This window comes from Enterobacter sp. Bisph1 (assembly GCF_000814905.1).
GTDB lineage: Bacteria > Pseudomonadota > Gammaproteobacteria > Enterobacterales > Enterobacteriaceae > Kosakonia.
This window is the reverse complement of record NZ_JXAG01000021.1, coordinates 1-56,720: the sequence shown is the minus strand read 5'-3', so window position 1 is coordinate 56,720 and position 56,720 is coordinate 1. Positions and strand designations below refer to the sequence as shown.

The window sequence follows — 56,720 nt, the reverse complement described above, 5'->3', positions numbered from 1 at the left end:
GTACCGTTGGTCAATTTCCGCTGGGATGCCAGCTCTGCCCTGAGCTGTTAAAAATTGGATGTGCAAAATATCGGGAGTATAACCACGCTGAGGGTTACAGAGTTTTATATTCTGTAGACGGGGCGCTGGTGACAGCACATGCGATCTTGTCACACCGCCAGGATATTCAGCAGCTGTTGTTTTCGCGTCTGATATTGGCTTGAGTTTCTTCCACCCGTCGGTATTTTATAAACATTGAATAAGCTGCGGTGTAAAACAACCATAGCGCCAGTCGTTCAATGTAAACGAATGCGGTTAACGTTTTAACCCAGCCATCTGGCGAGCTTCTATCTTCAACTGCTTGCGCCAAACCCGATTATGTAATGTCAGGGCTATTGAGCGGTAAAAAACCGAGGAATTCATCCACGTTATATTCAGATAAAAGAATATCAGCCCTAAAACAGACGTTATCTGCGGCGTATAATTATCTACATCGCCGAATAAGAATGTAAACCAGCTCGAAACAAAAAAGATAATCGCTATCATGCCTGTCAGTATAATAACAGTCAGATGTAACTTATAACCGGTCCAGGAGCCGCGCGCAGTGAGTAACATCGTGCTCATAACCACCACACAATACACAGCTGCCGCCAGGAATACCCCCATTAGCACTTTATACTCCGGTAGATCTAACCAGCGAAACAGCAGCATCCAGACAGAAACCTGCGGCATGGCATAGCAAAATATGGACAGTATCATGCTGATAGCCAATGGAATACCTGTCATCTTTATCCCTACGGGCGCGCCGAGTCGACTTTTTAGCCGCTCTTTAAGCCTCTCAAACTGTAAGGGATCGTCGGTTACTATTTTCCTTGTAATGACAGCGCTTAACGCAAGGCTCTTTTTAATATATTTCATCATGACCGGGTCAATAACTTCCTGTTAATGAGAACGACTGAATCAAGCCAAAACTGATGTTGGTCGTGGTTTTCTACTCCCACCTGCATCAGTTATCACAGTATTACTGAGCAGGAGCAAATACAGCACCGCTAAGACATTATCCCTGCTGATGCTGCGCATAGTGGCGCAGCACCGCGGTAAAAGGCTGAGTTCGCGTATCGGGATGCAGCGCAATCGCTGCCTGCAACCGGCTATCCATCGTTGTTACCCGCTAAAAGTAGGTGACAATGTTATAGAGCAGGTAACAGGCAGCGACAAGCCTACCGCGCGCTGATGCGCCAAATGATGTTAGCGGCATCATCGGCAATAAGTACGCCGCCTTGTTGATCCATCTCCAGCCCAACCGGCAAGCCGCGCACCTGTTTTTGATCGTCAGTGAGAAAACCCGTCACGACCGGCTGCGGTTGTCCCACCGGTTTACCGTTTTCGAATTTCACCCATACCACCTGGTAGCCATTCAGTGGCGAGCGGTTCCAGCTACCGTGCTCGCTGATAAACGCGCCGCCGCGATATTGCGGCATGTTATCGCCGGTGTAAAACAGCAGCCCGAGCGGTGCGACGTGAGAGCTAAGGGCGTAATCCGGTTTAATCGCTTGCGCCACTAAGTCCGGGCGCGGAGGCTTAACGCGTTCGTCCACATGCTGCCCAAAGTAGCTATAGGGCCAGCCGTAGAAGCCTTTCTCTTTGACTGATGTCAGGTAGTCCGGCACCAGATCGGAGCCGATCTCGTCGCGTTCGTTAACCACCGCCCACAGCGCACCGCTTTGTGGCTCCCATTGTAGCCCCGTTGGGTTACGCAGCCCGCTGGCATAAATGCGACTTGCGCCGCTGGCGGCATCCACTTCCAGCACCGCCGCACGGCGATATTCTGCGCCGATACCATTTTCGGTGATGTTGCTGTTGGAGCCGACGCCGACGTACAGTTTGCTGCCGTCGGGGCTGGCGAGCAGAGATTTCGTCCAGTGGTGGTTGATTGGCCCGCCGGGCAGCTCCGTCACTATCTCACCCGGTGCGCTGATGCTCGTTTCCCCCTGTTGATAAGGAAATTTCATCAGGCTGTCGGCATTAGCGACCCACAGTGTATTGCCGATTAGCTGCACACCGAACGGTGAATGCAGATCTTTAATAAAGGTATGTTTCCGCCATTTGCCACCAACGTTACGCAGCAGAGTGATACGGTTTCCGCCGGACCCGCCTTTCCCGGACGCTTTTTGTACTACTCCCATAACCAGTTGCTTTGGTCGCGTCGTGGGTTTGGCGGGTGCGTTGGCTTCCGCTACCAGGATGTCGTTATTCGGCAAAACGTAAAGCTGGCGCGGATGCAGCAACCCGTCTGCCACTTTTTCAATTTTTAACCCTTGTGGCACCTTCGGCGTTTCACCCTCTTTCCACGCCACGCTTTCCGGCACCTGCATCGGTGGTGAGAGGAAATTTTGCGCTTTCGGCAGTTCAGGATTGGCACCAACCTGTTTCATCGGGTCGATGTTTGCACCTTGATCGCAGGCGCTGAGCAGAACGCTGAGCACGGCGGCGCTCAATAAGCGATTACGCATTGTCATTGTTTTTTTCTCCTGACCACAGACGCGTGCGCATGGCGAGTTGCACATGGGCAATCAGCAGCAAAACCACTACCCCCGTTGAGAGGATCACGCCAAGGGGCACCACCGCCCAGGCATCCCGGCTGTGGACAAAGGCGTCAACAATCGCCACTACGATAGCCACCAGCCAGAGCCAGAAAGCGATTTTTTCCGCGCGGCTTACGTAATGGCGCTGCGTTATCCACACCTGTACCAGATTGATTATACGGGGAAGAATAGCCAGCAGCAGACCGAAAGCGATCAACCAGCTCGCCGCGTCGGTCCACATGATTTGCGCGGTTTTGATGTACAGAATATCGAAGATCCACGCCGCAACAAAAAAGCCCAGCGGCAACGGGTTGAAAAGTTCGTAAACCGCCAGCGCGGTGCGTGATGGCGCATAAAGAGTTTGCATCGATCTTACCTTTCAAAAGAGACAAACGGGATGTGACCACGCGAGAAGTCACAGGATTTGCTTGTTAAAGGGTAGACCGCTTACCTTAAATTAAATTAATTTTCCTTATCAGTTTCGTTTGTTCACCTTTTTACCGGTGTCCCTAAAGCGGCACGGGAAGCGCCTGCACGCATCGCTGAATAGAGGAAGGAAAAGTGAGAACCGGTAAGAAAAGGCGCAAAGGATTAAGAATCGGGATGAAAATCGCCACAGACAGCGAGGGGTTTCTATACTTGGCTGCGGAGGTAATCAATGAAAAAAATGTTGTTTGCATTATTCGCCAGCCCAAACAGGCTGTTAGAGGTGATGAGCCACAGTGAAATTCAGGACGCGATTGAAGATGGCGATCGTATTGTTGTTGATGCCGATGGGAACACCTCGGTGAATATTCGCTGCAAATACGTGCAAGAAGATTTTAAACGCCACGTTGATACCCTAAAGAGGGCCTGACCATGGGAACGGCAATCTTTATGGTGTTGATGGTCAGCGGCTACTGGTACACCTCGCACGATCTCTCGACCCGCTTTAAATTCAAACGCAGCTTCGGCTGGGATGTCTATTTTCTGGTGGCGCTGTACGGCTGCGTCTTTGTCCTGCAGGGGATTCTGGCGACGGCGCTGCTGTGGCTGTGCTTGCTTATCGCCTCAGCGGTGATGAACGCCTGGCCGGCGGTGTTCGGCCCTGAACAGCACCACCTGCATATGAGCTTTATGAACTGGAGCTTTTTGGGCATCCAGGCACCGGTAGTGATCATGCTTTTCTTCGCCATCATGCTGTGTCTGTGGCGATCAAACTGGTCCGGCAGCGCCCGGCTGGACAGCACCGGCCGTCGTGAGTTGTACAAGCATCTTTCCCGTGCTAATGGGGTAGAAGGGCTGATTTACCAGTGTATGGAGAAGGGCGATCTGGCGTGGATCACCCTTAAATCCCAGCGCATCTATATCGGCATGATCCACACCGCCACCTTTGATAGCGGTGATGCCAATAATATCGTGCTGATCCCGATGCTCAGCGGCTACCGCGATAGCACGACTCTCGATCTGCGCGTGGAGCACAATTACAGCGCCTGGTACGATGCGCATGATATCGATCTTGCCTCCGAACCCCGCTCAGCGCTGGACTTTCGCAAAGTGCTATTACTCTCGCAGGTGGAAAGTTTGTCGCTGTTCGATCCGGCGCAGGTGCTGGCGATGGGGATTAATCGGCAGATTGATAACCCGGAATAAACGCGTGGGGCGGCCAGATCCATTTTTAGCGTGCTACGGTTTGAAGCCTGCCGCACTCATGTCGATAAAGCTGCCCTATATCTGAGCCAAAGCGTCTTACCGCTGGCCTCGCAAAAAAAACGCACGGCACCGCAATTTCTATCCGCGCTTTATGCCTGCGTCGCGGCATGTTTGTTGTTTTCTATATATCCTATATTATATTTTAATTTATCTCATTTCCTTGCGTTTCACATTGTTTCATTTTGTTTATTTTACGCGATATCGAAAACTTGCGGCTTAAGTTCGCGTGTTTTTTGCGAACGAATTTTACAATTACAAAAAGGGATATACCGTATGAATAAAATTTTAGATCGGTTCTTTAACCAGAGAAAGGTTCCAAATATAACGCCAACGCCAACGCCAGTGACAACGTCAAGGTGGGCTGGACAGGAAATACCTACGCGTATTTTTTCATCACCCCCGCATGAGGCTTTGCAGAGTTGGGCAGAAATACGAGAGGGTACTTTAACTCTCAAGGCAAACCTGAGCCCGGGAATATCCGATCATAATAACCATATAGCAAAAGATAAGCTGGTATTAGCCCATGCTATTCGGCCTGCTTATTACGATTTCACGCCGTTGGGAATACATAATATAGAGCATTTACTGTACAATTGGGACGTGGTCAGCACTTCGCTTATTAAGTTAAATCCTAGCAATGACAACGATTTCCATCAAATCTCAGATCTTGCTGTCATTTTATCCGTACCTCCTCAAAATATTATTGGCACACTCACCCGCGATGCCTGGTTTCCAAATGGGATAGGGGCGCAATGGCAGGATCCGGAAAATTTCGACTCGAGAAAATTAACAGAAGCTTACTTCTTTGGACAACACAAAGCTACGCAAGACGCGGCTATACAAAGAATGCTTCAAGAAACAATAAACGGAACTTATTCAAGATTATTATCCGTTGATGAACTATTACAGCAACGTAATCGCGATATCTATAATGAAGTGCTGGTTTTAGGTAAAAAAGGGGTTAATACCTATGCAAACGATCGTACAGTACGCTATAAACCGACAAGATATTTAAAGGTGTGTGCTATTTATTATAGAGTCAGAGCAGAGAGTACCGAAGATGCAAATAGACGGACCAGTGCCTTTTTATATAGGATTACACATAATAATCCGGGTATTCCAATAATAATGGGGTAAAACCGGCATATCGCGAAAAATAAAAAACAAAACTATAAAGGCAATTATACTATTTCAGAATAGTGGTGTATCTACTATTTAGACATTCAATGCCTGTCATATTCTTTGTGAAAAAACAAACCCTGAATGAAAGGTTAAACCATTTTAAAGAGCCGATAACCGAAGAGTTAATGAAGGAGGAACATGTCAGGCAAGCGGCAGGGGAGCACGCTTGCCTGACAGAGAAGAATTACAAGCGGAACGCATTCACTTCAGTCATCAGCTTACCGGCCTGATGGCTAAGAGAGTTAGCCGCTGTTGCCATCTCTTCCACCATGGCAGCGTTCTGCTGCAGGTTACCTTCCATCTGGCTAACCGCCACGTTAACCTGATCGATACCGTGACTCTGCTCGGTCGACGAGTTATTCACCTGATTAATCAGCACCGTGGTTTCGTCAACGGATCCGAGGGCTTCATTCATCCGCGTGGTGACGTTTGCCGCGTAGCTCACGCCCTGGCCGACGTTCTTAATGGCTTCATCAATCAGGCCGCGAATATCGCGGGCCGCGACGGATGAGCGCTGCGACAGCGAGCGTACTTCGCCAGCGACCACCGCAAAGCCTTTGCCTTGTTCACCGGCGCGGGCGGCTTCAACCGCTGCGTTAAGTGCCAGAATATTAGTCTGGAAGGCGATACCGTCGATAATGTCGGTTATTTCAGAGATTTTGGCCGACGATGCCGCGATATCATCAATGGACTTTTGCAGAGAACTCAATTCGCGATGGCTTTCGTTAACCATGGTCTGAACACGGCCAATAAAGGTGTTCGCTTCTTTCGCGTTGTCCATATTGTGTTTAACCGTGGCCGACAGTTGGTTCATGCTGGCGGCGGTCTGTTCCAGCGATGACGCCTGCGACTCGGTACGCGATGAGAGATCGTCATTGCTTTTGGCGATTTCACTGGCGGCAACATCCACTTCATTACTGGCATCTTTCACGCTGCTTAATACCTCGCGGATTTTATCCATCAAGTTATTAAAGCTGCTGGCGGTTGCGCCCAGTTCGTCTTTTTTATGCAGATCCACTTTAACGGTTAAATCGAGGGTGCTGCTGATATTCCCCATACTATTTTGCAAGTTTTTTAAGCCTTTGCTCAAATAGCTGAGGATAGCCGAGGAAAATACGCCAATTAAGACGACTAAAAAGATGATCGTGCCGACCATTAACCAGAAGGTATTTACGTACTGCGTATGGTTATTCTCAGCGTAGGTCCTGGCGATTTTATAATTATTCGCCAGCATCGCCTTTAAAGAGGCGCTCAAGATAACCGAAGCATTCGCGGTAGCGCCACCGTCCGAAACCATTTTTCGTGCCGCTTCAACGCCCTGACTGTGGTACGTCGCGATCATGTCATCAATTCTTTGTAGATAAACATCAAAGGCGTCTTGAGTCTGCTTCAGTAATTCAGCATCGGTCTCATTACTGATTAAATTTTCACGATAATTTTTAAATATCGCATTAGTTTTATTGAGTTCATCCTTCACCGTGACGATATGTTTATCGAAAACCGCATCGTCACCGCTTAGCAAAGACATTAAGTTCTGGCGGCGAGCCTCTTCACGGTGCTGCACGGCCTCACTGAGTTGACTGATACTTTGCAAGCTATTATTAACTACAAAATCAAAGCGTTCTTGCGCTTTATCTAAGGCTCTGAGGCTTAGAACACCAAGTAAGATCATGGCAATAAGCGTAATGGCAAAAACAAAGAGCAATTTTTTTAAAATGGTCATAACGGCCTCAGGTACTTTCCATTTCCAGTGTGAACTCTATTTTTATCGGCGACTAAAGGGAAACCTTCATGATGATTTTCATAAAAAGAGATCTTAATTTTATTTTTCACTTGGCACGTTATAGATAATTAAAAATTATCATATATATCAGGCGCTAAGATTATCCTTAAAATGGATGCCAATTATTCTTTGTATGATATATTGTGACGGAGTTAATAATATATGCTGTATCCAAAAATTATTCGGCAGCTTTATTAGTAAAGTGGAAATGTTATTTTCTGTGCAACGATTTACTCATTCAAATGATCAGCACACTTCTGAGAAACAGCTGAAAGGTTTCAATGGCTACTTTTTCGATTATTGCCGCAGGCGGCAACCGAACTAAAAAAGTATCGGTCGATTATCTAACGCAGGCGGCACAGGGCTAACTCAGATCGTGCAGATCTTTCTCCAGTAACGGTGTAAGGGCAATTTCTGAAAAACTCACTTCCAGCCCGCTTCGCTCCGGCGTGCAGCACATCATACCCACGGCGCAGCGCGGATGGGGGAAATGACACAATCGCAACAATGGCCATCTACAACCGTCAGTAGAGTATTGCAGCCGAAGTGCGTCGCCTTTGCGGCTCAGGCGCAGCCAGAAGTCAGCCGCGTCACCGGGAAATATCCCGGTAGCCCAGTCGGAATGACCTTGTGTTAACACGCTGCCAATGGCGGGCGCGCCATCGTTAAATTCGATACCGGCTTTCAGCCAATTCTGCGCGTCGGCTACCAGTAAAATGCCTGCCTGATCGTACAGCTCGGAGAAGCGCGCCTGAATGCGCACCTGAAAGGTAAAGTCTCCCGTCACGTCGTGCACAAAACCATGACCGCTGAAGCGCTCAAACCCGTACCAGGTTTTACGCCAAAAATCGGTGTGACCGTCGGTGACCACGTCGACTTTGTCACGCGCTTTGCGCCACTGCTGCGGCTCATTAATCCAGTAGAATTCATCCGGCATGATTTACTCCATTAGGGCTGGTGGCTTAAGCAGTGTTGTCTGTGGTGGGGGATATTGCCAGCGTGTGGAAATAATTCTGCCAGTTTCAGTAGGTCGTGGCAGAGTAAAGAGCCTGGTACATTTGGCCAGAGTGGTGGTACTGGAATTTGCTTTAAAAGCAATTTGCTCCGGATGTGGCAGGATCATATTCCGACCACGATAATTTGAAACAGAAAGCCATTATATGGGTTATCCTGAAATCGTTATGACGCGCTATCTTCCGCGTTGGCACAAAGCGGACGAGCTAAGTGAGCTGAAAGTCCGCTTAGAGCGAAGAGCAGGCGCTAGCCATTGAGTGGCGTGTCTTACGATTTTAATCTCAAATAGGACAGCACTATCATCGAGCATAGCGCAAACCCTTCATCAAAATTGACGAATTAGAACTTTCTTTTACTAAAACTGGAATACATCATCATATATCTTTTTAAATTGCGAAGTGTCATAAGTTTCATCATTGTACGTAAGCTCATGCTTTTGTTACGGATATAATAAAGCGTGAAAAGCTGATATTTCTTACTCGAAGAATCGAGTTTGGATTTATGTTTTCGATAGAAATCCAGATAGCCTGCGAACTTTCGCCCTGAACATGTTATTCGAACTTCACCATGATTGACATAAAGCACTTGGGTAATGTCGTCCAGTTTGAATGGATCTCCGTATATTTCAGCCAGCCGATAAAAAGCATCATAATCCTGCGCTGCACTCAGTTTCTCATCAAACAACGTCTTACGTAGTCTGTCGGTTAAAGTCAGCATTTGATTACCGATTATATTTCTTTTATCAAACAGGCTCTTTTTGTATGCGGGTTTGGGATAGTTCTTCAATTCACTTATATTTTGATAACCGCTGCTGTCGCATAGGTAATCATTGGCATACAAAAATGCGTGAGTCTCAAGCTTGTACTGATATGCAACAAACGACGAAAGACGCGTAGGAAGCCATTCGTCATCATCATCCAGGCCTGTGATCAAATAGCCTTTGGCCATTTTTATGGCCTGATTTCGTACAGCGCAGGCACCCGAATTAAATTCATTGCGAATGTATGTTATACGTGGATCTCTAAGTTCAGCAACAAATGCCTTCAGCGTCTCAAAAGAAGAGGAAAAATCATCAATAATGATAAGTTCCCAATGAGCATAATCTTGTTTAATAACAGACTTTATAGCCCGAATTGTCAGCGCTTCTCGATTCCATGTCGGCATGTATACAGTGATAAGAGGTGTAGTGGTCAACGTAGCCTCCGGCACGGAATCATCATCTATCAATGCACCAGTAAAACTTGCGGCTTCGATATTACTTCTAGAGAAGTCAACACCTGTGCAAACAGCATGATCGAAGATAGCCCCTTCTGTTTTGCAATTACTGATATTAGCCCCCTTAAGTCTGGCAAATGATAAATCAGCGCCACTTAGATCACTGAAAGAAAGGTCACTTCCGGATAAATTGATATTTCTCAAATTGAGCCTCCGGAGATCCATAAAACGCAGGTCAGCGCCTGCAAGATCTGAATAATAACTAAAAGTTTTTAAAGAATTACTGTGATATTTCAGCAGTTTTCTTTGAATTATTTTTTTGTTGTTCATGTTTTCTTTTGCTTACAGTAAGCACATACAACAAACCAGATGCGCAGTAAATCACTCTTGGAGTTGTTCAGCAATCAGACACATTAATTTTAGGAAATATACCATTATACTTACCAACATATGGTTACACCTGTACACAACTTTGATACCAAAAGTGTTAAATCTCTTCACAAATTGAGCGAGAAAGTCAAATTCAGTTTACTTACAGGCAGTTGTAAACCTGTATACGTTCGCTTCTGGCACTTAGCTGCCATAGTGCAAACAAGCATCTCAGGGATATTTTGACTCTCAATAAAGGTGCTTTTTTACTTTGCCTTGAACCCGTACGCAGCCACCTTTGCCCATAAAGCAGTTCGCTCTTTTCATTCAGCCGCCGTCAGAGCTAGCATCATGTTATTGTGCTAACAACACGCATATAACTAGCAGGCTGAGAACAATGAGCGATAACCCACTGATTCCAAAAAGTAAATTCCCGTCCCTCGGCACGACGATCTTCACGCAGATGAGCGCGCTGGCAGAGCAGCATCAGGCGATTAACCTGTCACAGGGTTTTCCGGATTTCGATGGGCCGCGTTATTTGCAGGAGCGATTAGCGTTTCACGTGGCGCAGGGGGCGAATCAGTACGCGCCGATGATCGGCGTGCAGGCGCTGCGCGAAGCGATTGCCGATAAAACCGCGGAACTGTACGGTCACAAACCGGACGTTAATAGCGATATCACCGTTACGGCCGGGGCGACGGAAGCATTGTATGCGGCGATCACCGCGCTGGTGCGTCAGGGCGATGAAGTGATCTGTTTTGATCCGAGTTACGACAGTTACGCGCCGGCGGTAGAGCTAGCCGGTGGCGTATTAAAGCGCATTGCCCTGCAGCCGCCGCATTTTCATGTCGACTGGCAGGCTTTTGCCGGGTTTCTGAGCGAGCGCACGCGACTGGTAATTTTGAATACGCCGCACAACCCGTCGGCAACCGTCTGGCGCAAAGCCGATTTCGCTGCGCTATGGCAGGCGATTGCCGAGCGCGAAATTTATCTGCTCAGTGATGAAGTGTATGAACATATCTGTTTTAGCGAAGAGGGGCACGCCAGCGTGCTGGCACATCCACAATTACGTGAGCGGGCGGTAGCGGTTTCGTCATTCGGCAAAACCTACCATATGACCGGCTGGAAAGTGGGTTACTGCGTGGCACCCGCTGCCATTAGCGCAGAGCTGCGTAAGGTGCATCAATATCTGACGTTCTCGGTAAATACCCCGGCGCAGCTGGCGCTGGCGGATATGTTGCGCGCCGAGCCGGAGCATTACCGTGAATTAGCGCAGTTTTACCGCGCGCGCCGCGATGTGCTGGTGAATGCGTTACATCCCAGCAAGCTTGAAATTTTGCCCTGCGAAGGCACCTATTTTCTGCTGGCGGATTACAGCGCCGTTTCCGATCTCGATGATGTGCGCTTTTGCCAGTGGCTAACGAAAGAGATAGGCGTGGCGGCGATCCCGCTGTCGGTGTTCTGCGCCGATCCCTTCCCGCATAAGCTTATCCGCCTGTGCTTTGCGAAGCAGGAATCGACGCTGCTGGCGGCGGCCGAGCGCCTGTGTAAATTATAGCGTGGTCGGCGGTGCTGCCTGCGCCGCCGTTATTTCTCGCCCATAATGGTTTTCATTTTTTCGCCATCGGGCAAACCGACTTCCTGCTGCAATACATTCTCTTCATTCATATAGTAAATAGCGGGCGTGGCATTCGCGCCGAGTTCGTCCATGATTTTCTGATGCATATTGAGCGTTTTGGCTATTTCCGGCGGCACGCTGGTGGGCAGCGTCAGCGCCATTTTGCCATTGGATTGCTCATAGTCATGCCAGCTTTGCGCCGGATCTTTAGCGCTCATAATCGCTGCCGCTGCGGCCGGGCTTTCCGGTTTGATAATGCCCACCAGCAGGGTGCGAATTTGTACTTTGCCGGACTCCACCCACGGGCGCGCCTGCTGCCAGAACTGTTTGCAGTACGGGCAATAGGGATCGGCAAACACGTATACCACGCGCGGCGCGGTTTTTTTGCCGTCCAGCAGCCAGTCGGCTTTTTCCATCCGCTGCCATAGCGCGCGGCCGGCCGGGGCGTAGATGTCTTTAGCAATCATTTTTTCACTCAGGTTCGTGCCCGCCTCATCGTACATATAGCCGGAGATGGCGTGTTTACCGTCCGGCGTGACATAAATAGTCACGCCCATTTCCTGATATTTTCCCAGATAGCCTTTCATGCCGCCCGGCGCGTCGAAGGATTTGATAATAGTAATGCCTTGTTTTTCTATCGCTTTCACCGGCGCAGGCAGCTCTTCGGCATGCAGGGTCAGCGGGAGGAGGGTCAACATTAACAAGCGCTTAAACATAAAAATCCTTATTAATTCAATGGGTAAATTGAGACTTAGAGCAAACCTATCGCAGCCATTGGTAAGATCGCAGGGAAAAACATTGTCGCCGCTCGTCAGCAGTGGTGTAATCAAAACCGCTTATTGACTTTTGGCTGATGAGCGCAAAACATAGCCAGCGTGCTGGCGCTGAAGTTACCCGCGGGTATTTCAGGTATCGAGGCCACCCGTCGCGGTGGCCTTTTTGCTTTTGGCGATTAAGCCGTTCACAAGGTTGCACGTTGCGGGTTGTTAGCTAACGCTTATTGATTTGATAAAGCAAATGCATTGGCTCTGACGATCGAAGTTCGTTACCTTACACCTCAACGAAAACACGGAGGAAGTATAGATGTCCTTAATTAATACCAAGATTAAACCTTTCAAAAACCAGGCGTTCAAAAACGGTGAGTTCATCGAAGTAACCGAGAAAGATACCGAAGGCCGCTGGAGCGTTTTCTTCTTCTACCCGGCTGACTTCACCTTCGTATGCCCGACTGAACTGGGCGACGTGGCTGACCACTACGAAGAGCTGCAGAAACTGGGCGTGGATGTTTACTCTGTTTCTACCGATACCCACTTTACCCATAAAGCATGGCACAGCAGCTCCGAAACCATTGCGAAAATCAAATACGCAATGATCGGCGACCCGACTGGCGCCCTGACCCGTAACTTCGAAAACATGCGTGAAGATGAAGGCCTGGCCGACCGTGCTACCTTCGTTGTTGACCCGCAGGGCATCATCCAGGCTATCGAAGTCACCGCTGAAGGCATCGGCCGCGACGCATCTGACCTGCTGCGTAAAATCAAAGCGGCTCAGTACGTGGCTTCTCACCCAGGTGAAGTGTGCCCGGCTAAGTGGAAAGAGGGTGAAGCGACTCTGGCTCCGTCCCTCGACCTGGTCGGCAAAATCTAAAATTCACTGCGTCTTTCGCGCTCCGGGGGCGTTGGCTGCGCTTAATCACCCCGGTCACTTACTTATGTAAGCTCCCGGGGATTCTTAAGCTTGCCGCCTTCCCGGAACACGAAATACTGGCGAATTTAGCCAAACGGGTGCTTCGGTGCCCGTTTCATTCCAACACCATGATTCAAGTTGCATTCAGGCAGCCGCGCAAGGCAGCTTGCATGATGATGTTTCTACGCAGGAGATAAATAATGCTCGACACCACAATGAAAACGCAGCTCAAAGCCTACCTTGAGAAGCTGACCAAACCTGTTGAGCTGATTGCCACGCTGGACGACAGCGCTAAATCGGCAGAAATCAAGGAACTGCTTGCAGAAATCGCGGAGCTGTCAGACAAGGTCTCCTTTAAAGAAGACAACAGCCTGTCGGTGCGCAAACCCTCATTTATGATCACTAACCCAGGCTCAAATACCGGTCCGCGTTTTGCCGGTTCGCCGCTGGGTCACGAATTTACTTCACTGGTGCTGGCGCTGCTGTGGACCGGTGGTCATCCGTCGAAAGAGGCGCAGGCGCTGCTGGAGCAGATCCGCAACCTTGACGGCGATTTCGAGTTTGAAACCTATTACTCGCTGTCATGTCATAACTGCCCGGACGTGGTGCAGGCGCTGAACCTGATGGCGGTGCTCAACCCGCGTATCAAACATACGGCAATTGATGGCGGCACGTTCCAGAACGAAATTACCGATCGCAACGTGATGGGCGTTCCGGCGGTGTTTGTTAACGGTAAAGAGTTCGGCCAGGGCCGTATGACGCTGACGGAAATCGTTGCCAAAATCGATACCGGCGCGGAAAAACGTGCTGCGGAAGAGCTGAACAAACGCGACGCCTATGATGTGCTGATTGTTGGCTCCGGCCCTGCGGGCGCGGCGGCGGCGGTTTACTCCGCACGTAAAGGCATTCGTACCGGCCTGATGGGCGAACGCTTTGGTGGTCAGGTGCTGGATACCGTAGACATTGAAAACTATATTTCGGTCCCTAAAACCGAAGGCCAGAAATTTGCCGGCGCGCTGAAAGCGCACGTTGCGGATTATGAAGTGGATGTCATCGACAGCCAGAGCGCCAGCAAACTGGTGCCTGCGGCGGTTGAAGGCGGGCTGCATCAGATTGAAACCGGGTCCGGCGCGGTGCTGAAAGCACGCAGTATTATCATTGCCACCGGCGCGAAATGGCGCAATATGAACGTGCCCGGCGAAGATCAGTATCGCACCAAAGGCGTAACCTACTGCCCGCACTGTGACGGCCCGTTGTTTAAAGGTAAACGCGTGGCGGTTATCGGCGGCGGGAACTCCGGTGTCGAAGCGGCTATCGATCTGGCCGGGATTGTTGAGCACGTTACGCTGCTCGAATTCGCCCCGGAAATGAAAGCCGATCAGGTCCTGCAGGATAAAATTCGCAGCCTGAAAAACGTCGACATTATCCTCAATGCGCAGACCACCGAAGTGAAAGGTGACGGCAGTAAAGTCACCGGTCTGGAGTATCGCGATCGCATCAGCGGCGACGTGCATCAGGTTGCGCTGGCGGGGATCTTTGTCCAGATTGGTCTGCTGCCGAATACCACCTGGCTGGAAGGCGCAATTGAGCTTAACCGCATGGGCGAGATCATTATCGACGCCAAGTGCGAAACCAGCGTGAAAGGTGTCTTTGCCGCAGGCGACTGCACCACGGTGCCGTACAAACAGATCATTATTGCTACCGGTGAAGGTGCCAAAGCATCACTGAGCTCTTTTGACTATCTGATCCGCACCAAAACGGCATAAGTAAAATAAGAAAGTAAGACAAGACCTGCAAACGTAAAGAGGCTGCCACCCGGCAGCCTCTTTTTTATGGTTGATTGTTCTTACCGCACAACCAGCACAGGAATATGCGCATGGCGCACAATACTTGCGGCATTCGAGCCAAGCAGGTGGGTAGAGATAGAGGGATTGCGGGAGGCAATCACCACCATATCGGCGTTCAGCTCTTCGGCTAATTCATTCACCACGTCGCGCACGTTACCAAACTGCACGTGAACGTGAATGCGTGAAGAGTCGATATTAAAATGCGTTACCATACTGCTGAGGCGCGTTTGCGCTTCCTGTTGCAGATGCTCTTCGAAACGGCGCAGATCGGCGGCGAAACGGTGCAGGCTCAGGCTGGCGGAGGCGGGTAAAACATGCAATAGATGGATTACGCCTTCGCTTTGGGCGAGAAATTCAGCGTGACGTACGGCTTTGTCGCTTAACTCCATTTCGAACACATCGACCGGCATAATAATGGTCTTATACATAAACGCTTCTCCCTGTTGATTATGTCATGCAGATTGAATCATAGCTGGCAAGAATATTTTGCTGCCTGGATGGCAAATCTGAAGAATATCGGCCGGGAGCGGAAAGAGGATGCGGGCGCATCCTCTGCATAATAACGCAGGGCGGAGATTAACGGTTAAAATCGCCTGCGGCTTCGGGCTGGTAAAGCAGTTCCAGCACTTCAAGATCGGTGGTTGCGCCGCCCGGCAGATCCCAGTGGATCGTATCACCCACGCGCAAACCCAACAGCGCAGCACCCACGGGAGCGAGCACGGAGAGCTGGCTGGCGCTGTCGGTCATATCTGCCGGATAGACCAGCGTGCGGACGCGCTCTTCGCCACTTTTCAACTCGCGGAATTTTACCTTGCTGTTCATTGTTACCACATCATGTGGCATCGCTTCTGGTGCGCACATTTGAGCGCGATCCAGCTCTTGATTAAGCGCATCCGCAACCGGGAGGCTAGCGTGAGCGGGCTGCTCAAGCAAACGGTCGAGGCGCGCGGCATCTCGCTCGTTAATAATAATGGCTGGTCTGGACATCTGCTACTCCATGTCAGGTGAATGATCCAAAGAAAAACCCTCGCCGTCTGGCAGCGAGGGTTTATCTGATAGGGGATAATACTGACACCTTTGCACCCTGTGAAGTGACGATGCGCACATTTGCCGGAATTAGGATTCAGTAACCCGCTTTATCAATCATGAAGTTGTCCCCGCAGTTGCCGGGATGCGGCTGCGGCAGAAAAGAGGTGGTCGAAAGCGGTGCGTTGATGGCAGCGGACTTGATGGCAATCTGCACCTCCGTCAGCCATGCCGGGTTACCGCTACAGGTCAGTTTCACCGCTTTCACACTCTGCGCGCCCCAGGCTTTTGCCACCGCGGCGTTAAATGCGTCGCGGCTGATGGTTTTCCCGTAATTTTCAGCGAGGAACTGACCGAGCGCGCTCTGTTTGATCTCCGTATCCATGCGCACCATAGTGCCAAAATAGTCGTCGGGATCGAAGCCAAAGCAGACGCCGTGTTTGGCGTATTCATAGCGTTCAAGACAGGTGGTACTGCCCGCGCCGGGCATCACGGCGTTGAGTTTATTGGCCACTTCCAGCGACAGGCCGGTCTCTGCCGCCGCGCATTTCTGGCTGCTTTTCGCCTCCGGCATATTCGGAACGGGGCGCGTTGCACAACCGAAGCGCATCCAGCGACGATCGTCAACGCCGCGCGCGGCGATAGAGTTGGGCAGGCCAGGCCACAGGCCATGTACCGTCAGGTAATCGGCTTTGTTGGCGGGTTCTTTTTGCAGCCGGCACTCGTCGGGTTCGTTACGGCCCTGGGCATGCAGGCTTTGGCAAAAACCGGTTTGCCAGGAGAGCGCCAGTACATAACGGTCAAAATCACCGTACTGTTTGGGCTGAAGCGGTGCGGCAGAAGCGGTCGCGAACAACGTAGCGGCAACGGCGGCGCAGGTGAAGAATCCCTTTATAAACATGTCGATTCCTGATGTGTGAATCCAGATGATTGCCATGCGTTATTAAAGCATAAAAAAAAAGCGCCGGGCAGGCGCTTTTTTATCTGTTGCTTCTCTTAATGGACGGCGACGCCGGGAACCAGCACTTCCGTGGCGATAATCACTACGATCAGGCCGACGATCACCGGCACTGATGTGCGTTTCACCACTTCAAAGGGAGAAATTTTCGCCATCCCGGCAACGGCAACAACGACACCGGAAACCGGGGAGATGGTGCGGCCAAGGTTGGACGCCTGCAGCATCGGAATCGACAGGTAAGCCGGGTTAATGCCCGATTCATGGGCCAGTTTCGGGATCATCTCAACAAAGGCGTAAAACGGCGCATTACCGGAGCCGGTGGTCATCGCCGCCAGCATGGTTAAAGTGACCAGTACCAGCATCAAAATAATGCTTGCCGAACCGAAGGAGGTCGCGATTGAAATCAGGCTCTGAATAAAGCCAATGGTGCTTAAGCCCTGGGCGAATACCCCGGCGGCGACCAGCAGCATCACTACGCCAGCAAAGGCATCTGCCATGCCGCGATAGGCCACTTCGAGGCCGGAAAAAACGTTTTGCGTGTTGAAGCCGCGGAAAAACTCGAGTACCGCCGCCAGTAGCATACAGATAACCAAAATAGTGATGATATGCAGTTCCGGGCCCCATTTGCCGTCGAAAATCAGCACGCCGATAATCGGTGTAAACGGCAGGATGGCGTAAAAGGCCGGGGCTTTGGTGGTGATATCTTTCACATCGAGTATTTCAGCGACGATATGCTCTTTTTTATCCAGATAGCGCTGCCAGAAGAAGTGTGCAATCGCCATAGCGATAATCGCTGCGATGGAAATCGGTAGGGTGGTTTTAAAGGCAAAGTCAACCAACGGCATCTCTGCCGCTTTTGCTGCCAGCACCACATCACCCGAGGTCGGAGAGAGGATAATGGCCGCCGGAGAGGCGCAGATCGCCGCTGCCGCACCGCGGCTAATACCGACGTTAACCATCACCGGGAACAGCGTCGCCATCAACAACACGCCAAGTCCCGTCGCGGAAGAGACCGCCAGCGACATCAAACAGGCAACAAAATAGGCGGCAATCATCAGAACGTAGGGCGAGTTGATAAAGCGCAGCGGGCGCGAAGCCAGTTTGACCACCATGTCGTTTGCGCCAATATGCGTCATATAGGCGGCAAAACCACACAGCATCATGATCATCATGCCGAGATCGCCGCCGCGACTCATCAACAGAATTTTGATGTATTCGACAATATCCGTCGCGCTATAGCCAGTGCTGGCGGCGCTGGCGGGTAAGACTTTGTGGCCCATCAGCGCGCTGGCAATTAATAGCGTCAGACCGCCGACAAACAGTACGCCGGTGGCGGAGTAACCTTTGATGATGTAGCGCGCCACGCCGACAATCACCACCACGCCGATCAGCAGTTCTATAATTGTTAATAACATGTAGTTGGCCCCGGAGTTGACCTGAATGATAAGTAAGTAAAAAAAACGGGCAACGCAATGTGCCGAATAACCGCCGCAGGGTAGATGATTAAAATCAACAAAGCGATGTGTTGAGCAAATAATCAGTGAAAAAAGTTACCCTCGCCAAAAATAATCAGCGGCCGGTTAAGACAGTATATTAATAAAAAATACTCTATTTGTTATTTAAATGAAGTTAATAAGTTAATTAATCTCGCGATTCTGCTTATGTTTCGTTTGCCAGCGTAAATTATTTCAAAAACACTTTAAAAAAATTTTTTACGCTACATATACTCGCGGTAATTGTTCTTTCACCCATGGCGGCAATATGCACGCAGGCAGCTTCCGGTTACGCTTTATTAAGCGGCATCTTTTGATGCTGATGGTGGCGTTCGGCTGGCTGTTTATTCAGAGCCAGATGGCGATTGCCGCCCATGGCTGCCATCTAAGCGTGCAGGGTGAAAATGTGATGGTTCAGCATCTGGATCATCATATGATGATGGACAACGATGCGCCGCAGATGGACATGATGAATACGCCGCTGTGCGAAAAACATTGTGTACCGGATCAGGCCCCGAAAGAGGGTCATCATCCTTCTCTGGTGGCGCTGCCCGTTTCGCTGACCCTGTCGATGGTGCAGCCTGTTTATCTTTCTCTCTCCCGTGACGCAGGAACCTTATCTCCGCCTGCCGCAGGCCCACCGGCAACGATCCGCTTTTGCCGCTTTCGCGAATAAGAACCTGTTAATGCACTGAATTTCGCCTATTTCATTGTTTAACAGGAGTTTTATTATGCGTTCTTCTCATCTTTGCATGCTCTCTGGCGTACTGTTGTTCTCTGCTTTTGCCGCTAACGCGCAAGATATGCACGCCTCACACCCTATGTCGCATCATGGGGCCCCACAGGCACAGGCTCAGACCTATCAAAGCGAGGGGGTGATTAAAAAAATCAGCCCTGACGCGATCACCATTTTCCATAAAGCCATTCCCGCCCTGAACTGGCCGCCGATGACCATGGCGTTTGCCCTGACCCAAGGGAGTGCGCTGCCGCAGGTGAAGGTGGGCGACAGCGTCGACTTTACCTTTGTGCAGAACGAAAACGGCTACCAGCTCGTTTCATTGACGCCACAGCGCTAACCGGGGGCAGCAATGAAACGTTTCTCGCTGAGCTTGCGGCTCGGCGGGGTGTTGCTCGGACTGATGTGCTCCGCCGTACAGGCGGAGTCACTGACGCTTGCGCAAACTCTGGCCGCCGCTGAGCGCTATTCCGCCGAACTTTCCGCCAATCGCAATGAAGTGCAAGCGCTGGATGCGATGGCGGATTCCGCCCGCCAACTGCCGGATCCGAAACTGAAATTCGGCATTGAAAACGTCCCGGTACAGGGCAATAACGACCGTCGCTTAACCCGTGAAGGGATGACCATGCAGCGGGTCGGCATTATGCAGCAGTATGTCAGCGCGGAAAAACGCGAGCGTAAAGCCGACACCTTGCAGGCCGAGGCGCACAGCGTCAGCGCGAAATCTGCCGTGGTACGCGCAAATATACAGCGTGATAGCGCGCAGGCCTGGCTCGATTTGGCGCTCTCGCAGCAGGCGTTGCAGACCGCGCGCAAACTGCTGGCGGAAACCGAACGCCAGCAGGGCGCACAGCGCGCCACCGTGAGCGCAGGCAGTGCTGCGCCTGACAGCGTACTGGCATTCCAGGTGGGGTTGAGCGGCATGCGCGATAAAGTCACCCTTGCCGAGCGCGATGTACAGCTGGCGCAAGCGCGCCTGATGCAGTTGACCGGGCAAGAGGTTAGCGCCGTCTCCGGCGAGCTTCCGCGCTACCAACGTCTGCCAGCGGATGAAAAAACGCTGCTGCAGGGCATTGTTCAGCACCCGGATATCGTCGCTGCCGCTGCTGCTACAAACAGTGCCAAAGCGCGCTCTGCTGAGTCGGCTATTGCGGCCATTCCGGACGTGGAAGTGGAAGTGTGGTACGGACGCCGGGCGGAAGGCTATGAGGATATGGCCGGAGTGATGTTTACCGTCGATCTGCCGCTGTTCCAGTCGCGCCGCCAGGATAAAGATCACGCCGCGGATGTGTCCCGCACGCTACAGGCAAACGACCAGCTGGCGCTGGCCGAGCGCGATCGCACGGCGCAACTGCGTACCTTTATTGCTGAATATCAGGCCGCGCAAACCTTGTGGACGCGTCAGCGTGATGAGGTGTTGCCGCTGGTGCGTCAGCGAGCCACTTTGTTGACCGCGCAATACCGTTCGGGGCAGTCGGATCTGGCGGCACTGCTGGAAGCGCGCCGCAACGTGCTCGATAGCGAACTGGCCGTTAATCAGGCTGAAAAAGCGATGGCGCAGAAGTGGGCCGCCATCCGCTGGCTGATCCCTCAGGAGTTGAACTAATGAAAAAAACGATATTAGCCATGGCGATCGGTGCCTGCGTGGCGGCCGGGGTGGGCTATTTTGTCGGCTATCAGCACAGCACGCCAGTCGAGTCCACCGCACAAACGCCGGAGCGGAAGGTGCTGTACTGGTACGATCCGATGGTGCCAGGACAGCGTTTTGATAAACCGGGTAAATCACCGTTTATGGATATGGAACTGGTGCCGCGTTATGCCGATGAAACGCCCGCCAGCGGTGGTGTCAGCGTCAGCGCCCAACAGCAGCAAAATCTGGGTATGACCACTGCGAAGGTGGAAAAACGCGCCCTGAGCGAGGCATTCTCTGCGTTCGCCACGGTAACGACCGATGAACGGAGTATTCAAAACGTTCCTTCGCCGGCGGCGGGCGTGGTGGAAAAACTGTTTGTCCGCGCCCCGCAGCAATGGGTGAAAAAAGGCGATGCGCTGGCGGCGCTGTGGATCCCGCAGTGGACGACCGCACAGCAGGAGTATCTGGCGGTGCGCCAGTTGGGCGATAGTGAGCTAACGCGCGCTGCCCGCGAACGCCTGGCGCTGCAGTTTATGCCCGAGGCGATTATTCGCAGCGTTGAACGCAGCGGGAAACCGCAAACCCGCTTAACCCTGCGTGCCGATCGCGACGGGTATGTAGTCAAGCTTGATGCCCGCGAAGGCGCTCAGGTTGCCGCCACGCAAACCCTGTTCGAACTGGCGAGCCTGGATCCCGTCTGGCTGGTGGTGGATTACCCCCAAAGCCAGGCGCAGGCGTTAATGGCGGGGAGCGACATCGAGGCAACGTCTGCCAGCTGGCCGGGTGAAGCGTTCCACGGGCGGGTCAGTGAATTGTTACCGCAGTTGGAAATCACTACCCGGACGTTGAAAGCGCGCATTGTGTTGGATAACCCGCAGCAAAAACTCAAACCCGGGATGTTCCTGACGGTGACCCAGCCTGCCGCGGCGCAACGGCCAGCGGTGCTGGCGATGCCAGAAGAGGCGCTGATCGAAACAGGTACAACCAGCCGCGTATTGCTGGCGACCGGCGACGGTCATTTCCAGGCGGTCAACATCACCACCGGGCGCACGGCGCAGGGCTGGACGGAAGTAACAAGCGGGCTGAAAGAGGGCGATAATGTGGTCACCTCGGGCCAGTTCCTGATCGACTCTGAAGCCAGTTTGCGCAGCGCCTTGCCTGGGCAGCACTCCCCGCAAGCGATCGAAAAGCACATGCAAAGTTATGACTCAACGGGGGTTGTTAAAGAGATCTCCGCAGAGAGCATTACGCTGGCGCACCCGCCGATTCCGGCGCTGAACTGGGGCGCAATGACTATGGATTTTGTGCTTAAGCAGCCCGACCCGGCGATTAAAGCGGGCGATACGGTGATGTTTAGCTTCACGCTGGATGAAGAACAGGGCGCGGTGATCACGCATCTGATGGCGATGCCGGAGGCGAAAAAATGATTGCTGCCGTGATTCGTGCGTCGCTTCGCAACCGTTTATTGATCCTCCTGGCGGCGCTGGTGCTTACCGGCTGGGGGATTTGGTCTTTGCAGCGTGCGCCGCTGGACGCGCTGCCGGATCTTTCCGATGTGCAGGTGATTATTCGCGCCAGTTATCCGGGTAAAGCGCCGCAAATTATTGAAGATCAGGTGACCTATCCGCTGACCACCGCCATGCTTTCGGTGCCAGGCGCTAAAACCGTACGCGGCTATTCGATGTTCGGCGATGCCTATGTCTATGTGCTGTTTGATGACGATACCGATCTCTACTGGGCGCGTTCGCGGGTGCTGGAGAATCTCAGCCAAATTCAGTCATCGCTGCCTGCGGGTGTAGATGTTGCGTTAGGACCGGATGCGACCGGCGTCGGCTGGATTTATGAATACGCGCTGGTGGATCGCAGCGGGAAACATAATTTGGCGGATCTGCGTGCGTTGCAGGACTGGACGCTGAAGTTTGAACTGAAAACGGTGCCAAACGTTGCGGAAGTGGCGAGCGTTGGCGGTATGGTTCGTCAGTACCAGATTGTGCCGGACCCGGCAAAAATGCGGGCGCTGAATATTACGCATCAGCAAATTATTAGCGCGGTGCAGGCGGCGAACCAGGAGAGCGGCGGCGCGCTGCTGGAGATGGGCGAAGCCGAGTTTATGGTGCGCACCACCGGTTATCTGCGCGAGCTTGCGGATTTCCGCCAGATAGTGATCGCCAGCCGGGAAGGCGTGCCCGTTATGCTCGCGGATGTCGCGTCGGTGCGCCTCGGGCCGCAGCTGCGCCGTGGCGTGGCCGAATATAACGGCGAAGGGGAAGTAGCGGGCGGCATTGTGGTGATGCGCTACGGCAAAAACGCGCTGGAAACCATTCATGCGGTGAAAGCGAAACTCAGCGAGATTGAGAAAACCCTGCCTGCCGGGGTGGAGATCGTCCCGGTCTACGATCGTTCTACCCTGATTGAAAGCGCGGTGAAAACGCTGACGCATAAGCTGATTGAAGAATTTATCGTTGTCGCGCTGGTCTGTACGCTGTTTCTGTTCCATTTCCGCTCGGCGTTAGTGGCGATCGTCTCGTTGCCCCTGGGTATCCTCGGCGCGTTTATCGTCATGCATTATCAGGGGATCAACGCCAATATCATGTCCCTCGGCGGGATTGCGATTGCCATCGGCGCGATGGTCGATGCGGCCATCGTGATGATTGAGAACATGCACAAGGTAATGGAACAGTGGCGGCACGATAACCCCGATCGTCAGCCGACGAGTGCGGATTACTGGCGTTTTTCGGAAAAAGCAGCGGTAGAAGTGGGGCCTGCGCTGTTCTGCAGCCTGCTGATCATTACCTTGTCGTTTATTCCGGTGTTTTCCCTGGAAGCGCAGGAAGGAAGGATGTTTTCGCCGCTGGCCTTCACCAAAAGCTGGGCGATGGCGGTTGCCGCTGGCCTGGGCATCACGCTGGTGCCGGTACTGATGGGCTATTTTATTCGTGGCAAAATTCCTGATGAAAAAGCTAACCCGATTAACCGTTTTTTGATCCGTCTGTATGAGCCGCTGCTTGATAAGGTGCTGGCGTGGCCGAAAGCGACGCTGGGCATTGCGCTGCTGTTGCTGGTGGCAACATTGTGGCCGTTAAGCCGTTTGGGCAGTGAGTTTATGCCGCCGCTCAACGAAGGCGATTTGCTCTATATGCCTTCGACGTTACCGGGAATTTCTGCCCGCGAGGCCGGACGCCTGTTACAACAAACCGACCGGCTGATCAAAAGCGTGCCGGAAGTGGAAAGTGTATTTGGCAAGGCGGGGAGGGCGGAGAGCGCGACCGATCCCGCGCCGTTAACCATGCTTGAAACCACCATTCGCTTTAAACCGCGCGACCAATGGCGACCCGGAATGACGCCGGAGAAGCTGGTGGAGGAACTCGATAAAGCTGTTAATGTGCCGGGTATCGCCAACGTTTGGGTACCACCGATTCGTAACCGCCTGGATATGCTGGCCACCGGTATCAAAAGCCCGGTCGGGATTAAGGTGAACGGCAATAATATTGCCGATATTGAACGCGTGGCGCAGGAGATAGAACAGGTGGTGAAAACGGTGCCGGGCGTGACGTCGGCGCTGGCAGAACGGCTGGCTGGCGGGCGCTACGTTGATATCAACATTAACCGGCAGCAGGCCGCGCGCTATGGCGTGTCGGTAAAAGAGTTGCAGTCGCTTGTGGCGACGCTGGTGGGCGGGGAAAATATTGGCGAAGTGCTGCACGGCCGTGAGCGTTACCCCATCAATATGCGCTACCCGCGTGAAATACGCGATAACGTTGACAGCCTGCGCAAACTGCCGGTGATCACCGAAAACGGCAGCCAGATTGCGTTAGGCGAGCTGGCGGAGATTGCAGTGACAGAAGGCCCGCCGATGCTGAAAAGTGAAAATGCGCGCTTATCAAACTGGATCTATGTTGATCTACGCGGCCGCGATTTAAAGTCGGCGGTGGAAGAGATGCAACGGCAGGTGGCACAGCAGGTGAAATTGCCGCAGGGTGTGACGCTCTCCTGGTCCGGTCAGTTTGAGTACCTGGAGCGCGCTACAGCAAAGCTGAAAATAGTTTTACCGGTCACGCTAATGATTATTTTTGTCCTGCTTTTTGTTACCTTTAAGCGTATTTCAGATGCCCTGTTAATTATGGGGACGTTACCGTTCTCGCTGATTGGCGGTGTCTGGTTATTGTGGCTGCTGGGATATAATTTATCCGTTGCGGGGGCCGTGGGGTTTATTGCGCTTGCCGGGGTAGCGGCCGAGTTCGGCGTTATTATGGTGCTGTATCTTAATCAGGCGCTGGATAAATATCGTACCCGCGAAGACGATAACGGAAATAAGCTTCTGTTGCAGGCTATCCACGAAGGCGCGGTGCTGCGAGTGCGGCCAAAGGTGATGACTGTCGCAACGATCATGGCCGGTTTGCTGCCGATTATGTGGGGCGGCGGCAGCGGTTCCGAGGTGATGAGCCGTATCGCGGCACCGATGATCGGCGGTATGGTGACCGCGCCGTTGCTCTCAATGCTGGTTATTCCTGCGGTCTATTTATTACTGCATCGTAAACGTTAATCACTATTTTGCGCCCCTGAATGGGGCGCATTGTTTGATATTTTTACTTACAAAAATCCTTGCCGGGTGTATTACCTATTTTTTTCAGAATTATTCCGATTTCCCTAATAAAAGAGTCCGCTAGCATGCCGCGGAATTTTTTTATTAGAACAGATGGAATAATTTGAGTGTTTGTAAAAAAGACGTTTTTAGCCCTTTTAGTTTCACTTTTTTGTCAGCTGACAATCGTTACCACCGCAATTTCCGCACAGAGTTCATGGTTTACCGATTTGAAAAGCAATATCAAACAAACCTGGCAGCAGCCGGAACAATATGATCTCTATGTTCCGGCCATCACCTGGCATGCGCGTTTCGCCTACGACAAAGAAAAAACTGACCACTACAATGAACGCCCATGGGGCGCGGGCTTCGGGCAGTCGCGCTGGGATGACGCCGGTAACTGGCACGGGATCTATTTGATGGCCTTTAAGGACTCGTTTAACAAATGGGAGCCGATTGGTGGTTACGGTTGGGAAAAAACCTGGCGTCCGCTGGCGGATGATAGTTTCCATGTTGGGTTGGGCTATACAGCAGGCGTGACCGCCCGTGATAACTGGCACTACATTCCCCTGCCGGTGCTGTTGCCTCTGGCGTCGGTAGGTTATGGTCCGGCGACGTTCCAGATGACTTACATCCCCGGCACCTACAATAACGGCAACGTCTTTTTTGCCTGGCTGCGCTTCCAGTTTTGAGTGCTAACAACGCCTTGCGAGAGATGAACAAAATATATCCATCCCTAAATCAAGGATTAAACTCACTTTTGTAAAAATTTTAGCGACATTTATCACTTTTTGATGAATAACGACTGGACAAAAGTCGTCACAATTGTTGTACTGATACACGACACAGCATTTGTGTCGTTTTTTCATGTAAAGGTAATTTTGATGTCTAAGATTAAAGGTAACGTTAAGTGGTTTAATGAATCCAAAGGATTCGGTTTCATTACTCCGGAAGATGGCAGCAAAGACGTGTTCGTACACTTCTCTGCAATCCAGAGCAATGGTTTCAAAACCCTGGCTGAAGGCCAGCGCGTTGAGTTTGAAATCACTAACGGTGCCAAAGGCCCATCCGCTGCCAACGTAATGCCTGTTTAATCAGCTGCGTACAGCAAGAATCCCAAAACCCGCCTTCTGGCGGGTTTTTTATTGCCTCAGTTTGCGTTAACCGATGAAAACAGCCAGAACGCCAGCGCTGTCATGGCAAACGAGCCGAGCAGATTTACCGCGACGTTTAATAACGCCCAGTTGATTCGCCCTTCCTGCAGCAAAAAAACGACCTCTGCGGAAAAGGTTGAAAAGGTCGTCAGCCCGCCGCAAAAACCGGTGGTAAGCAGAACCTTCCAAACCGGGTCGATATGCGTCATACGATTGAACCACGCCAGCCCCATACCAATAATAAACGCCCCCAGCAGGTTAGCCATTAACGTTCCAACAGGAATCGCGTGATGGGCCGGATTGAGCTTCATGCTTAACATCCAGCGCGCTACGCTGCCGGTTCCCCCGCCAATAAAGACTGCTAAAAGAAGTTGTAACACCGCAGAATCCTGCTATTTGATTAGGTAGAGCGTAGAGTTTAACGTCGCCGTTATTTTATGGCTACGGTGAAGAAGCGAGAGGGCTAAAGATGATAGTTGCAACCGGGCAATTTGTGGTGACGCCAGACTGGCGGACCAATGCGCAAACCTGTGTCGAATTGATGGCGCAGGCGGCGCAGGGTCAGGCATCGCTGCTGGTGCTGCCAGAAGCGATCCTGGCACGAGATGATGCTGACCCATTCTTTTCCGTAAAAGCGGCGCAGCCCCTTGATGGCGGCTTCCTGAGCCTGCTGCGCAGCGAGAGCCAGCGTAATAACCTCACTACGGTGCTGACGGTTCATGTGCCTTCAACGCAGGGTAGAGCGCTCAATACGCTGGTAGTGCTGCGCGGCGGAGAGATTATCGCGCAGTATGCCAAGCTGCATCTGTATGACGCATTTAACATGCAGGAATCGGCACGGGTGGATGCCGGACAACAGCTGCCGCCATTAATCACCGTTGAGGGGATGCAGGTGGGGCTGATGACCTGCTACGATTTGCGCTTCCCCGACCTGGCGATGGCGCTGGCGCTGCAGGGCGCGGAGCTGCTTGTTTTGCCTTCCGCGTGGGTACGTGGTCCGCTTAAAGAGCAGCACTGGGCGACGCTGCTGTCGGCGCGTGCGCTGGATACCACCTGTTATATTGTCGCTTCCAGTGAGTGCGGCACTAAAAATATCGGTCTGAGCCGGGTCATTGACCCGCAAGGCGTGACGATTGCCTCAGCAACGCAAGAGCCGCAGTTGATATTCGCTGAGGCTACGCCTGAGCGCGTGGCGCAAACGCGGGAATCATTGCCGGTACTTAAGCATCGCCGTTTCGCTGCGCCATATTTATTGTGATGTTTTTTTAATCAACACTTGATTCATCTCGTTACACATTGCTATTGTGTGCGCGCGTCGAATGACCGTTAATGAAGTCCGGTTATAATGGCGCTTTAAGCAGCCTGTTTTACGAAAGAAGGTATCTATGGGTGAGATTAGTATTACCAAACTGCTGGTAGTGGCCGCACTGGTTGTTCTGCTGTTTGGAACCAAAAAATTGCGTACCCTCGGCGGTGACCTGGGCGCAGCCATCAAAGGCTTTAAAAAAGCCATGAATGATGATGATGCAGCGAAAAAAGCTGACGAAGTCACGGCAGAGAAACTCTCTCATAAAGAGTAACCGCGCTTTGACAGGCAATAAAAAACCGGCGCAGAGCCGGTTTTTTTGTGCAGTATGTAAGTAAGTATTACTTCACTTCCAGGCCTTTTGCCTGCATGTCCGCATGGTAAGAGGAACGAACGAACGGGCCGCATGCCGCATGGGTAAAGCCCATCGCCAGCGCTTCCTCTTTCATCTCGTCAAACTCATCCGGGCTGACATAGCGCTGAACCGGCAGGTGATGGCGGCTTGGCTGCAAATATTGCCCCAGCGTCAGCATCGTTACGCCGTGGCGGCGCAGATCGCGCATCACGTCGATAATTTCCGCGTTGGTTTCGCCCAGGCCCACCATCAAGCCGGATTTGGTTGGGATCTCCGGGTGCGCTTCTTTAAAACGCTCCAGAAGCTTCAGTGACCAGTTGTAATCCGCACCGGGACGCACCTGGCGATAAATACGCGGCACGTTCTCGAGGTTGTGGTTAAACACGTCCGGCGGCGTGGCGGTGAGAATATCCAGCGCACGATCCATGCGGCCACGGAAATCGGGAACCAGGGTTTCGATTTTGATCGTCGGGCTCTTTTCACGAATTGCGCTGATGCAATCGGCGAAATGCTGAGCGCCGCCGTCGCGCAGATCGTCACGGTCAACGGAGGTGATCACCACATAACGCAGCGCCATATCGGCGATAGTCTGCGCCAGTTTCTGCGGCTCGTTGGCATCCGGTGCCACCGGGCGACCGTGGGCAACATCGCAGAACGGGCAACGACGCGTACAGATGGCGCCGAGGATCATAAAGGTTGCCGTACCGTGGTTGAAACACTCAGCGAGGTTGGGACAGGACGCTTCTTCACACACAGAGTGCAGGCCATTTTTGCGCATGGCTGCTTTAATACCCTGGATACGGGAAGAGTCGGCCGGGAGTTTGATCTTCATCCATTCCGGTTTTCTTAACAGGGCTTCGCGCTCTGTCGCCACATTTTTAACCGGGATAAGCGCCATTTTATCGGCGTCGCGATATTTGACACCGCGTTCCATCACAATGGGTTTACTCATAGCGTGCGTGTTCCAGTTGCGGATAACGAAGTAAGCATTTCAATTCAAGGGAATGTTGTATTTATCAACTATTTTTGAATTAACTTATGCGCAGTATACCATTGATGGGGATGATAAAGCAGCCAGACAACCGGGCAATTTGTAAAATAGTTGTTGTTTTGTGCCAAATGCCCTGGAGAGGTTAATGCCGATACCCGGCACGGGCGGGCGTTAAAAAGCCCGTCGGATGACGTCGATTACGCTCTCCAGAACCGGATCGCGCAGGCTCAACTTATTGTAATAGAGTGATATTTCCAGCTGCTCTTTACTGACTGGCGGGTAATCAATTTCCGCCAGCGGCCAACAACCGCGAAATAATTCAAACAGTCGCTTCGGCATCAGGCCGAGCATATCGCTGTTGCCGATCAGTGCGGCAATAGTAAACATATTGTAACTGCTAAAACTCACCTGACGTTCCGGGAAGAGCTCCTGTACGCGCTGGCGCAGCCCGCTCAGATTTTGCCCTTCCAGCATCAACAAGGTGTGCTCAAAGCGTTGCAACGCCGCGTCAGTGACCGGTCCGTTTAAGCAAGGATGCCCTTGACGGCACACCAGCATCAGACGATCGCTATAAAGAACGTGATGATTAATGGTGCGCGAACTCGCCAGATGGGTATCAATAATTAAATCCGTTTGAAACTGGCTGAGCTGATTTTCCGCATCGTTAACCGGAATATTGCGCATCATCAATTGCGGGGCGCTCTCTTTAATTGCCTGAAAGATAACAGGCATAACCAATGCACCAATTGAAGGCGGAGTACCGATAGTAATTGTGCGCTGTTTATCATAGCTGCCGGTCAAATCTAATGCGCCGAGAATCGACTCCAGCCCCTGGCTGATATATTCGTGTAGATGCGTGGCATAAGCCGTTGGCGTCACGCCCTGGCCTTTACGGATGAAAAGGGGGTCGGGAAATATGGCGCGTAATTTTTGAATGGACTGGCTAATTGCGGAAGGCGTTAGATTGAGCACTTTCGCCGCGTTAACGATCCCTTTTTGCACATATACTGCCTCAAAAATAGTCAATAAGTTGAGGTCAATATTGCGCAGTGTCCTGAATACTTGCGGCTTATCTTCGTCCGGGCGCACGATTATTCGCTTTTCCTGCAGGTTATTATTATCCACGCTTGTGCTCCGTTTCATTCAGAAGCTGAATGATAGTTGAATTCAATTTTTTTGTTGCTTATTAATTTGAGTGAACGTCTGGCCGCTCAACATTATGACGTCGTGTTTACATCGCAAGGCCGGACAATGGACGCAAAAAAAAGATTGGCCTGGAGCGCGTATACAAAGCCCGGCGAAGTGCTGCAATACTAATTAGCCCGATAAGGCAGGCAGGTTGAAAATAGAGAATATGGCTTCTGTTGTAAAGCGCTATCAAACCAAACAAATAGCGACCCGCACAAAAAGCGGGTTGCTATACATAATATATTAAGCGTTAATATATTGATGGGGCGGATTGTTTAGCAGCGCTAAAAATTGCTGGACAAGAATTGCCCTAACCTGATTGATATCAACGCCTTCCGTTAGCCGGCTGACCTGCGTCATTTCCATCCCGGCATAACCGCAAGGATTGATGCGCATAAACGGGGCCAGATCCATAGCGATGTTCAGCGCCAGGCCATGAAAGGAGCAGCCTTTGCGGATGCGTAAACCCAGCGAACAGATTTTCTTGCCCTGTACATAGACACCCGGCGCGTCGGCGCGTGCCTGAGCGCTAATACCCTGCGTCGCCAGCGTATTGATCACCGTATTTTCCAGCAGCGTGACCAGCTCGCGAACGCCCAGTTTCCGCCGCTTGAGGTTGATTAAAACATACATCACCTGCTGGCCTGGCCCGTGGTAGGTGACCTGGCCGCCGCGATCGCTTTGAATCACCGGGATATCACCGGGTGCCAGAACGTGTTCCGCTTTGCCCGCCTGGCCCTGAGTAAACACCGGAAAGTGTTCAACCAGCCAAATTTCATCAGGCGTGCTGTCATCGCGGGCGTCGGTAAATTGATGCATTGCCTGGGAAACGGGCTCGTAAGGCTGCAAGCCAAGCTCGCGGATAAGAATGGTGTCCTGAGACAAAACGTCATCTCCGGGGGAGAAAAGAGTGGGGGGAGTATATCACAGCGAAAACGTTACCCGAATGGCTCCGGGTAACGCGAGGAACAATTACAGCACCATACGAACAATTTCAATGTTGCCCAGCTCTTCGTACAGCGTCTCAACCTGCTCAATATGGGTGGCAGTGATGGTGATGGATACCGAGTGGTAATTGCCTTTGCTGCTCGGTTTTACCTGCGGAGAGTAATCACCTGGCGCATGGCGCTGTACCACTTCAACCACCAGATCAACCAGCTCGGCTTTCGCCAGACCCATCACTTTGTAAGTAAAAGGCGTCGGGAATTCAAGCAGTTCTTTAAGATTGGTTTTCATGTCAGCTCCGGCGTAAAAAATAAGAACTCCTGCCGTAAGGGCAGGAGTTTTTCTGAGATGCTAAGTATATGGGGGCGTAAATCACACTTTCAAGTGTTCAATTTTTAGCCAAACCAGTGATGGAACATCAATTTAATGTAATCAATGATTTTGCCGAAGAAATTACCTTCCGGGATCTCCTGCAGCACCACCAGCGGACGCTGCTCGATGGTTTTACCATCCAGCTGGAAGTTAATAGAACCGACAACCTGGTTTTTCTGCAGCGGTGCGTGCAGTTCGCCGGTGTTGAGCACGTAGCTTGCTTTCAGATCTTTCATGCGGCCGCGCGGGATCGTCAGGTAGACGTCTTTATCGACGCCCAGCGAGGCGCGATCGCTGTCGCCAAACCACGCGGGCTCTGAGGCGAACTCTTTACCGGCTTTCAGCGGGCTGACGGTTTCAAAGAAACGGAAGCCCCAGGTCAGCAGTTTCTTGCTCTCGGTTTCGCGGCCTTTAAAGGTACGTCCGCCCATCACGGCAGAGATCAGGCGCATCTGGCCTTCGGTTGCCGAGGCGACAAGGTTATAACCTGCTTTATCGGTATGGCCGGTTTTAATGCCGTCCACGTTCAGGCTGTTATCCCATAGCAGACCATTTCGGTTGGTCTGGCGGATGCCGTTAAAGGTGAACTCTTTCTCTTTATAGATCGAGTATTCGTTTGGCACGTCGCGGATCAGCGCCTGGCCGATCAGCGCCATATCACGCGCGGAGCTGTACTGACCGTCCGCGTCCAGCCCGTGTACGGTCTGGAAATGACTGTTTTGCAGACCCAGCGCGGTAACGTAGCTGTTCATCAAACCGACAAACGCGTCCTGGCTCCCGGCGACATAGTCAGCCATCGCCACACAAGCATCGTTACCGGACTGCAGGTTAATACCACGCACCAGTTGGGAAACCGGCACTTGCATCCCCGGTTTGAGGAACATCAGCGAAGAGCCACGGAACACCGGGTTGCCGGTAGCCCACGCGTCGTTACCAATGGTGACCAGATCGCTGTCTTTGAATTTGCCCGCTTTCATTGCCTGACCGATAACATAGCTGGTCATCATTTTGGTCAGACTTGCCGGATCGCGACGCGCATCGGCGTTTTGCTCCGCCAGCACTTTGCCTGAGTTGTAATCGATCAGGATATAGGATTCCGCATCGATTTGCGGAACGCCAGGGATCATGGTTTTGATATTCAGGTCATCGGCGTGAGCTGCTGAGAGCGAGGCCGCAGCCAGCGCAGTGGTGAGCGCCAGGCGCTGCACAAAACGAACGGAAAAAGTGGTCTTCATGGTCGAACAACGACATCCGTGATGGGTTTAAAAAAAGTGCCTTACTATAGCAAAAGCACTACCGGCAGGCATCCGACTTTCAGCATGACTTTGTTAATGTTGCTGACATAAGCTGACAAAGTCGGCTACCTTGCCTTGTTATTGCGCGCTAGCCACAAAAGACTGCAGCTGGGCTTCACTCTGCAGGCGCTGCTGTAACGCGCTGGCGTCCGCTTTATTGCTGAACGGCCCTAACTGTACGCGCCAGACTGCGCCATTTTGCGTAACGCGACCGGGAACGGCGAACTGCTGCGCCAGCCGCTGCTGGTACTCGCGGGCACGGGTCTGATCGCTGACGGCACCGACCTGCACAACATAGCTGCCGCTGGTTGCCGCAGCGCTGCTGGTCGCCGCCGCAGCGTGGGTGGCGGGCACGGCGGTATGTACGCTGCCCTGCACCGAGCCAGGCGCGGTAACGGGGGAGGTGCGCGAAGGCGTATAAGTCTGTGCGGCCGGTGCGCTCTGAGTGACCGGGGTTGCGGCAGGCGTCACCGCGGTAGCGGGAGCGGCAACAGCCGCAGGCTGCGCGGTTGCCGTTACCGGCTGCATAGCGCCAGCGGCTGGGGCGCTGCTTTCAAGTACGCCAGAAGCCAGCGGGGTTGGCGCGCCGAGGAAGCCGCCGCTGCGCACCGGCGCACCGGCGGTGGTATCGGTATCGTCACTTTTCAGCGTATCGTTACTGATCGGCTGCACATTAGCCTGCGGCGCGACGGGCTGCGGCGCAGAGGAGACGCTGCCGAGACCGCCGCCAAGATCGGGACGCGCCGGCAACACATAGGTCTGCTGGGCGACTTTAGTACAGGCCATGCCGGGACCGGAGAGAGAACCATCCTGCGCGACGATAATCGGATCGATTCGCACTTTGGTGTTATTGGATGTGTTGAGGCGATCCGCCGCCGCGCGCGACAGGGAGATCACCCGATCGTTACCGTAGGGGCCGCGATCGTTAATGCGCACCACAATCATCCGGCCGTTAGCGAGGTTGGTGACGCGCACGTAGCTCGGAATCGGCAGCGTCGGGTGCGCGGCGGTCAGCTGCATCGGATCAAACGCTTCACCGGAGGCGGTCAAATTGCTGCCCGGCTCGGCATCATAGATAGCCGCCAGCCCGGCCTGGCTAAAGTTCGCCTGATTTTGCACTATCTTGTAGCGTTTACCGTCGCGTTCATAATCCTGATTTGCCGTTGCGTTAGGCGCTTCGTAATGAGGCTCCGCACCGCTAATTTCAACGACAGGACCGTTACACACCGCAGGTTGAGGCGCTACGGCCGTCTGTTGCTGACCATCATCGTTCGAACATGCCGCCAGTAATCCCGCTGCGATGCAGATCCCAAGCCATTGCTTACGCATTGCCCACCTCTTATACGTTCTTTGACAACATTTTCCTGTGGGTATGTATCGACATAACGATACCAAACCCGGCCATGAGTACGATCAGGGCGGAGCCCCCGTAGCTGATCAGCGGCAGCGGTACGCCAACTACCGGCAAGATACCGCTCACCATACCAATATTTACGAACACATAAACGAACAAAATCAACATTAAACCGCCGGCCATAACCCGGCCAAAGGTAGTTTGCGCCCGGGCGGCAATCCACAGCCCACGCATAATCAGCAGCACATAAAGCGCCAGCAAAATCAGAATCCCAATCAGACCCAGCTCTTCCGCCAGTACGGCGAAGATAAAGTCCGTATGGCGCTCGGGCAAAAACTCCAGCTGTGACTGAGTGCCGTGCAGCCAGCCTTTACCGCTCAGGCCGCCGGAGCCAATAGCGATTTTCGACTGAATAATATGGTAGCCCGCGCCGAGGGGATCGGTTTCCGGATCGAGCAGCATCATCACACGCTGCCGCTGATAATCATGCATCAGGAAGAACCACAGCACCGGAATAAACGCCGCGATCAGCACCGCCGCAATGCCGATAAGCCGCCAGCTCAGACCCGAAAGAAACAGCACAAACAGCCCGGAGAGCACCACCAGGATTGAGGTACCGAGATCCGGCTGCGCCGCCACCAGCAGCGTCGGTACAAAAATCAGCGCCAGCGCGATAGCGGTGTTTTTCAGCGACGGGGGGCAAACATCACGGTTGATAAAGCGCGCCACCATCAGCGGCACGGCGATTTTGGCGATCTCCGAAGGTTGAAAACGTACGATACCCAGGTCGAGCCAGCGCTGCGCCCCTTTAGAAATAGCGCCGAAGGCATCAACCGCCACCAGCAGGATCACGCAGAAAATATAGAGATAGGGCGCCCAGCCTTCATACACGCGCGGTGGCACCTGCGCGAGGATAACCATGATAATCAGCCCCATGGCAATCTGACCGATTTTACGCTCCGTCATACCGATATCCTGGCCGCTGGCGCTCCAGATAACGATCGCGCTGTAAAACAGCAGCGCGAGGATAATCAGCATCAGTATCGGATCGATGTGGATTTTATCCCAGAACGATTTTTTGTTCGGATTATCCGTCATGTTATTGGTCCTCCGTCGCCGCCGCGGATGGGGCTTCCGCTGGCAGTTCGGTGTTGTTATCGCCAAGCATAATATGGTCGAGGATCTGGCGCATGATAGTACCTACCGCCGGACCTGCGCCGCCGTTCTCAAGAATGATCGCCACGGCGACCTGCGGATTATCGTAAGGGGCGAAAGCGGTCATCAATTTATGATCGCGCAGACGCTCGGCAATACGGTGGGCGTTATAGGTTTCATTCGCTTTCAGACCAAACACCTGCGCGGTACCGGATTTCGCCGCTGCTTTATACGGCGTATTAGCGAAATACTTATGGCCGGTACCGTTCGGACGGTTAGCCACCCCATACATTCCGTCTTTGGCGATTTCCCAATAGCCAGAGTGAATATCGCCCACCGGCGGCTGGGCAGGTTGTTGCCACGGAACCTGTTTGCCATCTTCCACGGTGCTCATTAGCAGATGCGGTACTTTGACGTTGCCATCGTTAATCAACGTCATCATTGCTTTGTTCATCTGAATAGGCGTCGCGGTCCAGTAACCCTGGCCGATACCCACGGGAATGGTATCGCCCTGGTACCACGGCTTTTTAAAGCGCTTCAGTTTCCATTCGCGGGTGGGCATATTCCCGGCGCGCTCTTCAGAAAGATCGATGCCGGTATAGTGGCCGTAGCCAAATTTTCCCATCCACTCCGCCAGGCGATCGATGCCCATATCGTAGGCGACCTGGTAGAAGAAGGTATCCGCAGACTCTTCCAGGGATTTGGTGACGTTCAGATGGCCGTGACCCCATTTTTTCCAGTCGCGATAGCGTTTTTCCGAACCCGGTAACTGCCACCAGCCGGGATCGAACAGGCTGGTATTGCGTGTGATCACCCCGGCGCTAAGGGCGGAAACCGCCACATACGGTTTCACCGTCGAGGCAGGCGGGTAAACCCCTTGCGTGGCGCGGTTGATAAGCGGCGTATTCGGATCGTTAAGTAACGAGGAGTAATCTTTGCTGGAAATTCCGTCAACAAACAGGTTTGGATCGTAGCTTGGCATCGATACCAGCGCCAGAATGCTGCCATTGCGCGGGTCGGTAACCACCACCGCCGCACGGCTGCCAGAAAGCAGCGTTTCGATATACTGCTGCAGTTTCAAGTCGAGGGTCAGATAGATATCGTGCCCGGCCTGCGGCGGCACTTCTTTGAGCTGGCGAATGACGCGGCCGCGGTTGTTAACTTCCACCTCTTCGTAACCGGTCTGGCCGTGTAGCACATCTTCGTAATAGCGCTCAATACCCAATTTGCCGATATCATGCGTGGCGGCATAGTTGGCCAGTTTGCCCTCTTTATCCAGCCGCTCGACGTCTTTATCGTTAATTTTCGATACGTAGCCAATCACGTGGGTCAGCGCGGAACCATAAGGGTAATAGCGGCGCTTATAGCCTTTGACTTCGACGCCGGGAAAGCGGTACTGATTGACCGCAAAACGCGCCACCTGCACTTCCGTCAGGTTGGTTTTTACCGGGATCGAGGTAAAACGGTGCGAGCGCGAGCGCTCTTTTTTAAAGTTGGCGATGTCGTCGTCGTTCAGGTCAACCACATCACGCAGGGCTTCCAGCGTTTGCTGCACGTCATCGACCTTCTCCGGCATCATCTCAACCTGGTAGATGGTGCGATTCAGCGCCAGCGGCGTACCGTTGCGATCGTAGATAATGCCGCGGCTTGGCGCGATGGGCACCAGCTTAATGCGGTTTTCATTGGAGCGGGTCTGGTAATCCGCAAAGCGAACGATTTGCAGATTATAAAGATTGGCTACCAGCACGCCGGTAAGCAGCAAAATCCCTGTAAAGGCGACCAGCGCCCGGCGCACGAAGAGCGCGGACTCAGCCGTATAGTCGCGAAAAGAACTCTGTAATTTCATCCGCTGCTTAATCTACCCAAGACTCGTCATTACTCACGGTGATAAGGATGGTTGGTGGTAATACTCCATGCGCGATAGAGGCTTTCGGCAACCAGCACGCGCACCAGCGGGTGAGGTAACGTTAGCGCAGAGAGGGACCAACTCTGTTCTGCCGCCGCTTTACAGGCCGGGGAAAGCCCTTCCGGCCCGCCGATAAGCAAGCTGACGTCGCGCCCGTCTTGCTTCCAGCGTTCCAGCTCATTTGCCAGCTGCGGCGTATCCCAGGGTTTACCTGGAATATCGAGGGTAACGATGCGGTTTTTGCCAGCCGCGGCCAGCATCAGTTCACCCTCTTTGTCGAGAATGCGTTTAATATCTGCATTCTTGCCGCGCTTTCCTGCCGGAATTTCAATCAGCTCAAACGGCATATCTTTTGGAAAACGGCGCAGATATTCGCTAAAACCTGTCTGTACCCAGTCCGGCATTTTTGTGCCGACGGCGACCAGCTGCAGTTTCACGCATTAGCTCCAGAGTTTTTCCAGCTCATACAGGCGACGGCTCTCTTCCTGCATGACATGGACAATCACATCGCCCAAATCAACCACCACCCAATCGGCGGCGCTTTCACCTTCGACACCCAGCGGCAGCATGCCTGCGGCGCGAGATTCCTGGACAACGTGATCCGCAATAGAGATAACGTGACGAGTAGAGGTACCGGTGCAGATAATCATGCAATCGGTGATACTGGACTTACCCTGAACGTCAATGGCGACGATATCCTGACCTTTCAGGTCATCAATTTTGTCGATAACAAAATCCTGGAGTTCTTTACCCTGCAAGTGTTCCCCCTGGGGTGATTAAAAAACGTACTGTTAATGAACGGCCTGACATTATACCTGAAATGCGTTGATTGTCGGGGTGTGTGAGGCCCTGCAACGTCAAAAGTCGGCTATCATCCCATCCCGGCGGCGCGAATGCATTGCCAAATTTGTAAAACAATCTCTGCGCGCGGAGGATAGCAGCCTGTGAGGGCGTGTCAATGGCCGAATCAGCGCGCTAAACAGGATGGGCGAAAAACAGACTACGTTTCGTCTTTACGCCAAACTGCCCGACTATTTAGCACCCGTAACGTGACGTAATCATCCTGGATATCGATCGCGCTCCAGCACCCCTGATCGACACGAAAATGCCACAGCGACGCGGCGGGCATATTCAGCAAGCGGGCGATCAGCAGACTTAAAACGCCCTGGTGGCTGGCGATCAATACATCGTGGTAGGCGCTTTTTAACTCTCTTACCTGCGAGATCACCCGCTCAATGCGGCTGGAAAAAGCCTGAAAACCTTCGCCATTAGTGGGAACGGCATGCTGCCAGTCGGTACACCAGGCGGCGTAACTCTCCGCATCTTCGTGGGTTAAATCACGGTGATGGCGCATTTCCCAGTCGCCGAAAAACATTTCGTTAAGGAGCGCCGTGTTATGAACCCTAAGATCGCGCGCGTGCAGCACCCGCGCCACCGTCTGTTGTGCGCGTTCAAGTTCACTGCAGAGCACATAGTCAAAAGGCACATCAATAAGTAAATCGTGCAGCGTTTGTGCCTGGGCCAGCCCTTTTGGCGTTAGCGGCGTAGGGGAATGACCGCTATAAAGCCCGGCAACGTTCGCTTCCGTTTCGCCGTGGCGTATTAGCCAGAGTCGCATGGTTATCTCCCGTCTGGATTGCAGCGTAAAGTTTATCATCGCAGTCGCAAACAGAGCGCCTTTTTCCTTTAAGATAGCGGCTTTGCCCGGAGGGAAAGATGGCTTTATTTCATAGCGCCCACGGCGGTAATACCCGCGAGGCGGCAGAGTTGTTAGGCGTCCCGGCGGAGCAGCTGCTTGATTTCAGTGCCAATATTAACCCGGCGGGTATGCCGCCATCTCTCAAGCGTGCGTTGCAGGACAATTTGTCTCTCGCCGAACGCTATCCGGATGTGGAATATCAGCGTCTGCATCAGGTTCTTGCCGCCCATCACCAGTTGCCTGCGGCATGGATCCTCGCAGCCAACGGCGAGACGGAAGCGATTTTTATGCTGGTAAATCAGTTGAAACCGCGTAAAGCGCTGCTGATAACGCCGGGGTTTGCTGAGTATCGCCGCGCGCTGACGCAGGTCGGCTGTGAGATTAGCGACTTTCAACTGCATGAAGAAGAGGGTTGGCAACTAACGGATGCCCTGCTGAATGCGCTGACGCCCGAGCTGGATTGCCTGTTTCTCTGTACCCCCAATAATCCCACCGGATTATTGCCGGATGATGAGCTGCTGCATCGCATTGCCGCGCGCTGTAAAACCCTCGGTATCACGCTGATCCTTGATGAAGCGTTTATGGATTTTATTGCCGATCGCGAAGGGTTTATCCCGCACCTGGCGCGCAACCCGCACGTTTGGGTACTGCGTTCGCTCACCAAGTTTTACGCCATACCGGGTTTGCGGCTGGGGTATCTGCTGGGCAGCGACGAAAAGCAGATTCAGCGAATGCGCGAGGCACAGATGCCCTGGTCCATCAATGCCTTTGCTGCGCTGGCGGGGGAGGTGATTTTACAGGATAGCGACTATCAGCAGGCCAGCTGGCAATGGCTGGCGATGGCGCGCCCGCGTCTGTTTACGGCGTTAAACGCCCTGCCGGGATTAACCGTCTGGCCAGGCGTGGCGAACTATCTTTTCTTGCGCTGTGATGTACCGAATCTGGATTTACAGCGGGTATTGCTTGCCCGGCATATTTTAATTCGCAGCTGCGCAAACTATCCTGGGCTGGATGGGCGTTATTATCGCGTGGCGGTGCGTAGCGAGGCAGAAAACAATCGGCTTATCGTTGCAATGACGGCGGTGCTTAGCGGTACAAACCTTGCTGGTTAATATAGTCCAGCACCGGCGGGGGCAGCAGATCGTCACACTCTTCACCGTGGGAAATCCGTTCGCGAATCAGCGTGGCCGAAATGTTAAACCACGGGGTTTCCGCAATGAAAATCCGACCGGCGGGGAGGGCGTGAAGCTCGTCGGCATGGGGAGTGAGATGAGCATCGAGCCATTGTTGATCCTGCTCGCGCGCCATCGTCAACGGGTAACCTGGGCGGCGGGTAACGATCAGATGGCAGTTATCCAGAATGGTGTCGTATTGATACCAGCTCGGGAACGTCAGCAGGGAATCCAGCCCAATGATAAACGCCAGCGGGCGCTGCGGGCCTTGCTCTTCACGCCAGGCGCGTACCGTTTGCGCCGTGTAAGAGGGCGAATCCCTGAGAAGCTCACGATCGTCAAGGGTAAACAGAGGTTTGTCGGCAATCGCCAGCTCGACCATCTGTTTTCGCTGCTGGCTACTGGCTTTCGGCTGCGGGCGATGGGGCGGCACGTTATTGGGCATGATAATGACCCCGGAAAGACCAATCAGGTTGGCCAGCGCTTCCACCGGTTTCAGATGCCCATAATGGATTGGATCGAATGTCCCGCCATACAGTGCCTGTAAGTGATTCATATCAACCCTCAATAAAAACGTCTGCCAGTGCCTTATGACAGAGCAATAAAGAGAGCCCTTCCAGTTCGGCCCATACCGACTGGCCAAAATCTTGTTTAACAATCAATTCGATTCGGCTCAACAGATGGACGGCCTGACGCAGTTGATCGAGGCTCAGGCGTGCAACTGCCTCGCCCATTACGCCACGACGGTTTTGCCACACCCGATGTTTATCGAACAGCGCCCGCAGTGGCGTATGGGCCGACTGACGTTTCAGCGTCAGCAGCAACATTAACTCGCGCTGCACGGTGCGCAGCAGAATCACCGGCTCGCACGCTTCCAGCCGCAGCTGCGTGAGAATATGCAGCGCGCGTTTGCTTTTCCCTGCCAGCAGGGCATCGACCCAGTGGAAAGGGGTAAAGTGCGCAGCGTCGTTAACGGCGCTTTCTACGCGGGGCAGGGTTAATTTGCCGTCCGGCCACAGCAGCGACAAGCGTTCCAGCGCCTGCGCCAACGCCAGCAAATTTCCTTCGTAGCAGTAGCAGAGCAGCTGATTGGCTGCGTCATCCAGCACCAGCTTGTTTTGCTTCGCTCGGGCTGCCACCCAGCGCGGTAAATTCGCCTGTTCCGGCGTCTGGCAACTGACCTGCACCGCGCGGTTATTAAGCTGTGTTATCCATGCCGCGTTTTCTTGCGCTTTGGTCAGTTTGTTTCCGCGCACCGTCAGCAGCAGATCGTCATGCAGCAGACTGACCAGTTTTACCAGCTGTTCGTTGAGGGCGGCATTGGGACCATTTTCAGGCAATTGCAGTAGTAAGGTCTGGCGGCTGGAGAACAGGCTCATTGCCTGGCAGAGGGAGAAAATCTCATCCCAGTCAGTGCTGTTATCCAGCGTAAAGCTGTGGTGTTCGGTAAAGCCCTGCTGCTGAGCGGCCTGGCGTATGGCGTCCTGGCTCTCTTGCAATAGCAGCGGATCGTTACCCAATAATAAATACGCCGCGCGCAGCCCTTCATTAAGCTGCGCGCGGAGTTGTTCCGAATACAACCTGAGCATTAGCTACCCGGTTGCGCCGACGTAGAGGCCGGCGTTGTGGAGACGGCATTATGCGTGTTTTTCGCATCCTGCGTATGCACGCCAGGCAGTTTACGAATCAGCTGTTCGGCGGCTTTGTCGTACATCTCCTGAACGATCATTTCCTGTTCTGCGGCTTTCGCCAGCGCCGTTTGCGGGTTATCAAAGAAGGAGCGGTAAACATGGGTACTGATCGGGTAGATATCATGACCCGGGATCAATACGGTGGCGTTCACGCTCATGACCATTTGATATTCCGCGGTACGACCATCCTGGAATACAGAAGCGGTATCACGGGAAACGGCCACCGCCCCCAGACGCAGAGACGGCACGTCTTTACGTGTGGAGGTTTTATCCAGAATTTCGACGCCGTTCAAACGCAGCTGGCTGCGGATGGCGCGGCTCAGCGGGCCATTCGGATCGCTGGAGTCAAAGAACATGGTTTTCATTTCGCTCGGCACCTGAGTGGTGCTTCGCAAATGCCAGCCACAACCGGCGGTGATTAACACCGCCAGTGATATGAACAATGTTGCCAAATATCGCACGCTTCCTCCCGCGCTTAGCCAACGACCAGATTAAGCAGTTTACCCGGTACGTAAATCACTTTACGCACGGTAACGCCATCAAGATATTTTGCTACCAGATGTTCCTGGCCTGCGCGTTCACGCACTTGTTCTTCCGTCGCGTCGACGGCAACAGTAATTTTACCACGCACTTTACCGTTGACCTGTACGACCACAAGCGTAGTGTTTTCCACCATCGCTTTTTCGTCAGCTACCGGCCATGGCGCATTGTCGATATCGCCTTCGCCGCCCAGCTCCTGCCACAGGGTAAAGCTGGCGTGCGGGGTGAACGGGTTAAGCATACGCACGACGGCCAGCAGTGCTTCCTGCAGCAGCGCGCGATCTTGTTCGCTCTCCTGCGGCGCTTTTGCCAGCTTGTTCATCAGCTCCATAATCGCCGCGATGGCGGTGTTGAAGGTCTGACGGCGGCCAATATCATCGGATACTTTGGCGATAGTTTTGTGCACGTCACGACGCAGGGCCTGCTGATCTTCACTTAACGCCGCCACATCCAGCGCGCTTACCGGACCCTGCGAGGTGTGTTCATACACCAGCTTCCAGACGCGTTTCAGGAAGCGGTTAGCCCCTTCCACGCCGGACTCCTGCCACTCCAGCGTCATATCGGCCGGTGAAGCAAACATCATAAACAGACGTACGGTGTCCGCGCCGTAACGTTCAACCATCTCTTGCGGGTCGATACCGTTGTTTTTCGACTTGGACATTTTGCTCATGCCGGTATACACCAGCTCGTGGCCTGCCGGGTCTGTCGCTTTAACAATGCGGCCTTTCTCGTCGCGCTCAACGATAGCGTCTTTCGGCGAAACCCAGTTACGCTCGCCGTTTACACCCACGTAGTAAAACGCGTCCGCCAGTACCATACCCTGACACAGCAGCTGTTTGGCTGGTTCGTCAGAGTTGACCATGCCCGCGTCGCGCATCAGCTTGTGGAAGAAGCGGAAGTAGAGCAGGTGCATAATGGCGTGTTCGATACCGCCGATGTAGATATCAACCGGCAGCCAGTAGTTCGCCGCTTTCGGGTCGAGCATACCTTCGCTGTATTGCGGGCAGGTGTAACGCGCGTAGTACCAGGAAGACTCCATAAAGGTGTCAAAAGTGTCGGTTTCACGCAGCGCAGGCTGGCCGTTAACGGTGGTTTTCGCCCACTCAGGATCGGCTTTAATCGGGCTGGTGATACCGTCCATCACCACATCCTCCGGCAGGATCACCGGCAGGTTTTCTTCTGGCGTTGGAATCACAGTACCGTCTTCCAGCGTCACCATCGGGATCGGTGCGCCCCAGTAACGCTGACGGGAAACGCCCCAGTCGCGCAGACGAAAGTTCACTTTACGCTCGCCCACGCCTTTCGCCGCCAGCTTGTCAGCAATGGCGTTGAAGGCAGCGGTAAAGTCGAGACCGTCGAATTCGCCGGAGTTAAACAGCACGCCTTTTTCGGTCATTGCCTGCTCGCTGAGATCCGGCGCTGTGCCGTCCGCATTGAGAATAACCGGTTTAATCGGCAGGTCGTATTTGGTGGCGAACTCGTAATCGCGCTGATCGTGACCCGGAACGGCCATCACCGCGCCGGTGCCGTACTCCATCAGCACAAAGTTTGCCGCCCATACCGGAATCGCTTCGCCGGTCAATGGGTGAATAGCTTTCAGGCCGGTATCAATGCCTTTTTTCTCCATTGTCGCCATATCTGCTTCGGCAACTTTGGTATTACGGCACTCGTCAATAAAGGCAACCAGCTCCGGTTTGTTCGCCGCTGCCTGCTGCGCCAGCGGATGACCCGCCGCAACGGCCAGGTAAGTCGCGCCGATAAAGGTGTCCGGGCGGGTAGTGTAGACCGTCAGTTTCTGCTCACTGTCCTGCACGTCAAAGGTGATTTCCACACCTTCGGAACGGCCAATCCAGTTACGCTGCATGGTTTTAACGGTATCCGGCCAGTGGTCCAGATTATCCAGGTCGTTCAGCAGTTCGTCGGCGTAGGCGGTGATTTTGATAAACCACTGCGGGATCTCTTTACGCTCAACTTTGGTGTCGCAGCGCCAGCAGCAGCCGTCGATCACCTGCTCGTTTGCCAGCACCGTCTGGTCATTCGGGCACCAGTTCACCGCCGACGTTTTCTTATACACCAGCCCTTTTTTGTAAAGCTCTGTGAAGAATTTTTGTTCCCAGCGGTAATATTCCGGGGTACAGGTCGCCAGCTCGCGGCTCCAGTCATAACCGAAGCCCAGCATTTTGAGCTGGTTTTTCATGTAGGCGATATTGTCGTAGGTCCAGGGTGCCGGTGCGGTGTTATTTTTTACCGCCGCGCCTTCCGCCGGCAGGCCGAATGCGTCCCAGCCAATCGGCTGCAGCACGTTTTTGCCCAGCATGCGCTGGTAGCGGGAAATCACATCGCCGATGGTGTAGTTACGGACATGGCCCATGTGTAGTCGGCCAGAAGGATAGGGCAGCATTGACAGGCAATAGTATTTCTCTTTGCTCTCGTCTTCGGTGACTTCAAATGTGCGCTTCTCTTCCCAGTGGCGCTGTACGTTGGATTCTATCTCTTCCGGGCGGTATTGCTCTTGCATGGCAGCCAGTAGTCCTGTTTTTGCTACAGCTACAAATGTAGCGTTGTGACGTGATTTTTCGAAAGGCATAGCATAGCCCAAACGCCACTCTCAAAACAGCCTTTCCGCGACGCGGGGACGAAATTGCCGTGCCTTTTCGCCGACAACTTTTTGCCAACTGTGCGGGTGAGTCGGCACTGGCAGTTGCAAATAACGTCTACCATTAGAGAGAGTTACTGAACCGGGAGGTGAAACGATGAACAAGGTTGCTCATTTTTACCGTCAACAGGTGGCGACATTGACCGAACGCTTGCGCAATGGAGAGCGTGATATTGACGCATTGGTTGAACAGGCGCGCCAGCACGTCGCCAGGACCGGTGAGTTAACGCATACCGAAGTTGACGAGCTGATGCGGGCTATCCGCCGCGATCTGGAGGAGTTTGCCCGCAGCTACAGTGAAAGTCAGGAAGAGGTGACCGACAGCGTCTTTATGCGGGTGATTAAAGAGAGTATCTGGCAGGAATTAGCGGATATTACCGATAAAACGCAGCTTGAATGGCGCGAAGTTTTCCAGGATCTCAATCATCACGGTGTCTACCACAGCGGTGAAGTGGTGGGGCTGGGGAATCTGGTGTGTGAAAAGTGTCATTTCCATCTGGCGGTTTATACGCCGGATATCTTGCCGCTCTGTCCGAAATGCGGCCACGATCAGTTCCAGCGTCGCCCGTTTGAACCCTAACAGAGAGCGCCTGCCCAATAGGGGCAGGCGCCTGTTATTAATGCAGAATTTTCGCGAGGAAGTCTTTCGCCCGTTCCGATTTCGGATTGTCGAAGAAGGCGTCTTTCGCTGAATCTTCGACAATTTTCCCCTCATCCATAAAGATCACCCGGCTGGCCACTTTGCGCGCGAAGCCCATTTCGTGGGTAACCACCATCATGGTCATCCCTTCGTTCGCCAGTTCGACCATCACATCCAGCACTTCGTTGATCATCTCCGGGTCGAGAGCCGACGTCGGTTCATCAAACAGCATCGCCACCGGATCCATACACAGCGCGCGGGCAATCGCCACGCGCTGCTGCTGACCGCCTGAAAGCTGCGCCGGGAACTTATTGGCATGCGCCGACAGCCCGACGCGCTCCAGCAGCTTCAGCCCCTTGTCGCGGGCGGCAGCTTTGTCGCGTTTTAGCACTTTTACCTGCGCCAGCGTCAGGTTCTCAATGATCGACAGGTGCGGGAACAGCTCAAAGTGCTGGAACACCATACCGACGTGGGAGCGCAACTCCGCGAGGTTGGTTTTCTTATCATTCACTTTGGTGCCGTTGACGACAATCTCGCCTTTCTGCACCGGTTCGAGGCCGTTAACGGTTTTAATCAGGGTCGATTTGCCCGAGCCCGACGGACCGCAAACCACCACTACTTCGCCTTTTTTCACTTCGGTGGAGCAATCGGTCAACACCTGAAAGTGACCATACCATTTAGAAACATTTTTCAGGGAAATCATTAGACGGTCCTTTTCTTCAGCCAGCTGACCAACAGCGAAGCACTAAGACTGATAACAAAATAGACTGCACCGGCAAACAGGATCATTTCGACCTGCGTACCGTCACGCTCGCCAATCGTCGAGGCGGTGCGGAAGAAGTCCGCGAGGCTCAGCACATAGACCAGCGAGGTATCCTGGAACAGCACGATCCCCTGCGTAAGCAGCAGCGGCACCATGGCGCGAAACGCCTGCGGCAAAATAATTAATTTCATCGACTGCCAGTGCGTCATACCCAGCGCCAGCGCGGCGCTCGACTGCCCGCGAGAGATACTCTGGATACCGGCGCGAATAATTTCTGAATAGTAAGCCGCTTCAAACATTGAGAAGGCCACCATCGCAGAGATCAGCCGGATATCGGTTTTCGGAGAAAGTCCCAGCACGTTTTGCAGAAAGCCCGGTACGATCAGGTAAAACCACAGCAGCACCATCACTAACGGAATGGAGCGGAATACGTTCACGTAGCTCTTGGCAAACCAGCGTAGCGGGGCAAAGGTCGACAGACGCATCACCGCCAGCAGCGTTCCCCAGATGATACCGACCACAATGGCAATCGCCGTGATCTTCAGGGTGACGAGAAGCCCCGCCAGCAGATAGGGCAGTGCAGGCCCGATTGAACTCCAGTCAAACTCGTACATGATTATTTGCCCCCCATATTGCCCGGCAGGCGAATTTTGCGTTCAACAAGGTTCATCACCACCATAATCAGGGTGTTTATCAGCACATAGGCGACGGTGATGGCGGTAAACGATTCCCACGCGTGGGCGGAGTAATCGAGTAATTTCCCCGCCTGCGCCGCCATATCCACCAGCCCAATGGTCGAGGCGATGGCGGAGTTTTTCACCAGGTTCATCATCTCTGAGGTCATCGGCGGCACAATTACCCGGTACGCATTCGGCAGTAATACATAACGGTAGGTTTGCGTTAGGGTCAGCCCCATTGCCAGACCGGCGTTTTTTTGCCCGCGCGGCAGCGACTGAATCGCGGCACGCACCTGCTCACAGACGCGGGCGGCGGTAAACAGCCCGAGGCAGATCATCGACGAGAGGAAGAACTGAATATTGGGGTCCAGTTCCGATTTAAACCACATGCCGAGATTTTCCGGCAGCAGTTCTGGCACCACCAGATACCAGGTAAAGAACTGCACAATCAGCGGCACGTTACGGAACAGTTCGACATATAAAGTGCCAATGCCGGACAGGAGACGGTTGGGAACGGTTCGCAGGATGCCAAACAGAGAGCCTACAAGAAAAGCGATAATCCAGGCCGTCACGGAAAGGGCGATAGTGACCTGAAAACCACTCCATAGCCAGCCAAGATAGGTGGTGTTGCCGAACGGGGCCTGTTGCAGGAATATTCCCCAGTTCCAGTCTATGGACATAAATCTACTCCGGAAAAAAAGGGTAGCAGCGCTACCCTCGAAGATTGTATGAAGAGCGAGTTTTCTCGCCGGGTGGGGAACGACCACTCAGCGTATAGTCTGTCCGTGCTGCTTCGACAATCGAGAGGGCAGGCGCACCCGCCCCTAATGGTTTTAATTAGTTCAGAGCTTTGTCATTCGGTTCTTTGAACAGCGCTTTCATATCGTCAGAGAGATCGAAATTAAGGTTCATGTTTTTTGGCGGAATTGGGTTCTTAAACCATTTGGTGAAGGATTTTTCCGCCGCACCGGAGGTTTGCATCTGAGCGATGGTTTCATCCATCAGCTTTTTAAACTCCGGATCGTTTTTACGCAGCATGCAGCCGTAAGCTTCTTTTGATTGCGGCGTGCCGACGATCTCCCAGTTGTCCTGTTTTTTCGCCTTCGCACGTTCGCCCGCTAACAGCGCATCATCCATCATAAAGGCCACGGCGCGGCCGCTTTCGAGGGTACGGAACGAGTCACCATGGTCTTTGGCACTGATAATGCGCATCTCCATTTTCTTCTCGTCGTTCAGCTTGTTAAGCAGAATTTCCGAGGTGGTGCCGGAGGTGACGACCACGGCTTTGCCTTTCAGGTCGGCGAAATCTTTGACAGGCCCGCCTTTTTTGGTCAGCAGACGCGTTCCGACGACGAAAATGGTGTCAGAGAAGGCGGCTTGTTTCTGGCGCTCAACGTTGTTGGTGGTGGAGCCACATTCAAAGTCGAAAGTGCCGTTTTGCAGCAGCGGAATACGGTTTTGCGAGGTGATAGGAATAAGCTTCACCGCCAGATCCGGCTTGTTAAGCTTTTTCTTTACTGCTTCAACGATAGCGTTGGAGTAATCCTGAGAATAGCCCACTACTTTCTGTTCGTTATCGTAATAGGAGAACGGTACGGAAGATTCACGGTGGCCTACGACGATAACGCCGTTTTTAGCAATTTTATCCAGCGTAGCTTGTTGATCGGCCGGCGCGGCGGCGTCGGCAGGTTTTGCATCTTCAGCGTGCACCAGACCGGCGGACAGTCCCATCACCAGCATCGCGGCGGCCAGTTTACGTAATTGCATATCCAGACTCCTTTATCGTCAGCGCCAGAGACGCCAGTTGATACCCGTTGTGTGTATTGTGTTGTTTTTTTTCTGCGACATTTGTGTGCAGTTGTGTTTGTTACATTTAGTCTGGCTTAATGTAAAGATTTTGCTGCGGTATTGTTTATTTTTGCGAGGCGCGCCGCACCGTTTAGAGGCAAAAATCTTCCGTTGCACCAGAATAGTGCTGCTACCGATCGCTGTCGGTGCGAGATGCTTGCCCGTCAGCGGATTTCAAAGCCACCTGATTACTATAAGCAAACGGCATGCCATAAATGGCTTCTGGGGAAATTGCAGAGTAAGGGGGGAAAAAGCCCGGCAGGCACTGCGCTACCGGGCGAAGTATGTAGGATTAACGGCGGCGCTGACGCAGACTCATCACCAGCGCGCCAAAGCCCAGCAGCGCGGTAATGATCCACAGCGGCCAGTTACCCGCACGAGCGTACGGCGTGAGGCCTGTCGTTGGCGTGACGTTTGTCGTCAGTACCTGGCGAGTAAACTGCGGGATCATGGTCTGAATCTCACCCTGCGGACCAATCACCGCCGTAATACCGTTGTTGGTGCTGCGCAGCAGCGGGCGGGCCAGTTCGAGGGCGCGCATGCGGGCCATCTGGAAGTGTTGCCATGGGCCAATCGATTTACCAAACCAGGCATCATTAGAGATAGTCAGCAGAAAATCCGTATCGGGGTGGAAGTTATCCCGTACCTGCTCGCCAAGAATGATCTCATAGCAAATCGCCGCCGTCAGTTTCAGCCCGTGCGCGATCAGCGGCGGCTGAACGTACGCGCCACGGCTGAATGAGGACATCGGTAGATCGAAGAACGGTGCCAGCGGGCGCAGAATCGACTCCAGCGGCACAAACTCGCCAAACGGCACCAGATGGTTCTTGTTATAGCGATCGCTGGAGCTATAGCTGTAGGCGTTATCTTTGCCGAGGGTAATAATGGTGTTGTAGGTATCGTACCGGTTTTGCTTATTCAGCCGCGCATCGACAATCCCGGTGATCAGCGTGCTGTTGTTCGCCCGCAGCAGATTATCCATGGCGTTTAAATAGCGCTGCTGATTAATTTCCAGATCCGGCACCGCCGACTCCGGCCAGATAATCAGCTGGGATTTGCCCATGACCTGCTCGGTGGCCTGACCGTAGATATTCAGGGTGTTGAGCAGCTGATTTTCATCCCACTTCATGGACTGCGGGATATTCCCCTGCACCAGTGAAACCTGGGTGGTACGTTCCGGCAGCAGCTGATACCACTGGATATACCGCAGCGGGAAGGGCAGAGCAAACAGCACCAGCGCCGCGGCGAGCGCTCGCCAGCTACGGCGAACCAGCGCCAGTACCAGCAAACCGCTAACCGCCATCAGCAGGAAATTAATCGCTTCTACGCCCAGCACCGGTGCGAGGCCTTTCAGCGGCCCGTCTATCTGGCTATAACCAAACTGCAGCCACGGGAAACCCGTCAGCACCCAGCCGCGCAGGAACTCACTGATTTGCCACACCACGGGCGCGGCAATCGCCAGGCGCAGCCAGCTGGTTTGTGGCCACAGGCGCGACAGAATACCGGCGAACAGCCCGCTGTAGAGGGATAAATACGCCGCCAGCAGAGCCACGATGAAAATATTGACCGGGCCCGGCATGCCGCCGAACTGCGCAATACTGACATACACCCAGTGTACGCCGCTGCCAAACAGGCCAAGCCCCCAGAAATACCCGATCCAGGCTGCCTGTAACGGACGGCGATGAAGGGTTAAACCTTGCAAACCCATCAGGGAGATAACGGCGGCGGGCCAGAGGTCATAAGGAGAAAAAGCCAGCGTTCCGCTGGCTCCGAATAACAACGCCAGCAGCAGACGTACGCGCTGGCGCTCAAAAAGGGTGGCAAATACCATTTACACTACTCATCCAGTTTCGGTTGCGGAGAATCATCCGGCATTCTGACATGGACCTGAATAATACGTCGACTATCGGCCATCGCGACCTTGAATTGGTAACCATCAATGTCAATGGATTCGCCGCGTGCCGGTAGATGACCAAAGGCCTGCATTACCAGACCGCCGATGGTGTCCACTTCCTCATCGCTGAAATGGGTACCAAAGGTTTCATTGAAATCTTCTATCGGTGCCAGCGCGCGTACCGTCCAGGTGTGACGGCTGAGCTGGCGGAAATCGATATCCTCTTCTTCGTCGTACTCATCTTCGATTTCGCCGACGATCAGTTCAAGAATATCTTCGATAGTGACAAGGCCGGATACGCCGCCGAACTCATCAATCACGATAGCCATATGGTAACGCTGGGAACGGAACTCTTTCAGCATGCGATCGACACGCTTGCTTTCCGGCACAACCACCGCCGGGCGTAACACTTTTTCCATACTGAACGCTTCGGCGTCGCTGCGCATAAACGGCAGCAAGTCCTTCGCCATCAGGATCCCTTCGATGTGATCTTTGTCTTCACTGATCACCGGAAAACGCGAGTGGGCAGACTCGATAATGACATCGAGACATTCGTCCAGCGTCTGGTTGCGTTTCAGGGTGATCATTTGTGAGCGGGGGATCATGATGTCGCGAACGCGCTGGTCCGCAATATCCATTACCCCTTCCAGCATATCGCGCGTATCGTTATCGATAAGGTCGTTCTGCCCGGAGTCGCGGATCAGTTCCAGCAGCTCATCGCGGTTTTTGGGTTCGCCGTGAAAAAGCTGGCTCAGTAAAAGGGAGAAGAATCCCTTTTTGCTAGTGGTGTTATCGCTACTGTGTGAGTTATCGTCGCTCATGGCGTCGTGTGGGTTCTCGTGTTAGTGAATGTGTCGCTCGTCACGCGTAAACTCAGCGCCGGACGGCATTTTTAGCAGATTGCGCGCACCTTCGTGCGCGGCAACTTACTCTTTCTCGGAAATGTACGGATCCTCATAGCCCAGAGCAAGCATTATCTCTGTCTCGATCCCTTCCATCTCTTCGGCTTCATCATCGGCAATATGATCGTAACCCAGCAGGTGTAAACTGCCGTGCACCACCATATGCGCCCAGTGCGCATCCAGCGGTTTACCTTGCTCTTGCGCTTCCTGTTCCACCACCTGGCGGCAGATAATTAAATCCCCCAGCAGCGGCAGTTCGATACCCGGAGGCGCTTCGAAGGGAAAAGAGAGCACGTTGGTGGGTTTGTCTTTGCCCCGGTAAGTCAGGTTCAGCTCATGGCTTTCCGCATTGTCGACCAGACGAATGGTCACTTCCGCTTCTTCCTGAAACTGCGGGATAACCGCGTCCAGCCAGTGCTGAAACTGTGCTTCTTGCGGCAGGCCGCTGTTATCTTCACACGCTAACTGGAGATCGAGGATCACCTGGCTCATTTCTGCTCCTGCTCATGGGCTTCGCGTTTGCGCTCGGCGGCCAGCTCGGCTTTACGTTTCTGTTCCGCTTCTTCCCAGGCTTCATAGGCAATAACGATGCGGGCGACCACCGGATGGCGCACCACGTCTTCGCTGTGGAAGAAGTTGAAGCTAATTTCATCGACGTTCGCCAGCACTTCAATCGCATGGCGCAGGCCGGATTTGGTGCTGCGCGGCAGGTCAATCTGCGTGATATCGCCGGTGATCACCGCTTTCGAGTTAAAGCCAATACGCGTCAGGAACATCTTCATCTGTTCAATCGTCGTGTTCTGGCTCTCATCAAGAATGATAAAGGCGTCGTTGAGCGTTCGGCCGCGCATATAGGCCAGCGGCGCGACTTCAATCACGTTGCGCTCAATCAGCTTTTCCACACGTTCAAAGCCAATCATCTCAAACAGCGCGTCATACAGCGGGCGCAGATAGGGATCGACTTTCTGGCTGAGATCCCCAGGTAAGAAGCCGAGTTTCTCACCCGCTTCCACCGCCGGGCGGGTCAGCAGAATACGGCGTACTTCCTGACGCTCCAGCGCATCCACCGCTGCGGCGACCGCAAGGTAGGTTTTACCCGTGCCCGCCGGGCCCACGCCGAAGGTGATGTCATGATCGAGAATATTGGCGACGTACTGCGCCTGGTTCGGCGTACGCGGTTTGATCACCCCGCGCTTGGTCTTGATGTGAATCGCTTTGCCGTATTCCGGCACGCTCTCCGCGCTCTGTTCCAGCACGCGCGCTTCTTTGATTGCCAGATGGATCTGTTCGGGTTCGATATCCTGAATCTGACCGCGCATCGGGGCGGTATCGACATACAGGGTACGTAAAATGTCGGCTGCGGCGCTAACGCAAATTTCGCGACCGGTGAGTTTGAAGTGATTATCGCGGCGGTTGATTTCGATGCCCAGTCGCCGCTCCAGTTGTTTGACGTTGTCATCAAACGGGCCACACAGACTTAGCAGACGTGCGTTGTCCGCAGGCTCAAGGGTAATTTCACGCGTATCTATGTTCAAACTGTTCCTCTTTTCGATGTGTCGAGGGCTACGCCCATTAGGGAATTATTCACGGCATACCGGGAAGTCGCAAGCATTGCGCATGATGTTGGGTCAGACGAAAGGAAAAGCAAGGCCTGCCGGAAGGGCAGGCCGGAGGTATTATGGTTGATACAGACCGACGCCGAGATCGTTCTCTTTACGGGTACGGGCAATGACGGATTGCGGTGATTCCACCACGCGCAGGCCCATCTCTTCCTCGGTGCGCACCAGCACGCCGCGCAGGGAGTTCGGGTAAACATCAACGATTTCCACGTCGACAAATTTCCCGATCATCTCCGGTTTGCCTTCGAAATTCACCACGCGGTTATTTTCCGTACGGCCGGATAGCTCCATAATGCTTTTACGCGAGGTGCCTTCTACCAGGATTCGCTGGGTAGTACCGAGCATACGGCGGCTCCAGGCCATCGCCTGCTGGTTGATGCGTTCCTGCAGAATATAGAGACGCTGTTTTTTCTCCTCTTCCGGTACATCGTCAACCATATCGGCTGCCGGCGTACCCGGGCGGGCGGAGAAGATAAAGCTGTAGCTCATGTCGAAATTGACATCGGCAATCAGCTTCATGGTCTTTTCAAAATCCTCGGTGGTTTCACCCGGGAAGCCAACGATAAAGTCGGAGCTGATCTGAATATCCGGGCGCGCTTCACGCAGCTTACGGATAATCGCTTTGTACTCCAGCGCGGTATGGGTGCGGCTCATCAGATTGAGAATGCGATCGGAGCCGCTCTGTACCGGCAGATGCAGGAAGCTCACCAGCTCTGGCGTGTCGCGATAGACGTCGATAATGTCATCGGTGAACTCAATCGGATGGCTGGTGGTAAAACGAATGCGGTCGATACCATCAATCGCCGCCACCAGGCGCAGCAGCTCCGCAAAGGTGCCGACGCTGCCGTCGAAGTTCTCGCCGCGCCAGGCGTTAACGTTCTGCCCGAGCAGGTTCACTTCGCGTACGCCCTGGGCCGCCAGTTGGGCAATTTCAAACAGGATATCGTCGGAAGGACGGCTGACCTCTTCACCGCGGGTATAAGGCACCACGCAGTAAGTACAGTATTTGTTACAGCCTTCCATAATCGATACAAAAGCGGTTGGGCCATCGGCGCGCGGTTCCGGCAGGCGATCGAATTTTTCAATCTCCGGGAAACTGATATCCACCACCGGGCTGCGGGTACCGCGCACGGAGTTGATCATTTCCGGCAGGCGGTGCAGAGTTTGCGGCCCAAAAATAATATCAACATAGTGCGCGCGCTGGCGAATATGTTCACCTTCCTGCGATGCCACGCAGCCGCCGACACCGATAATTAGATCCGGATTTTTCTCTTTCAGCAGCTTCCAGCGGCCCAGCTGATGGAACACTTTTTCCTGCGCTTTTTCACGGATTGAGCAGGTATTAAGCAGCAGCACATCCGCCTCTTCCGCCACTTCGGTCAGTTGATAGCCGTGTGTGGCATCCAGCAGATCGGCCATCTTTGATGAATCGTATTCGTTCATCTGACAGCCCCAGGTTTTAATATGGAGTTTTTTTGTCATCGACTTGCTCTTGCTTAAGTTCGTTTACCCTGAGTATGACGGGGATCAGCCAGGATTGCAGGCCGCGTATTGTAATGCTTTGGTCGCGCGCTGACCAGTATGACGGTTGTCAGCCTCAAGGAGTAAAAAATCCGGTAAACTTAAGGCATTCTTGTTCAAGGACTATTAGCCATGACAAATCAATCCACTGACGTTGCCATCGTTGGCGGCGGTATGGTCGGCGGGGCGCTGGCGCTGGGGCTGGCGCAGCAGGGTTTTGCGGTGACCGTGATTGAAAAAAGCGAACCAGCGGCCTTTGATGCAACGGCGCAGCCGGATGTGCGTATTTCGGCGATAAGCGCTGCCTCGGTGGCGTTGCTGCGTGGGTTGGGCGTCTGGGAGAGCATTCAGGCGATGCGCTGCCACCCGTATCGACAGCTGGAAACCTGGGAGTGGGAAAACGCCCATGTGCTGTTTGACGCCCGCGAGCTTAAATTACCGCTGCTCGGGTATATGGTCGAAAACAGCGTGCTCCAGCGCGCGCTATGGGATGCGTTACAGGCGCACCCACAGGTGACGCTCCGAACCGGCGATGCATTATCAGCGCTACGTGCCGAGGGCGATCGCCAACAATTAACCTTCGCCGATGGCGAAACGCTGACGGCAAAACTGGTGGTCGGTGCCGATGGTGCCAATTCATGGGTGCGACAGGCTGCGGGGATTGGCATTCACGCCTGGCAATATCAGCAATCCTGCATGCTGATTACCGCGCAGTGCGCGAGCGAAGCGGGGGATAGCACCTGGCAACATTTTACGCCGGCGGGGCCGCGCGCCTTTTTACCGCTGTATGATAACTGGGCTTCACTGGTGTGGTATGACACACCCGCGCGCATTCGCCAATTGCAGACGTTAACTATGGCGCAGCTGGAGCAGGAGATCGGCCGCCATTTCCCGACGCGGCTGGGCGCGGTTAAACCGGTGGCTGCTGCCTCGTTCCCGCTGGCTCGCCGCCATGCGTTGCAATACGTGCGTTCAGGTCTTGCGCTGGTGGGCGACGCGGCGCATACCATTCATCCGCTGGCGGGGCAGGGGGTAAACCTGGGATATCGCGATGTGGAGGCTTTGCTGGATGTATTATCCAGCGCGCGTACACATGGAGAAGCCTGGTCCAGTTTTGGGGTGTTAAAGCGTTATCAGATGCGCCGTATGGCCGATAATTTCATTATGCAAAGCGGGATGGATCTTTTTTACGCCGGGTTCAGCAACTCACTGGGGCCGGTGCGGCTGCTGCGCAATCTCGGTCTGATGGCGGCGGCGCGAGCTGGCGTGTTGAAACGTCAGGCGCTGAAATATGCTTTAGGGTTGTAGTAACGGGCGGCGAGCGCGCCGCCGGATTTTGCGTGTGATAAAAACAAAAAAGCCCGCCGAAGCGAGCTTTTTTGTTTTGTTGGCTGGGGTACGAGGATTCGAACCTCGGAATGGTGGAATCAGAATCCACTGCCTTACCGCTTGGCGATACCCCAAAAGTGCGTTCGCAAAAGCAAACGTCTTGAAGATGGCTGGGGTACGAGGATTCGAACCTCGGGATGGTGGAATCAGAATCCACTGCCTTACCGCTTGGCGATACCCCAACAAATCTTTTTTCGGTTTAATGTCCTGAAACATTACACCTTTATATGGTGGCTACGACGGGAATCGAACCTGTGACCCCAGCATTATGAGTGCTGTGCTCTAACCAG

General features: G+C 53.4%; 55 protein-coding genes, 2 tRNA genes and 1 pseudogene (1 of these 58 running past the window's edge). 19 read left to right on the top strand and 39 right to left on the bottom strand.

Features of this window, described 5'->3' with window-relative positions:
• On the top strand, positions 1-203 hold the 3' portion of the coding sequence (locus tag RW65_RS02000; protein ID WP_039054975.1) for a type II toxin-antitoxin system RelE/ParE family toxin. Its footprint begins 130 nt before the window's first position; 203 of the gene's 333 nt are visible here — the last part of the coding sequence; the start codon falls outside the window, past its left edge; its stop codon occupies positions 201-203.
• A gap of 91 nt (positions 204-294) precedes the next feature.
• Here the strand turns inward: RW65_RS02000 and RW65_RS01995 are convergent, their stop codons facing one another.
• The 3 genes from RW65_RS01995 to RW65_RS01985 all read right to left on the bottom strand — a co-directional run bounded on the left by RW65_RS01995 (position 295) and on the right by RW65_RS01985 (position 2,931).
• On the bottom strand, positions 295-900 hold the full coding sequence (locus tag RW65_RS01995; protein WP_052250257.1) for a hypothetical protein: 606 nt from the start codon (positions 898-900) through the stop codon (positions 295-297).
• A 299-nt stretch (positions 901-1,199) separates the two neighbouring features.
• A complete protein-coding gene (locus RW65_RS01990; RefSeq protein WP_039054974.1) occupies positions 1,200-2,498 on the bottom strand; it encodes a PQQ-dependent sugar dehydrogenase in 1,299 nt (432 codons plus the stop codon).
• Entirely contained in the window at positions 2,485-2,931 is a 447-nt protein-coding gene (locus tag RW65_RS01985) for a DUF2231 domain-containing protein (protein WP_039054973.1), read from the bottom strand. The genes RW65_RS01990 and RW65_RS01985 overlap by 14 nt, the downstream gene beginning before the upstream one ends.
• Positions 2,932-3,222: 291 nt before the next feature.
• On the opposite strand from RW65_RS01985, the gene RW65_RS01980 reads away from it, so the two are divergent.
• The 3 genes from RW65_RS01980 (at position 3,223) to RW65_RS01970 (ending at position 5,393) form a co-directional block, all read left to right on the top strand.
• The gene (locus tag RW65_RS01980; RefSeq protein ID WP_039054972.1) at positions 3,223-3,420 is read left to right on the top strand and encodes a hypothetical protein; all 198 of its coding nucleotides are present in this window, start codon (positions 3,223-3,225) and stop codon (positions 3,418-3,420) included.
• A gap of 2 nt (positions 3,421-3,422) precedes the next feature.
• Positions 3,423-4,196: a hypothetical protein gene (locus tag RW65_RS01975; RefSeq protein WP_039054971.1), complete on the top strand. Its 774-nt coding sequence runs from the start codon at positions 3,423-3,425 to the stop codon at positions 4,194-4,196.
• A gap of 333 nt (positions 4,197-4,529) precedes the next feature.
• The gene (locus RW65_RS01970) at positions 4,530-5,393 is read left to right on the top strand and encodes a hypothetical protein (RefSeq protein ID WP_039054970.1); all 864 of its coding nucleotides are present in this window, start codon (positions 4,530-4,532) and stop codon (positions 5,391-5,393) included.
• A 229-nt stretch (positions 5,394-5,622) separates the two neighbouring features.
• On the opposite strand, the gene RW65_RS01965 is transcribed toward RW65_RS01970, so the two are convergent.
• The 4 genes and pseudogenes from RW65_RS01965 to RW65_RS23130 form a co-directional block, all read right to left on the bottom strand.
• Positions 5,623-7,161 carry a methyl-accepting chemotaxis protein gene (locus RW65_RS01965; RefSeq protein WP_039054969.1) on the bottom strand — a complete coding sequence of 513 codons (1,539 nt, stop codon included), beginning with the start codon at positions 7,159-7,161 and terminating at the stop codon, positions 5,623-5,625.
• Positions 7,162-7,585: 424 nt separating this feature from the next.
• Positions 7,586-8,158 (bottom strand): DUF1349 domain-containing protein, encoded by a 573-nt coding sequence (locus tag RW65_RS01960; protein WP_039054968.1) that lies wholly within the window; start codon positions 8,156-8,158, stop codon positions 7,586-7,588.
• Between the two features lie 416 nt (positions 8,159-8,574).
• On the bottom strand, positions 8,575-9,429 hold the full coding sequence (wcaA, locus tag RW65_RS01955) for a colanic acid biosynthesis glycosyltransferase WcaA (protein WP_231564348.1): 855 nt from the start codon (positions 9,427-9,429) through the stop codon (positions 8,575-8,577).
• A gap of 45 nt (positions 9,430-9,474) precedes the next feature.
• Positions 9,475-9,780 (bottom strand): annotated as a pseudogene (locus RW65_RS23130) (pentapeptide repeat-containing protein); the annotation flags it as partial.
• Positions 9,781-10,216: 436 nt separating this feature from the next.
• Between RW65_RS23130 and RW65_RS01950 the strand changes: the two are divergent.
• Positions 10,217-11,377, top strand: a complete 1,161-nt coding sequence (locus RW65_RS01950) for a pyridoxal phosphate-dependent aminotransferase (RefSeq protein ID WP_039054967.1) — start codon at positions 10,217-10,219, stop codon at positions 11,375-11,377.
• 29 nt (positions 11,378-11,406) lie between these two features.
• Here the strand turns inward: RW65_RS01950 and dsbG are convergent, their stop codons facing one another.
• Positions 11,407-12,153 (bottom strand): thiol:disulfide interchange protein DsbG, encoded by a 747-nt coding sequence (gene dsbG / locus RW65_RS01945; RefSeq protein ID WP_039054966.1) that lies wholly within the window; start codon positions 12,151-12,153, stop codon positions 11,407-11,409.
• A gap of 367 nt (positions 12,154-12,520) precedes the next feature.
• Between dsbG and ahpC the strand changes: the two genes are divergently transcribed.
• Both ahpC and ahpF read left to right on the top strand, forming a co-directional pair.
• Entirely contained in the window at positions 12,521-13,084 is a 564-nt protein-coding gene (gene ahpC / locus RW65_RS01940; RefSeq protein WP_015965404.1) for an alkyl hydroperoxide reductase subunit C, read from the top strand.
• Positions 13,085-13,323: 239 nt separating this feature from the next.
• Complete coding sequence (gene ahpF, locus RW65_RS01935) at positions 13,324-14,889, top strand: alkyl hydroperoxide reductase subunit F (protein ID WP_039054965.1); 1,566 nt, start codon at positions 13,324-13,326, stop codon at positions 14,887-14,889.
• 80 nt (positions 14,890-14,969) lie between these two features.
• Here ahpF and uspG read toward each other — a convergent pair whose 3' ends face one another.
• The 4 genes from uspG to dcuC form a co-directional block, all read right to left on the bottom strand.
• Entirely contained in the window at positions 14,970-15,398 is a 429-nt protein-coding gene (gene uspG / locus RW65_RS01930) for a universal stress protein UspG (protein WP_039054964.1), read from the bottom strand.
• A 148-nt stretch (positions 15,399-15,546) separates the two neighbouring features.
• Positions 15,547-15,957, bottom strand: a complete 411-nt coding sequence (gene rnk / locus RW65_RS01925; RefSeq protein ID WP_039054963.1) for a nucleoside diphosphate kinase regulator — start codon at positions 15,955-15,957, stop codon at positions 15,547-15,549.
• A 136-nt stretch (positions 15,958-16,093) separates the two neighbouring features.
• Positions 16,094-16,891, bottom strand: a complete 798-nt coding sequence (gene rna, locus RW65_RS01920; protein ID WP_502685538.1) for a ribonuclease I — start codon at positions 16,889-16,891, stop codon at positions 16,094-16,096.
• 101 nt (positions 16,892-16,992) lie between these two features.
• The gene (gene dcuC / locus RW65_RS01915; RefSeq protein ID WP_039054961.1) at positions 16,993-18,369 is read right to left on the bottom strand and encodes an anaerobic C4-dicarboxylate transporter DcuC; all 1,377 of its coding nucleotides are present in this window, start codon (positions 18,367-18,369) and stop codon (positions 16,993-16,995) included.
• Between the two features lie 346 nt (positions 18,370-18,715).
• On the opposite strand from dcuC, the gene RW65_RS01910 reads away from it, so the two are divergent.
• The 7 genes from RW65_RS01910 to cspE all read left to right on the top strand — a co-directional run bounded on the left by RW65_RS01910 (position 18,716) and on the right by cspE (position 26,492).
• Positions 18,716-19,123: a hypothetical protein gene (locus tag RW65_RS01910; protein WP_039054960.1), complete on the top strand. Its 408-nt coding sequence runs from the start codon at positions 18,716-18,718 to the stop codon at positions 19,121-19,123.
• Positions 19,124-19,178: 55 nt separating this feature from the next.
• The gene (locus RW65_RS01905; RefSeq protein ID WP_502685537.1) at positions 19,179-19,523 is read left to right on the top strand and encodes a copper-binding protein; all 345 of its coding nucleotides are present in this window, start codon (positions 19,179-19,181) and stop codon (positions 19,521-19,523) included.
• Between the two features lie 12 nt (positions 19,524-19,535).
• A complete protein-coding gene (locus RW65_RS01900; protein WP_039054958.1) occupies positions 19,536-20,789 on the top strand; it encodes a TolC family protein in 1,254 nt (417 codons plus the stop codon).
• Positions 20,789-22,243, top strand: a complete 1,455-nt coding sequence (locus RW65_RS01895; RefSeq protein ID WP_039054957.1) for an efflux RND transporter periplasmic adaptor subunit — start codon at positions 20,789-20,791, stop codon at positions 22,241-22,243. The genes RW65_RS01900 and RW65_RS01895 overlap by 1 nt, the downstream gene beginning before the upstream one ends.
• On the top strand, positions 22,240-25,359 hold the full coding sequence (locus tag RW65_RS01890) for an efflux RND transporter permease subunit (protein WP_039054956.1): 3,120 nt from the start codon (positions 22,240-22,242) through the stop codon (positions 25,357-25,359). Before RW65_RS01895 ends, RW65_RS01890 begins: the two co-directional genes overlap by 4 nt.
• Positions 25,360-25,526: 167 nt before the next feature.
• The gene (pagP, locus tag RW65_RS01885; RefSeq protein WP_039054955.1) at positions 25,527-26,090 is read left to right on the top strand and encodes a lipid IV(A) palmitoyltransferase PagP; all 564 of its coding nucleotides are present in this window, start codon (positions 25,527-25,529) and stop codon (positions 26,088-26,090) included.
• Positions 26,091-26,282: 192 nt separating this feature from the next.
• On the top strand, positions 26,283-26,492 hold the full coding sequence (cspE, locus tag RW65_RS01880; RefSeq protein WP_007373839.1) for a transcription antiterminator/RNA stability regulator CspE: 210 nt from the start codon (positions 26,283-26,285) through the stop codon (positions 26,490-26,492).
• 56 nt (positions 26,493-26,548) lie between these two features.
• Here the strand turns inward: cspE and crcB are convergent, their stop codons facing one another.
• Complete coding sequence (crcB, locus tag RW65_RS01875; RefSeq protein ID WP_039054954.1) at positions 26,549-26,932, bottom strand: fluoride efflux transporter CrcB; 384 nt, start codon at positions 26,930-26,932, stop codon at positions 26,549-26,551.
• Between the two features lie 89 nt (positions 26,933-27,021).
• Here crcB and RW65_RS01870 point away from each other — a divergent pair, with 89 nt between their 5' ends.
• Together RW65_RS01870 and tatE are read left to right on the top strand one after the other, a co-directional pair.
• Positions 27,022-27,810, top strand: coding sequence for a deaminated glutathione amidase (locus tag RW65_RS01870; RefSeq protein ID WP_039054953.1), 789 nt, complete (start codon positions 27,022-27,024; stop codon positions 27,808-27,810).
• A 127-nt stretch (positions 27,811-27,937) separates the two neighbouring features.
• Complete coding sequence (tatE, locus tag RW65_RS01865; protein ID WP_017455877.1) at positions 27,938-28,132, top strand: twin-arginine translocase subunit TatE; 195 nt, start codon at positions 27,938-27,940, stop codon at positions 28,130-28,132.
• A gap of 67 nt (positions 28,133-28,199) precedes the next feature.
• On the opposite strand, the gene lipA is transcribed toward tatE, so the two are convergent.
• The 11 genes from lipA to RW65_RS01810 form a co-directional block, all read right to left on the bottom strand.
• Positions 28,200-29,165, bottom strand: a complete 966-nt coding sequence (gene lipA, locus RW65_RS01860) for a lipoyl synthase (RefSeq protein WP_039054952.1) — start codon at positions 29,163-29,165, stop codon at positions 28,200-28,202.
• A 210-nt stretch (positions 29,166-29,375) separates the two neighbouring features.
• Entirely contained in the window at positions 29,376-30,329 is a 954-nt protein-coding gene (locus tag RW65_RS01855; protein WP_039054951.1) for a YbeF family transcriptional regulator, read from the bottom strand.
• Positions 30,330-30,635: 306 nt separating this feature from the next.
• A complete protein-coding gene (lipB, locus tag RW65_RS01850) occupies positions 30,636-31,277 on the bottom strand; it encodes a lipoyl(octanoyl) transferase LipB (RefSeq protein ID WP_039054950.1) in 642 nt (213 codons plus the stop codon).
• Positions 31,278-31,364: 87 nt separating this feature from the next.
• Positions 31,365-31,628, bottom strand: a complete 264-nt coding sequence (ybeD, locus tag RW65_RS01845) for a DUF493 family protein YbeD (RefSeq protein WP_039054949.1) — start codon at positions 31,626-31,628, stop codon at positions 31,365-31,367.
• Between the two features lie 104 nt (positions 31,629-31,732).
• Positions 31,733-32,944, bottom strand: a complete 1,212-nt coding sequence (gene dacA, locus RW65_RS01840; protein WP_039054948.1) for a D-alanyl-D-alanine carboxypeptidase DacA — start codon at positions 32,942-32,944, stop codon at positions 31,733-31,735.
• Positions 32,945-33,082: 138 nt separating this feature from the next.
• A complete protein-coding gene (rlpA, locus tag RW65_RS01835) occupies positions 33,083-34,333 on the bottom strand; it encodes an endolytic peptidoglycan transglycosylase RlpA (protein ID WP_039054947.1) in 1,251 nt (416 codons plus the stop codon).
• A gap of 10 nt (positions 34,334-34,343) precedes the next feature.
• Entirely contained in the window at positions 34,344-35,456 is a 1,113-nt protein-coding gene (gene mrdB / locus RW65_RS01830) for a peptidoglycan glycosyltransferase MrdB (protein WP_039054945.1), read from the bottom strand.
• Position 35,457: 1 nt separating this feature from the next.
• Positions 35,458-37,359, bottom strand: a complete 1,902-nt coding sequence (gene mrdA, locus RW65_RS01825) for a peptidoglycan DD-transpeptidase MrdA (RefSeq protein ID WP_039054944.1) — start codon at positions 37,357-37,359, stop codon at positions 35,458-35,460.
• Positions 37,360-37,388: 29 nt separating this feature from the next.
• Positions 37,389-37,856, bottom strand: coding sequence for a 23S rRNA (pseudouridine(1915)-N(3))-methyltransferase RlmH (rlmH, locus tag RW65_RS01820; RefSeq protein WP_017455886.1), 468 nt, complete (start codon positions 37,854-37,856; stop codon positions 37,389-37,391).
• 3 nt (positions 37,857-37,859) lie between these two features.
• Positions 37,860-38,177 (bottom strand): ribosome silencing factor, encoded by a 318-nt coding sequence (gene rsfS, locus RW65_RS01815; protein ID WP_039054943.1) that lies wholly within the window; start codon positions 38,175-38,177, stop codon positions 37,860-37,862.
• 242 nt (positions 38,178-38,419) lie between these two features.
• Entirely contained in the window at positions 38,420-39,037 is a 618-nt protein-coding gene (locus RW65_RS01810) for an adenosylcobalamin/alpha-ribazole phosphatase (RefSeq protein WP_039054942.1), read from the bottom strand.
• 98 nt (positions 39,038-39,135) lie between these two features.
• Between RW65_RS01810 and cobD the strand changes: the two genes are divergently transcribed.
• Positions 39,136-40,230 (top strand): threonine-phosphate decarboxylase CobD, encoded by a 1,095-nt coding sequence (cobD, locus tag RW65_RS01805; protein WP_039054940.1) that lies wholly within the window; start codon positions 39,136-39,138, stop codon positions 40,228-40,230.
• On the opposite strand, the gene nadD is transcribed toward cobD, so the two are convergent.
• Genes nadD through leuS form a run of 4 tightly spaced genes read right to left on the bottom strand, consistent with a single transcriptional unit; the run spans position 40,205 to position 45,039 of the window.
• Positions 40,205-40,846, bottom strand: a complete 642-nt coding sequence (gene nadD / locus RW65_RS01800; RefSeq protein WP_039054939.1) for a nicotinate-nucleotide adenylyltransferase — start codon at positions 40,844-40,846, stop codon at positions 40,205-40,207. The genes cobD and nadD overlap by 26 nt on opposite strands.
• 1 nt (position 40,847) lies before the next feature.
• Positions 40,848-41,879, bottom strand: a complete 1,032-nt coding sequence (gene holA / locus RW65_RS01795) for a DNA polymerase III subunit delta (RefSeq protein ID WP_039054938.1) — start codon at positions 41,877-41,879, stop codon at positions 40,848-40,850.
• Entirely contained in the window at positions 41,879-42,442 is a 564-nt protein-coding gene (gene lptE, locus RW65_RS01790) for an LPS assembly lipoprotein LptE (RefSeq protein WP_039054937.1), read from the bottom strand. The genes holA and lptE overlap by 1 nt, the downstream gene beginning before the upstream one ends.
• Before the next feature lie 14 nt (positions 42,443-42,456).
• Positions 42,457-45,039 (bottom strand): leucine--tRNA ligase, encoded by a 2,583-nt coding sequence (leuS, locus tag RW65_RS01785; protein ID WP_039054936.1) that lies wholly within the window; start codon positions 45,037-45,039, stop codon positions 42,457-42,459.
• A gap of 235 nt (positions 45,040-45,274) precedes the next feature.
• On the opposite strand from leuS, the gene RW65_RS01780 reads away from it, so the two are divergent.
• Positions 45,275-45,757 (top strand): zinc ribbon-containing protein, encoded by a 483-nt coding sequence (locus RW65_RS01780; RefSeq protein WP_039054935.1) that lies wholly within the window; start codon positions 45,275-45,277, stop codon positions 45,755-45,757.
• Positions 45,758-45,794: 37 nt separating this feature from the next.
• Here the strand turns inward: RW65_RS01780 and RW65_RS01775 are convergent, their stop codons facing one another.
• The 9 genes from RW65_RS01775 to miaB form a co-directional block, all read right to left on the bottom strand.
• Positions 45,795-46,520 carry an amino acid ABC transporter ATP-binding protein gene (locus RW65_RS01775; RefSeq protein WP_039054934.1) on the bottom strand — a complete coding sequence of 242 codons (726 nt, stop codon included), beginning with the start codon at positions 46,518-46,520 and terminating at the stop codon, positions 45,795-45,797.
• Complete coding sequence (gene gltK, locus RW65_RS01770; protein ID WP_039054933.1) at positions 46,520-47,194, bottom strand: glutamate/aspartate ABC transporter permease GltK; 675 nt, start codon at positions 47,192-47,194, stop codon at positions 46,520-46,522. Before gltK ends, RW65_RS01775 begins: the two co-directional genes overlap by 1 nt.
• A gap of 2 nt (positions 47,195-47,196) precedes the next feature.
• Complete coding sequence (locus RW65_RS01765) at positions 47,197-47,937, bottom strand: amino acid ABC transporter permease (RefSeq protein WP_039054932.1); 741 nt, start codon at positions 47,935-47,937, stop codon at positions 47,197-47,199.
• Positions 47,938-48,094: 157 nt separating this feature from the next.
• Positions 48,095-49,024, bottom strand: a complete 930-nt coding sequence (locus tag RW65_RS01760) for an amino acid ABC transporter substrate-binding protein (protein WP_039054931.1) — start codon at positions 49,022-49,024, stop codon at positions 48,095-48,097.
• Positions 49,025-49,397: 373 nt separating this feature from the next.
• Complete coding sequence (lnt, locus tag RW65_RS01755; RefSeq protein WP_039054930.1) at positions 49,398-50,936, bottom strand: apolipoprotein N-acyltransferase; 1,539 nt, start codon at positions 50,934-50,936, stop codon at positions 49,398-49,400.
• Between the two features lie 5 nt (positions 50,937-50,941).
• Positions 50,942-51,820, bottom strand: coding sequence for a CNNM family magnesium/cobalt transport protein CorC (gene corC / locus RW65_RS01750; protein WP_039054929.1), 879 nt, complete (start codon positions 51,818-51,820; stop codon positions 50,942-50,944).
• 105 nt (positions 51,821-51,925) lie between these two features.
• A complete protein-coding gene (gene ybeY, locus RW65_RS01745; RefSeq protein ID WP_039054928.1) occupies positions 51,926-52,393 on the bottom strand; it encodes an rRNA maturation RNase YbeY in 468 nt (155 codons plus the stop codon).
• Positions 52,390-53,436, bottom strand: coding sequence for a PhoH family protein (locus tag RW65_RS01740; RefSeq protein ID WP_039054927.1), 1,047 nt, complete (start codon positions 53,434-53,436; stop codon positions 52,390-52,392). Before RW65_RS01740 ends, ybeY begins: the two co-directional genes overlap by 4 nt.
• A 141-nt stretch (positions 53,437-53,577) precedes the next feature.
• A complete protein-coding gene (gene miaB, locus RW65_RS01735) occupies positions 53,578-55,002 on the bottom strand; it encodes a tRNA (N6-isopentenyl adenosine(37)-C2)-methylthiotransferase MiaB (RefSeq protein WP_039054926.1) in 1,425 nt (474 codons plus the stop codon).
• Positions 55,003-55,173: 171 nt separating this feature from the next.
• Between miaB and ubiF the strand changes: the two genes are divergently transcribed.
• Positions 55,174-56,349 (top strand): 3-demethoxyubiquinol 3-hydroxylase, encoded by a 1,176-nt coding sequence (ubiF, locus tag RW65_RS01730; RefSeq protein WP_039054924.1) that lies wholly within the window; start codon positions 55,174-55,176, stop codon positions 56,347-56,349.
• Between the two features lie 80 nt (positions 56,350-56,429).
• On the opposite strand, the gene RW65_RS01725 is transcribed toward ubiF, so the two are convergent.
• Both RW65_RS01725 and RW65_RS01720 read right to left on the bottom strand, forming a co-directional pair.
• A tRNA-Gln gene (locus RW65_RS01725) sits at positions 56,430-56,504 on the bottom strand.
• Between the two features lie 33 nt (positions 56,505-56,537).
• A tRNA-Gln gene (locus RW65_RS01720) sits at positions 56,538-56,612 on the bottom strand.
• Positions 56,613-56,720: the final 108 nt, after the last annotated feature.

Bases quoted from the DNA above. Each gene is read 5' to 3' on its own strand.
- RW65_RS01995 (WP_052250257.1), bottom strand. From the start codon at position 900: ATGATGAAATATATTAAAAAGAGCCTTGCGTTAAGCGCTGTCATTACA.
- RW65_RS01990 (WP_039054974.1), bottom strand. From the start codon at position 2,498: ATGACAATGCGTAATCGCTTATTGAGCGCCGCCGTGCTCAGCGTTCTG.
- RW65_RS01985 (WP_039054973.1), bottom strand. From the start codon at position 2,931: ATGCAAACTCTTTATGCGCCATCACGCACCGCGCTGGCGGTTTACGAA.
- RW65_RS01980 (WP_039054972.1), top strand. From the start codon at position 3,223: ATGAAAAAAATGTTGTTTGCATTATTCGCCAGCCCAAACAGGCTGTTA.
- RW65_RS01975 (WP_039054971.1), top strand. From the start codon at position 3,423: ATGGGAACGGCAATCTTTATGGTGTTGATGGTCAGCGGCTACTGGTAC.
- RW65_RS01970 (WP_039054970.1), top strand. From the start codon at position 4,530: ATGAATAAAATTTTAGATCGGTTCTTTAACCAGAGAAAGGTTCCAAAT.
- RW65_RS01965 (WP_039054969.1), bottom strand. From the start codon at position 7,161: ATGACCATTTTAAAAAAATTGCTCTTTGTTTTTGCCATTACGCTTATT.
- RW65_RS01960 (WP_039054968.1), bottom strand. From the start codon at position 8,158: ATGCCGGATGAATTCTACTGGATTAATGAGCCGCAGCAGTGGCGCAAA.
- RW65_RS01950 (WP_039054967.1), top strand. From the start codon at position 10,217: ATGAGCGATAACCCACTGATTCCAAAAAGTAAATTCCCGTCCCTCGGC.
- dsbG (WP_039054966.1), bottom strand. From the start codon at position 12,153: ATGTTTAAGCGCTTGTTAATGTTGACCCTCCTCCCGCTGACCCTGCAT.
- ahpC (WP_015965404.1), top strand. From the start codon at position 12,521: ATGTCCTTAATTAATACCAAGATTAAACCTTTCAAAAACCAGGCGTTC.
- ahpF (WP_039054965.1), top strand. From the start codon at position 13,324: ATGCTCGACACCACAATGAAAACGCAGCTCAAAGCCTACCTTGAGAAG.
- uspG (WP_039054964.1), bottom strand. From the start codon at position 15,398: ATGTATAAGACCATTATTATGCCGGTCGATGTGTTCGAAATGGAGTTA.
- rnk (WP_039054963.1), bottom strand. From the start codon at position 15,957: ATGTCCAGACCAGCCATTATTATTAACGAGCGAGATGCCGCGCGCCTC.
- dcuC (WP_039054961.1), bottom strand. From the start codon at position 18,369: ATGTTATTAACAATTATAGAACTGCTGATCGGCGTGGTGGTGATTGTC.
- RW65_RS01910 (WP_039054960.1), top strand. From the start codon at position 18,716: ATGCACGCAGGCAGCTTCCGGTTACGCTTTATTAAGCGGCATCTTTTG.
- RW65_RS01905 (WP_502685537.1), top strand. From the start codon at position 19,179: ATGCGTTCTTCTCATCTTTGCATGCTCTCTGGCGTACTGTTGTTCTCT.
- RW65_RS01900 (WP_039054958.1), top strand. From the start codon at position 19,536: ATGAAACGTTTCTCGCTGAGCTTGCGGCTCGGCGGGGTGTTGCTCGGA.
- RW65_RS01895 (WP_039054957.1), top strand. From the start codon at position 20,789: ATGAAAAAAACGATATTAGCCATGGCGATCGGTGCCTGCGTGGCGGCC.
- RW65_RS01890 (WP_039054956.1), top strand. From the start codon at position 22,240: ATGATTGCTGCCGTGATTCGTGCGTCGCTTCGCAACCGTTTATTGATC.
- cspE (WP_007373839.1), top strand. From the start codon at position 26,283: ATGTCTAAGATTAAAGGTAACGTTAAGTGGTTTAATGAATCCAAAGGA.
- RW65_RS01870 (WP_039054953.1), top strand. From the start codon at position 27,022: ATGATAGTTGCAACCGGGCAATTTGTGGTGACGCCAGACTGGCGGACC.
- tatE (WP_017455877.1), top strand. From the start codon at position 27,938: ATGGGTGAGATTAGTATTACCAAACTGCTGGTAGTGGCCGCACTGGTT.
- lipA (WP_039054952.1), bottom strand. From the start codon at position 29,165: ATGAGTAAACCCATTGTGATGGAACGCGGTGTCAAATATCGCGACGCC.
- ybeD (WP_039054949.1), bottom strand. From the start codon at position 31,628: ATGAAAACCAATCTTAAAGAACTGCTTGAATTCCCGACGCCTTTTACT.
- dacA (WP_039054948.1), bottom strand. From the start codon at position 32,944: ATGAAGACCACTTTTTCCGTTCGTTTTGTGCAGCGCCTGGCGCTCACC.
- rlpA (WP_039054947.1), bottom strand. From the start codon at position 34,333: ATGCGTAAGCAATGGCTTGGGATCTGCATCGCAGCGGGATTACTGGCG.
- mrdB (WP_039054945.1), bottom strand. From the start codon at position 35,456: ATGACGGATAATCCGAACAAAAAATCGTTCTGGGATAAAATCCACATC.
- mrdA (WP_039054944.1), bottom strand. From the start codon at position 37,359: ATGAAATTACAGAGTTCTTTTCGCGACTATACGGCTGAGTCCGCGCTC.
- RW65_RS01810 (WP_039054942.1), bottom strand. From the start codon at position 39,037: ATGCGACTCTGGCTAATACGCCACGGCGAAACGGAAGCGAACGTTGCC.
- cobD (WP_039054940.1), top strand. From the start codon at position 39,136: ATGGCTTTATTTCATAGCGCCCACGGCGGTAATACCCGCGAGGCGGCA.
- nadD (WP_039054939.1), bottom strand. From the start codon at position 40,846: ATGAATCACTTACAGGCACTGTATGGCGGGACATTCGATCCAATCCAT.
- holA (WP_039054938.1), bottom strand. From the start codon at position 41,879: ATGCTCAGGTTGTATTCGGAACAACTCCGCGCGCAGCTTAATGAAGGG.
- leuS (WP_039054936.1), bottom strand. From the start codon at position 45,039: ATGCAAGAGCAATACCGCCCGGAAGAGATAGAATCCAACGTACAGCGC.
- RW65_RS01780 (WP_039054935.1), top strand. From the start codon at position 45,275: ATGAACAAGGTTGCTCATTTTTACCGTCAACAGGTGGCGACATTGACC.
- RW65_RS01775 (WP_039054934.1), bottom strand. From the start codon at position 46,520: ATGATTTCCCTGAAAAATGTTTCTAAATGGTATGGTCACTTTCAGGTG.
- gltK (WP_039054933.1), bottom strand. From the start codon at position 47,194: ATGTACGAGTTTGACTGGAGTTCAATCGGGCCTGCACTGCCCTATCTG.
- RW65_RS01765 (WP_039054932.1), bottom strand. From the start codon at position 47,937: ATGTCCATAGACTGGAACTGGGGAATATTCCTGCAACAGGCCCCGTTC.
- RW65_RS01760 (WP_039054931.1), bottom strand. From the start codon at position 49,024: ATGCAATTACGTAAACTGGCCGCCGCGATGCTGGTGATGGGACTGTCC.
- lnt (WP_039054930.1), bottom strand. From the start codon at position 50,936: ATGGTATTTGCCACCCTTTTTGAGCGCCAGCGCGTACGTCTGCTGCTG.
- corC (WP_039054929.1), bottom strand. From the start codon at position 51,820: ATGAGCGACGATAACTCACACAGTAGCGATAACACCACTAGCAAAAAG.
- ybeY (WP_039054928.1), bottom strand. From the start codon at position 52,393: ATGAGCCAGGTGATCCTCGATCTCCAGTTAGCGTGTGAAGATAACAGC.
- miaB (WP_039054926.1), bottom strand. From the start codon at position 55,002: ATGACAAAAAAACTCCATATTAAAACCTGGGGCTGTCAGATGAACGAA.
- ubiF (WP_039054924.1), top strand. From the start codon at position 55,174: ATGACAAATCAATCCACTGACGTTGCCATCGTTGGCGGCGGTATGGTC.